Genomic DNA, 56,199 nt, shown 5'->3' with positions numbered 1-56,199 from the left:
CCGGTGCGTCGTCGTGGGGCCGACCGGACCTGGGCGTTCTGGGGCCGACCCGACGACGGGCTCGACCCGCTGCTGACGGCGAGCTGGTCACAGGTGGAGGTGACGACCCCCGAGCGGCACCGCGTGCTCGACCTGGCCCCGCTGCGGTACGCGATGCTGCGCTCGGCCTCCGTCTACGAGCGGGCCGCCCGCGCCGAGCGGCGGCTCGACGCGGTCCGCGTCGGCGCCCCGGCCGAGGCGGTCGAGGACGACGGCGACCGGGTCACCGTCCACGCCGGCGGATATACGCTACGGGCATCCTGGGTCCTCGACTCCCGGCCGCGCCCACCCCGGCGGGCCGGGCGTACCAACTGGTTGCAGCACTTCCGTGGCTGGTGGCTCGAGTCCGACCGGCCGCTCTTCGACCCGGGTCGGGCGGTGCTGATGGACTTCCGCACCCCGCAGCCGGATCGGGGGGTCTCGTTCGGGTACGTGCTGCCGGTCACCGACCGGTACGCGTTGGTCGAGTACACCGAGTTCACCCCCGGCCTGCTCTCCGACGCCGGCTACGACGCGGCGCTGGCCGGGTACCGGGACCGGCTCGGGCTGGACCCGGCCCGGCTGCGAGTGCGGGAGGTGGAGAACGGGGTGATCCCGATGACCGACGGTCCGTTCGACCCGCGGCCCTCGCCCCGGGTGGTCCGCCTCGGCACCGGCGGTGGCGCCACCCGACCCTCCACCGGCTTCACGTTCGCCGCCATGCACCGGCAGGCGGGGCAGATCGCCGCGGCCCTCGCCGACGGGCGGGCACCCGTGCCGGCACCCGCGTACCCCCGCCGGCACCGGTGGCTGGACGCGGTCGCGCTGCGGGCACTGGACCGTGGCGGGGTGGGCGGTCCCGACTTCTTCGACCGGCTCTTCGACCGCAACCCGGCCGAGCGGGTGCTGCGCTTCCTCGACGGGACCACCAGCCCGGCCGAGGAGGTCGCGCTGATGGGCACCACCCGGCTGGCGCCGATGCTCACCGCCACCGCCGGTGACGCCGCCGCCCGGCTGCGGGACCGGCTCCGGCCGTGGCGGCGTCCCGCCGCCGGGCAGATCCCGCCGCCGGTCACCGGCGCGCGGGGCTCCCAGCCGGGCGGGTGACCGACGCCGCTGGACTCACGTGCCGCGGTTCACTCCCGGTTCGGGTCGACGGCCCCGGAAACGTCCGCCACGTCGTAACCGGCCCGACTGATCTCCCGCGCCGATCGCCGGTCTTCGGCGGGCAGGTCGGCGAAGTCGTCACCGACGTCCTCGGTCTGCGGCAGCGACTCGCCCGGCGGCCGAAGCGACGCCTCCATCGCCGTGACGCCGTCCGGTTCGTCCGTGTCGGCCAGGTCGAAGCGGTGTTGCTCGGTCATGGCGCACTCCCGCCCGTCGGCTCGCGGTGACCGCCCCGGCCACCGCACCTGCCGCGGCGACCGAAACCGGCCTATCCGGGCTCACCTACCCGGACGCCGCCCGGAGAAACGCGGGGAGTCGCCGCGGGCGCGCCGTGGGGCTGCCCAGTGCGCGGGTCGGAGGCGCCCCGGTGGAAGAAGGGTGGCCCGGTCGCCGCGGGCCGCATCCAGCTGCGACTGGTGCACGAAGAGGCCGCCCGACAGATCCGCGCCACGCAGGTCGGCCCCCCGTAGGTCCGCGCCGGTGAGGTCCGCGCCGGTCAGGTCGACTCCGCGCAGGTCGGCACCGACCAGCTGGGCGCCGCGCAGACTCGCCCGGCGCAGGTCGACTCGGCGCAGGTCGGCACCGAGCAGGGCGGCGCCGCGTCGGTCGACGCCGGGCCGGCCACCCCGGGCCCGGGCATGGTCAGCGGCCTGGGCCAGCAGCGGAACGACTCCGCTCCGGTGCGTGTCAACGGCCAGCGACCGCAGCGACTCCGGGTCGCCGCCGGCCAGCTGGTCAGTGGTGGCGAGCGCCTCGGCCAGCGCGGCCCGCAGTGGTGCGGGCAGCTCCATCGTCAGTGCCTCGGTCAGATGCCAGAGCAGTTCGTGGAGCGGCCGTACCACGGTGAAGGTGTCGAACATCGCCTGGGCGGTGGGTTGGTTGTCCCGCCAGTCCCGCCCCCCGAAGGTCACCTGGGTCACCCGCTGGCCGGCGCCGAAGCAGTCGAAGACGGTGCAGCCGGGGAAGCCGCGGCTGCGCAGCTCGGAGTGGATTCCGCAGCGGAGGTCCGGGCGCAGGTTCGGGCAGGGTCGTCCGGCCGGCTTGTCGATCGCGAAGTCGGCCGAGGCGGCGAAGGCGGGCGCCACGCAGCAGATCCCCACGCATCGGGAACAGTCGGCACGCAGCTCCTCCGGACCGACCGCTGTCATGCTGTCCAATTCTCCTGCCGTGGGCTTGATGCGAGCCCCCCATTGTTCCACGGCGTCGGAGGTGCCACCGGCTTGCGGTGGCCGCTGACGTCACCATGAATCATCGACTGAGTTGCGGCAGGGGATTGTGCCTGTCGCGCCTCCTCTGACATCCTCCTGGATGGACGCTGCCAGTGACGGTTGCCAATCCCGGAGGCCGCGCTGCGGCGACGCCTTCTTCGGGAGGAACCTTGTGAAGCGCAGACGTCGCCAGCTACTCGCCGGACTAGCGATCGTTGCCCTCGCCGCGACGACGGGTGTTGCCGGTATCCACCTCGCCGGCACCGAAGTGCCGGCCGCCGCCGCGGCGACCGGGGACGGCGAGTTACCGAACGCCCTCGGGGCGCACCTGGAGCAGATGCGTCGGTCAATTCCGGGCAACGACGGCATGTCGCTGGACGGCCCGGGCGGGGCCGCGCAGCAGGAGTTCCTCAAGCGGGCCTACCCGGCCAACGAGGTGAGCCTCGCCGAGGTCGACCGCGCGAAGGCGGACTTCGCAGCGGCGGAGCGCCGGTTCCGGGGCGGCCAACGGTGGACCAGCGTCGGGCCGAGCGAGGCGGTGTACCCGTTCACCGAGTACCGCAACGCCTTCAACTACGTTCCCAACGAGTACGTCGCCGGTGGCCGGGTGACCTCCCTCGACATCAGCCCCGACTGCAACCGGTGGCTCTGCCGGGCGTACGCCACGCCCGCCGGTGGTGGCGTCTGGGGCACGCTCAACATCCTCGCCGCCGAGCCGAAGTGGTTCTACCTGGGTGGGCCGCTCGGCATCAACGCCGCCGGCTCGGTAAAGATCGATCGTAACGACCGGACCGGGCTCACCATCTACGTCGGCACCGGTGAGGCCAACATCTGCGGCTCCGGGTGTGTCGCCGGCGTCGGCCTCTACCGGTCCACCAACGGCGGCCTGACCTGGCAGGGCCCGCTCGGCAAGGAGGTGCTCGCCGGCAAGGGCATCGCCGAGATCACCATCGAGCCGGACGACCCGAAGACCATCTACGTCGCCACCACCACCGCACTACGCGGCATGTCCAGCGCCTGCTGCACGGGCGTGACCCGACCGGTGCCCGACGCCGAGAAGTGGGGTCTCTACAAGACCACCGACGGTGGCGAGAACTGGAACTTCATCCACAACGGTTCGGCCGCCGCCACCGACTGCACCGGCGACGCCGAGGAGTTCGGCAACAACGCGGTCTGCTCGCCGCGCGGTGTCCGCTACGTCAAGCTCGACCCGGAGAACTCCGACATCGTGTACGCGTCGTCGTACGCCCGCGGTGTCTGGCGCTCCCCGGACGCCGGAGCCAGTTGGACGCAGATCAAGCCGTCGCTCAACCCGGACCTGTTCCACACCCGGGCCGCCATCGATGTCACCGCCCTGCCCAACGGCAAGACCCGGATGTACGTCTACGAGGGTAACTTCGGCAACCCGTACTCGCGGTTGCTGCGCAGCGACGACGTGGCCGGCGGAACCCCCACGTTCACCGACCTGAGCAGCTCGAACCCGGCAGACCCCGGGTACGCCACCTACAACCAGTGCACCGGCCAGTGCTGGTACGACATGTTCGTACACACCCCGCCGGGGCATCCGGACATCGTCTACACCGGTGGCTCCTACGTCTACGGTGAGACGGTCGCGCACAAGCGGGCGGTCGTCCTCTCCACCGACGCCGGGGTCAGCGGCACCGACATGACCTTCGACGGCACCGACGAGCTGCACCCGAACGGTCTGCACCCGGACCAGCACGCGATCGTGACCAACCCGCGGGACCCGTACCAGTTCTTCGAGGCCAACGACGGCGGGATCATGCGCTCCAGCGGGGAGTTCGTCGATCGATCCGCCTGGTGTGACAACCCGGACCGCAACCTGACCACGGCGGCCCAGCAGGATCGCTGCAAGCAGATGCTCTCCCGGATTCCGAGCAAGCTGGAGAGCGTCAACAAGGGCATGAACACGTTGCAGTTCATCAGCCTGTCGGTCAGCCCGCACGACGTGAACCTGCTGCAGGGCGGCACCCAGGACAACGGGACCTGGGAGAACAACGGCGAGCGGCGGCGCTGGTCGAACACGATGATCGGTGATGGCGGCGCCTCCGGCTTCGACGTCGGCAAGCCCGAGTTCCGCTTCCACACCTTCTTCAACGCGTCACCGGAGGTGAACTTCGCCGGTGGTGACATCGCCGAGTGGATCTGGACCGCGGATCCGATCTACGGCCAGCCGGGCACCCTCTTCTACGCCCCAGTGATCAGCGACCCGGTGGTCAGCGGCACGATGTTCGCCGGTACCGGTCGCTCGGTGTACCGGACGAAGACCTTCGGTCTGGGCGACCGGAGCATCGAGGAGGCCAACCGGATCTGCAACACCTGGACCGGCACCTTCGAGGAGCAGTGCGGGGACTGGGAGGAGCTGGGCTCCACGCCGCTCACCGACGGGGCGTGGGGGGATCGGGCCGGCGGCGCGGTCTCGGTGGTCCAGCGGGTCGACACCGACTCCGCCACCGCCTACGCGGCCACCAGCACCGGCCGGGTCTTCGTCAGCCACAACGTTGACGCCGAGTCGGCCGCCGAGGTGACCTGGACCCGGATCGACAGCCCGGACACCCCGAACCGCTTCGTCACCAGCGTCCACATCGACCCGGAGGACCCGAACCGGGCGTGGGTCTCCTACAGCGGCTTCAACTCGAACACGCCGGAGACGCTCGGGCACGCCTTCGAGGTGACGACCGACGGCACGACGGCGACCTGGACCGACCGCTCGTACGACTTCGGTGACCAGCCGATCACCGACCTGGTCCGGGACGACGTCACCGGTGACCTGTACGCCTCGACCGACTTCGGCGTGTTGCGGCTGGCCGACGGGCTGACCAGCTGGACCAAGGCCGGCGGCGGTATGCCGAATGTGGAGGTGGCCGGGCTCACCATCGTGCCGGGTGAGCGGGTCCTCTACGCGGCCTCGCACGGCCTCGGCGCCTGGCGGCTCAACCTGAAGTAGGTCGATCATTCACACCACCAACCGGGTGGGGGGCCGCGCCAGCGGCCCCCCACCGCTGTCCGGGAGGATCGGTCGGATCTGGCGCGCCCTGGGCTCGCTCTTCGTCCTGCTCGTCTTCGTCCCGCCGCTCCTGCTACTGGTCTCGGGTTCGCTCACCGAGCCCGGCCTGCCACCGTCCCCCACCCCGCAGCTGATCCCCGACCCCGTCTCCACCGCCGGCTACCGACAGGCCCTGGCGGTCGGCGGGGTGCTGCGGGCCGCACTCAACTCGCTGCTGGTCGCGGTCGTCGCCGTGCCGCTGAGTGTGCTGGTCGCCGCGCTGGCCGGCTTCGCGCTGGCCCGGCTCGCACCCCGGCGGGCCGCGCTCGTCGTCCTGGCCTCCCTGGTAGCCCTGATGGTGCCGGCCACCGCACTGCTGGTACCCCGGTTCGCGATCTTTCGCGTGCTCGGGCTGACCGATACGCTGGTGCCCTTGATCGCTCCGGCGCTGTTGGGCACCTCCCCGCTCTACGTCCTGGTCTACTACCTGGCCTTCCGGGCGTTGCCGCGGGACCTCTACGACGCCTGTCTGGTGGAGGACATGACTCCGATGGGCATCTGGTGGCGGTTCGCGCTCCCGATGGTGCGTCCGGTCACCGCCGCGATCACCGCCCTGACCTTCGTGTTCACCTGGTCGAACTTCCTCGATCCACTGATCTACGTGTACGACCGTGACCTGTTCACCCTGCCGTTGGCGCTGCGCTCGCTGTCGGTGCTGGATCCGACGAACTTCCCGGTGTTCCTGGCCGGGGCGGTCCTGGCAACCGGCCCCGCCGTGCTGGTCTTCGGGTTAGCCCAGCGCCGATTTTTCCACCACGACGACCAGACAGAACGGAACCGGCCATGAGAAGACCCAAGGCGTTGCTGGCGGCGCTGCTCGCGACTGTGCTCCTCGGCTCCGGCTGCGGGGCCGGATCCGGGGCCGCAGCCGACGGGCCGGTGCGGCTGCTGGTATTCGGTGCCCCCGAGGAGCTGGCCGCGTACCGCACGCTGATCGAGGCGTACGGTCAGGCGCGACCCGGTAACGAGGTGCAGCTGATCGAGGCCAGCGACCGCAAGGACCTACTGGCCCGGCTCGCCACCTCGGTCGCCGGGGGCGCCCCACCGGACCTTTTCCTGATGAACTACCGCTTCTACGGCCAGTTCGCCGCGAAGAACGTGGTGGAGCCCTTGGACGAGCGGATCGCCGCCTCCGAGAAGGTGAATCCCGCTGACTACTATCCGGTGGCGATGGAGGCCTTCAGCTGGGGCGGTGAACAGCTCTGCCTGCCGCAGAACGTCTCCAGTCTCGCTGTCTACTACAACCGCACCCTCTTCGCCAAATACCAGGTCCCCGAGCCGAAGGCGGGCTGGACCTGGAACGACATGGTCGGGACCGCCATCGCGATGACCCGGGACGACCGTGGGGTGGTGGTCAGGGGCACCGAGAGCGAGGGGGCCGCTGCCCGCCCGGCCGTGCACGGGCTCGGCATCGAGCCGTCGATCATCCGGGTCGCCCCGTTCACCTGGTCCGCCGGCGGTGAGATCGTCGACGACCCGGACCGACCGACCCGGCTCACCCTGGACACCCCGACCGGCCGGGAGGCGCTGAAGAACCTGGTCGACCTCCGCCAGGCGTACGGGGTGGTGCCCACCGACGAGGAGGTCGAGGCGGAGGATGACGAGTCCCGCTTCGCCAACGGTCGACTCGCGATGCTGATGTCCTCGCGGCGCTCCACCACCACCTTTCGCTCGATCACCGACTTCGAGTGGGACGTCGCCCCGCTGCCGGTCTACCAGGACCAGGTTGGGGTGCTGCACTCGGACGCGTACTGCATGACCCGGGGTGCCAAGCGTAAGGACGCGGCGTGGCGGTTCCTGGAGTTCGCCATCTCCGCCGAGGGGCAGGAGATCATCGCCGCCACCGGGCGGACGGTGCCCTCGCATATCGGTGTCTCGCAGTCCCCGGTGTTCCTCGACTCGTCCCAGCCACCGCGCAACGCGACGGTCTTCCTCGACACGGTTCCCACTCTCCGGACGTTGCCGACCATCTCCACCTGGCCGGAGGTCGAGGACGTGACCGCCGGGATCCTGGAGAACGCGCTGTACCGGGGCGACCGGTTGGACGAGGTCATCCGCGCCCTCGATGAGCAGACCCGCCCGCTGTTCGCCCGTGGTGAGCACGGGTGAGCGATGCCGGTCTGACCCAGTACGCCGGACTGACTCTGGACGGAGTGAGTGCCGCCTACCGGGGCGTCACCGTTCTGCAGCAGCTGCGGCTGACCGTGGCCCGGGGCGAACTCCTGGTGGTACTCGGCCCCTCCGGTGCCGGCAAGTCGACGCTGTTGCGGGTGGTGGCCGGCCTGGAGCCGGTCACCACCGGGCGGGTCTGGATCGCCGGCCGGGATGTCACCGCCGACCGTCCGGGCCGGCGCAACGTGTCGATGGTCTTCCAGTCGTACGCGCTCTTCCCCCACCTGACCGTCGCCGAGAACATCGAGTTCGGCCTGGTGGTGCGGGACGTCCCGAAGGCGGCGGCCCGGGAGCGGGCCCGGGCCGCCGCCGAGCAGGTCGGCGCGGCGCACCTGCTCGGCCGGCGACCCGGGCAGCTCTCCGGCGGTGAGCGACAGCGCGTCGCGTTGGCCCGGGCGTTGGTGCGGGAGCCGGACGTCTTCCTCCTCGACGAGCCGCTGTCCAACCTCGACCTTGCGCTGCGGGTGCAGATGCGGGCCGAGTTGCGGGCCCTGCACGACCGGCTCGGCGCCACGATGCTGCACGTCACCCACGACCAAACCGAGGCGCTGGTGCTGGCCGACCGGATCGCGGTGCTTCGCGACGGCCGGGTGGAGCAGGTCGGTACGCCGGACGAGATCTGGCACACCCCGGCGAGCCGGTTCGTGGCCGGTTTTGTCGGCTCCCCGGCGATGAACGTGCTTCCCAGCTCCGGCCCGATCCAGCCGTCGGGTGCTCCGCCGGCGGGGATGGCCGGCGACCGGGAGATCGGATTCCGCCCGGAGGCGGTGGTGTTGGGGGAGCCCGACGGCGCGGCGGCGACCGTGGACCGGGTTGAGGTGGTCGGCACGGACGCCTACGCCTACCTCACCCTCCGCGCCGGCAACCCGGTGGTGGCCCGGATGGCCGCCGCCCACCGGCCGGCGCGCGGCGACGCGGTGCGAGTCGGGGTTCACTGGGCCGATACGCACGTCTTCGACGCCACCACCGGGCTCCGGTGTGCCTCTTGAGGGTGAGTAGGGAGCGGTCGCGCGCCGGGGCAGGGCCGGCGGCGCGTGGGCACCGGCAGGTGGCGGTGATGCTGGCGCCGTATCTGGTCGGCCTGGTCGGTCTGGTGTTGTTCCCCGCCGCGGTCACGCTCGCCCTGGCCTTCACCGAGTACGACCTGGTCAATCCGCCGAGCTGGGCGGGGCTGGCGAACGTCTCCGAGTTGGTGACGGACCCGGTGTTCCGGGTCGCGCTGACCAACTCGCTGGTGTTCGCGTTGGTGGCCGTGCCGCTTCGGGTGCTGCTCGCACTGGGCCTGGCGCTGCTGCTGCATCGCCGGTCGTTCGGGAGCCGTCCCGCCCGGGTCGCGGCGCTGCTACCGACCGCGGTACCCGAGATCGCCTATGGCCTGCTCTGGCTCTGGCTGTTCAACCCCTTGTACGGCCCGATCAACCAGCTGTTGCGGGTCGGTGGCGAGAACGGGCTGACCGTGCTCGGTCGTACCCCGCCGCAGTGGCTCACCGACCCCACTGACGCCCGCGCCGCGATCATCCTGATGAGCGTCTTCACCATGGCCGAGACCTTCGTGGTGCTGCTCGCCGCCCGGCGGGCGCTGCCAGCGGACGTCTATGAGGTGGCGGCCCTGGAGGACGCCACCGGTTGGGACGTCTTCCGCCGGGTCACCCTGCCGCTGATGGCGCCGGTGTTGGCGCTGCTGGTGGTGCGGGATCTGATCGCCAGCCTGCACTTCTCCTTTGTGCCGGCGTTCGTGGTGACCGACGGTGGCCCACCGCCGTATGCCACCACCTACCTGTCGTTGTTCATCTACCGCACCGGCTTCGAGTACCTGCGCTACGGCTATGCCGCCGCCGCGACGTTGGTGATGATGCTGCTGACGGTGGTGGCGGTGGTGGTGCAGTGGCGGCTGTTCCGCCGCTACCGGGCCTTCTATCGACTGTGATCACTCAGGGCCCGTCGGCTCCGTGGCTTCCGTCGGACTCTTAATCCGCGGGTTCGGGGTTCGAGTCCCTGGCGGCGCACCAACGAGCAAGGCCCTGACCTGGTACTTCTGTGCCGGTCAGGGCCTTTTCGCGTACGGCGGTGGTGGCTGGTCGCTCAGTGGGTGCTCGGGAGCCGTTGGACCGGGTTGGCGTCGGTGGGACGGGGTGCGATGCCAGCCGGTCGGAACCACGGATTAATCGGGTGGGCCGCTGTCCGGTGGAGGGGTCCGGGCGTGGTTAGGGTCGGTTGTGCGGCGGATCGTGCGTAGGTCGGTGCGGGCCATCCTTGTCGATGGTGACGGCCGCCTGGTGCTGATCAAGCGGACCAGGCCCGGGCAGGTGCCGTACTGGACGATGCCGGGCGGTGGGGTGGAGTCGACGGATGTTTGTCTGGAGGCTGCGCTGCGTCGTGAGTTGCGTGAGGAGCTTGGTGGCGAGGCCGGTCGGCTTGTTCCGGTGTTCCTGTTCTCTGCGCCGGTTGGTGTGGGTGTTTCGGTGCAGCACTTCTTCGCGGGTCGTTTGCTTCGGCTGCGGGCGGAGGCGCGTAGTGGGCCGGAGTTCGCTGATCCCGCGCGGGGTGAGTATCAGCTGGACCGGGTGGCGATTGACGAGCTGCACGCGGTGGAGTTGAAGCCGGATGTGCTCAGGGAGTTCATTGTCGCCAACGAGGAGGCGTTGCTCTCGGTGTACGACGATGGTGCAGGGTGGTGCGGCTGAGAAGGTCGAGCACACTGTCCCAGTGGAATGGTCCGTCTGGGGTGTCGGGTCGTAGGGCTTCGGTGGCGGTGAAGTGAACGCCGGCGGTGGCGAGTAGTTCGAGGTTGCGGTGGAAGGCTGGGTGTGCGGCGAGCGCTGCCTTGGCGTAGGGCGAGACGATGATCGGTGTTCCGGCTCCGAGGGCTTCGTTGAGGGTGCCCAGGGCTGCGGTGTTGTTGATGCCGGCGGCCCATTGGTTGATCGTGTTGAAGGTGGCCGGGGCGACGATGATGGCGTCGGGCCGCGGTAGCGACTTCGGCTCCTGTGGTCCGCGTGGTTCGCTCCGGACGGGGTGGCCGGTTGTCTGTTGCAGGGCTGGGAGGTCAACCCATGCGGTGGCGGCCTCGGTGACGACGGGGTGCACGTCCCAGTCGTCGTGGCGGAGTCGTTCGGCCAGCTCGGCTACTTTGGCGGCCGGTGGGGCGGCGCACACGACGAGCAGGAGGACGGGGGTGGCCTTGGTCATGCGTCTTGGACTCCTGCTCGGTCGGCGAGGGCTCGTAGCCCGGGGGTGCGGCTGGGGTGTTCCCGCCGGAGCAGCTTCGTGATGAGCCCAGCGGCGGTGGCGTTGAGCTTGATCGCCTCAGGGACGAGGCGTTCGTACTCCAGGAGGTGGAGCATCGCTTGGGGGGCTGAGCTGTCCGTCGCGCTGTGCGCCACGGCAAGGTCGAGGTGCGCTTGAGCGCGCCGGCTGGCTAGCGTCAGTGGGAGCTGTGCGGTGTCGAGCTGGTCGGCGAGCCGGAGTGCCTGTTTGTTGTCGTGTAGGGCGACCGCGACGGAGATGTGGTGTAGCCGGACGTTGGTGGGTCCGAAGGCTGTCCATAGTTCGTTACCGTTGCGGCCGAGTTCATCGGCGGCTGATTCAGCGGCTCGCAGGTGGCGCCATGCGCTGCGAGTGTCTGCGTGGCGGGCTGCCGCCACGGCCGCGTGGAGTAGGAGCGCTCCGTACGCCGAGAGGTAGGCGGGGGTGCGGTACAACTGGTGGCCGGCGATGGCCTCGGCTGCGGTTACCGCGACCTCTTCCGCTTCGGCGGCACGGCCTGGCTGCTTGGCGAGCGCGCATGCGGTCTGGTAGGCCGCGATGGCGGTCCGTGCTGGATCAGCGGCTATCAGGCCGAAGCATCGGGCGCGGTCTGCGGTGGTCCAGGCGAGTTTGCCGTCACCGAGTTTGGCAGCCAGTTTTGACGCCAGCAGGTAAACGCCGCTAGCGGCTCGGGCAACCCTGGGCATCTCCACAGCCTTCGGCTGTTCGGCGAACAAGGACTCGGCCCCGTTGATAAGGATGGGTAGCTGCCGCAGTTTGCTGTACTGAGCGCCCTGGTAGGCGAGGTTGCCGACCTGTAGGGCGGCCTCCAGCTCACGTAACGGCAGCAGGACCTGCCCGTTGTCGCGAGCGAGGACCGCGCGCCGCAGCCCCGCACGCCATTGGTTGGGCGAGCCGGAGGCATCGAGCGATTGGCTGGTCTGTGGCGACTCGGGCTCGTATATCTCGGGCCGTGGGTGGGCGAGGGCCATCCCCTTGTGTTGGTGACGAGAGTGCGGCTCTGTGGGTTCCGGGAGTTCGTCATTCTTGGCGTTGTCGGGCCGGTCGATGTAGAGCCCGAGCGAACGCTTGTCGGTTTGCAGAACCGTGCAGAGCGCCCATCGGTAATCCTCATTGGGCCACCGGATCTCGCCGCGTTCCAGCGCGCCAATGGCCTTCTCGGTGAGTCCTGCCCAGCGCGGCCTGCGACCTTGCCTGCCGTACATCGAGGCCAGTTCGGCGTTGCAGGCGTCGGCCAACTCTTGGCGAGACATCGGGCGGCCGGAACCAGAGGGGGACCGTAGCGCCTTGCGGGCAGCCCTCAGGTGACTGTTCGGGACGCTGTCCCTCCCCACGATCTGCCCCCAGGATCGACCCAGCAATGACGTGCCCTTGTGTCACATTGTCGCAGCACTACGCTCCTACATGGTCCCAGTGCGTCCCTGCCCGGTTCAAGCGATACCGATGGTCGTCGGCGGCGTGGGCCACTTCCTGGCCTTGCGGTCCGCGCCGCAGGGCTGGGTGCCACGGTGAGGCCGCCACCCCGCGAGCGCGGCTGCCGCCTGCAACCCGTGCCGGTCAGGCGTCGAATTCGCCGTTGCGAACCCCCTCGATGAACTCGAACCAGCCATCCGGGCCGAACACAAGGACACCGTCGTCGGGATTTTTGGAGTCCCGGACGCCGACCTGCAGATCCGTAGCGGTCGCGACTTCGACACAGTTGTCGGCACCACCGCTTCGGGTGGACTTCCGCCACGGGCAGAACTGCCTGTCATTCATCGTGAATATTCCTCCTGATTTCTTCGGCCGTTGCGGTGAGGAAGTCGAGGCTTTCGCCCGGTGGCATGGCGGCGTCCGCCAGCCTGCCGTACAGGTCGAGGTAGCGGTTGACGTCTGCTACCTCTGTCAGTACGAGGTCGTCGGTGGCCGTGTCAACGGCAACGACCACGGGGTCGTGCGGGTCCGGGTACCGGTAGGTGAAAAACGCCGAGCGGGGGACGGAATGCTGGCGGATCTTGGCGGCGATTGGCAGTACTCGGATGCTGATGGTTCGGCGGTGGTGTCCGACGAGCGTTAGGTGGTCCAGTTGATCGGCGATCACCGGCGCGGGCGCGGCAAAACGGCGGATGGCCAGTTCGTCGATGATCACCTCATACCGAGGGCCGCCCGGCCGCTCCAGCATGCGTTGGCGGCCGGCGCGTGCTTCGAGTGCTCGGGTGTGGCTGTAGGTGGCACCGTTGGGAGCGTCCATTAGCAGGCGTGCTTCGGTGTACGGCCGCACCTGCAACAAGCCGGGCAGGTAGACCATCTGATATTCGCGAATCTCACTCGCGCCCGCCTCAAGGTTTGCGTACAGGGCCTGTCGGGTGCCCATTTCATCGGCGTACTTCGCCCACCACCCGCGTTCCTGTGCCTCGCGGGCGATCGTCATGATCTGCTGCCAGCGCTGCTGATCTACGCCGAACAGCTGGAGAATCCGCATGACCTCGTCGAGGTCAGGGGCGACGTGACCGTTCTCCAACCGCGAGATGCGTTGGCGTGCGACGCCGATCTCCGCAGCTACGCGGGCGGCTGGGTATCCGTGCTCGTCGCGCAGGCGGATCAGCTCGGTGGCGAGCCTCCGACGACGCACCAGCGGGCTGATCACACCACACCTCCGGAGAACAACCAACGCCGGAGGACGATTACGCACCGGCGATGCGGGGAGCGTAACCCCGGGCTTCTCCGTTGGAGCTGGGCGTGAGTTCACGATCGGCTGCTGAGGCCCTGATCAGCGACCATCTGGGCAGCAGAACGGGTACCGGATCAGGTGGTGGACGGGGATTCCCGCGTATGTGGACTGTCCGTGAAGGTGGACCTATCAGAAGTGATCTGTCGATTTATGTGATCCGGTACGGCCGAACCGGCTGGATCCGGCTCGTGACAGCAACGCGGTCCTGGGCGTGTTCTCGCCTTCCGCCGGTGCACGGTACCGGGTAGGTGAACGCGCCGGACGGCGTGGCTGCAGTTGGTCTCCCGCTCGCCGTCGCTGCTACAGGGCGTGGCGGCGGGCGGGACTTCACCACCATGCGTGTCCCTGAGGAGGGCCGGTTCCGTGTTCGCAGGTGACTGCTACTGGCTCGACCGCGATGACGCCACCGGTCTCGGCCGGCACATGTTCTCGGCCGTATCGGTAGCAACCCAGTTCGGGTGCGTCGCGGGAGTGACACATCAAGATCGCCAGCGCGGCGCACCTGGTCCACATCGGTCGAAACGGAAGGCAGGCATGGCGACCTACCACGGTGGCGAAAAGGTCGAACAAGCGCAAATAGCGTTGCAGCAACATGCAACCAGCAGTGCATCCGGAGCGTGCATTACCTGCCGCAGCCCCGGCCCATGCGCCCAGTTCGAGCAGGCGGCGAAAGTCTTCTGGCTTTCACTTCGGCTGCCTCGCCGAACTCCTGGCGCTACCCGACCCGAGCTAATCAATGCCAGACGAGTTGGTGATCGCGGGCTGCTGGTAAGCAGACCTCACCATCGTGTGACGGCAGCTCCCACGGCAAACGCGCGGCGGGCGCCGTCGGTGCTATCTGTGAGTAAGTCGTACTGACCATCAGAGTGGGAGGCGAAGTGACATGCCAGTTAAACCAGTGACCGTGCCGCCGCTACCGGTCATCACAAGAATGCACCTGAACGGCGAGTCGAACACGGTAGTCGAATTGACTGAGCAGGCTATTGCACTGCATAGCGTCCATGCTGAGCGCGACGGCATTTGTGCCGGATGCCTCGACATGTGGGCGCGGCTGGCGCCTCACCCGTGTCCGCAGGCGGACTGGGCAGAGCGCGTTCTCCAGCAGGCAACACCGACTGCTTGACATCCTTATCTGCTCCTGGCGCATTGCTCGATGCTGGAGGTGCCGCCTAACCCGCGTCTTCACCCTTGCGCTAACGAAGCAAGGCGAGCGGTTATCGCCCTGGCCTTGCGGTCGCGGCTACCGGGTCGCGGGCTATTAGCGGCGGGAGGTCTCCCGCCCCTACCTACTACTGAAGGAGAAGACGGCCGTGGACAAAATGCCGGCGAGCAGGCTGGTGCTCAACCCTGACGAACTCAACTCCGATCCAGTGCCGGGCATGGACCTGGCGGTGAAGTTGGGTATTGGTCAGCTGGAGATCCGCTCAGCCGAGGGCGCCAATGCGGTTACGCTGCCCGACGATCGGGTTCGGTACCTCCGTACGCTGGCCGAGGAGCGAGGCCTGAAGGTGGCCGCGCTGGCTTCGCCGCTGTGGAAGTGGTGCCGGCCCGAGGCGACGCCCGAGAGGGTGGACACCTTCGGCTTTCCCACCCAGGTTCCGCCCGAGGAGCGGCTCGGCTGGATTGAGCGGGCCGTTGCGGCTGCCGTCATCCTCGGAGCCCCGGTGGTGCGGGTCTTCTCCCACCTGCGGGTCGAGCCGGAACTCACCGAGCAGCTACTCGGTGACCTGCTGTTGGCAAAAGCCCTGGACCTGGCGAACTCGGCTGGGGTGCGGCTGCTGCTGGAGAACGAGCCAGTGTGCACGGTCGCCCATGCCGAGTCACTGCTCGAGGTCCTGGACCGGTACTACGGGCAGGGCCTGGGACTGTGGCTGGACGTGGCGAATCTCCACGAGGTCGGCCAAGCCACCGGTGAGGTGGTCAGCTCCCTCGCACCGTACGTGGGGTACGTGCACGTCAAGGACTACCGGCCCGCCGCTGACGGTGGTGGCCGGGTGTTCTGCCCGGCCGGTGAGGGTGTGGTGCCCTACGGCCAGGTGCTACCGCTGCTGCACGCAGCCCAGCCCGGGCTGCCGTACGCGCTGGAGACCCACGTGCGCGACACCCCAGCCGACGCCCTCACCTCTGGCGCCGCGTTCCTGCGCTCCGCTGTTCCCGGCGGTGTGGCATGAAGCGGGTGCTGCTGGTAGGAGCGGGGGAGGTCGGAGCCAAGCACCTGGCCGCACTCTCCGGCGTTCCCGGCGTGCTAGTCGCCGGGGTCGCTGACCCCGACCCGTGCGTCGATGTCCCCAGGGGCGTGCCGGTGTTTGCTTCGTGGCGGGCGGCGCTGAGCGCCGCGACGCCGGATCTGGTTGTGGTGGCCACCCCGCCGGGGACCGCGCTTTGTGTAGCCCGGGAAGCAGCCCCGACCGGAGCCGCCGTGCTCGTGGAGAAGCCCTGCACCACCGAGCCGGCGGCCCTGGTGCCCCAGCCGGGCGACGGGCGGATCTTCGTCGCGTTCCAGCCGCACTTCGCCCCCGGCCTGAACGCCCTACTCGCGATGCCTCCTGCTGTTACACGCGCCGACGTGCTTCTGAGCGTGCACCGAGATCCCGGATACTTCCGCGGCTGGCGCCGCACCTACGCGGATGCCGGCGGAATCCTGCACCAGCAAGCCATCCACGGCCTGGCACTCGCCCTGCGGCTGTTGCCCGGCGACGTCGAAATGGTCAACGCAACGGTGACCCACAGCCGCGGCCTGGCAGAGACCGAGGACCACGTCATCGCCGTACTCGCCCTGTCCGGCGGGGCCACAGTGCAGATCAACGCCCGGGTCGACCACCCCGGCCCACCGGCCCACGAGCTCATCCTCCACCTCACCGACGGGCGTCGGCTTCACGTACGCGGGCGGAACCTTGAAGCCGGACTCGGCGAGATCGCCGCCGCCCCCACGCATAAGGAACTGCGGCGCGCGATGTACGCCGCCGCGTTGAACGCTGCCGAGGGCCATCCGGCCCACCCCTGCCTGTTCTCGATGACGGCGCTACGGCGCCCTCTGGAGGTGATCGATCGTGTCTACCGCGATGCCCGCGTCGTCCGGACTGCGTACGCCGCTGCCGCATGAGCTGCCCGTCGAGGTCGTCGAACGCAAAGGGGTCGGCCACCCCGACACCCTCGCCGACGGCATCGCTGAGCTCGCCTCCATCCGTTACAGCAGGCACTGCCTGGACACCGTGGGGGCGGTGCTGCACCACAACCTGGACAAGGTCGCCGTCTTCGGCGGCCGGGCCGCCTTCAGCGACACCGACGGTGTGTACGACCGGCCGCTGCGAGTCGTCTTCGGCGGCCGGATCTCCACCAGCTTCGCCGGCCAGGAACTGCCAGTGCGGGAGATCCTCGAGCACGCGGCCGTTGACCACCTGCGTACCGCGCTGCCGGGCTTCGACCGTGTGCAGCTGGAGGTGGGACACGAGACGACCAACTCCTCCAAGTTTTCCCACTGGTTCGCCCCCCGTTCCTTGGACGATCTGCCCGAGAGGCCGAGGCCGTTCTCGAACGACACCGCCTACCTCGTCGGCTCGGCCCCACGCACGGTCACTGAGGCCGTGGCCCTGCTGGCCGAGGCGTGGTTCCGCCGCCACGCGTGGGCAGGCAGCGACATCAAGGCCCTCGCCGTCCGCAACGGCGCGACCTGGACGGTGACCGTGTGCGTGCCCGCCCTGGCCGGGCACCTGAGCAGCTCCGCCCAGTTCGCCGAGGCGGTCACCTCTGCCGCCGGCGAACTGACCGACCTCCTTGCCCAGCGGCTGCCGGGTCAGGTGTCGGTGCTGTGCAACACCCGCGATTCCCGCATCGGGCCCATCTCCGGGCAGTACTTCACGCTCTCGGGGTCGGCTGTCGACTATGGCGAGGATGGCCTCGTGGGCCGGGGCAACGCCCGCACCGGCGTGATCAGCGGTGCCCACCTGGCCGGGAACGAGGCGACGTTCGGGAAGAATCCGGCCTACCACGTCGGCAAGGTCGGCGGCTGGCTCGCCGATACCGCCGCCCACGCGGTAGCCACCGAGTTCGGACCATGCCGTATCGCCCTGCTGTGGCGCAACGGCGCCCGCTACGACGAGCCCGCCTCAATCGAGATCACCACGGTTAACCCGGCGCCGCTCGGGCCGGTCGAGGAGCTGGTGCGGGCCACGCTGTCCCGCACAGACTGGATGGCAGACCTGCTGACCGGACGGTATCTGCCCGCCGTCGCCCCGGTCGACGAGCTGCTGGCCGCCCTGGAGCGAGCAGTCAGATGACCGTGCACCGGCTCGTCACTGGCCACATCTCCGCCCGCCTTGCCTTGCCCGAGTACCTGGACACCACCGCGGCGCAGGCCGCCAGCCGGGCCCTGCCCGGCGGCTGGACCCTGACAGCAGATCCCGCCACGGAAGCCGTGGACGTCGAAGTCACCACGGGGGCCGCGGCCGTCACCGTCGCGGCGGTCACCGTGCGCCTCCGGCTACCGGCACACGTGGCCGCCTCGAACTCTCTCGCCTACGTCACCTACACCGCGTTCGAACGTGCACGCCAGCACCAGCGCAAGGCCACCGTGCATGCCACAGCGCTGATCGCGCCCGACGGGCAGGCCGTACTACTACTCGGCGCGAAGGGGGCAGGCAAGACATCAACCGCACTCGCCCTCGCGGCGCAGGGATGGACCCATGCCGGAGACGATGTGGTCGTCCTCGGCGAGAGCGACGATGGCCGGGTGTCGGTGTGGCCGGGCAAACCTACCGCCGCTATCCGCGACCCCGCTCGGCCACTCGCGCCCAAGCCTCAGCTCGCCCTGGAACCGTTCGCGACCGGCCTGGCCCCGCTTGCCCGGGTTGTGCGTATGGCCGTCCACCCTGCGCTCGACACCGCGTCGCTGACGCCTGCCGTGCCGCTGTCGGTAAACGAGCGGCTGCGACTGCACGAGACCTTGGGCCGCTACATCTCCGGCCTTCCCACCCCCATCACCGGCGTGGCCGGCGTGCCATACGGACCGGTGTGGCCCCTGGACAGCCCCGCCCTGGCCCGCTGGCGCAGCCACCTCATCGCCCGGCTCGCCGTTGGCCAGTTCGACTACCTATACGCCCCCGACCCGGATACCGCCGCTGACCTGCTGACCAAGGAGGCCGGATGAACTCCGCCGCGATCCTGCCCAGCCGCAACGAGCCAGCCACCATCGCCGCGGTCACCACCGCCGTTGACACCGCGCTCGCCGAGCACCGGTCCGTCATCGTCCACGCCGACTCCTCCGACACCCTGGCGACCGCCGACCAATTCACCGCCACCGCCACCCGGGCGGCCAAGGTGCCGCTGACCGGCCTGGTCCGGGGCAAGGGTGCCCAGATCCTGGCCGCAGCCCACCTTCCGGACCTCACCGGCATCGATGCCGTACTGATCGCGGACACCGATACCCGGGGCCCCGACCCGGCCGTCTACGCCGCGCTACTGGACCGCGTACGGGCTGGGGCCGCCATAGCAGTCGCGGACTACCCGCGGCACTGGGACGAAGCCAACCTCACCAACCACCTTGCCCGACCCCTTATCGCCGCTACCACCGGCCACGACGTGCCCCAGCCGCTCGCCGGGGACCTCGTCCTCTCCCGACCCGCCCTGGACGCCGCCCTCCGCGCTGCCCGGGCGCTGCCTGCAGAGCTTTCGGCGTGCGTGGACGGCTACGGCATCGACGCATTCCTGCTGCTGACCGCCGCCGTCGTCGGGCCCATCGCCTCCGTGCGATTCGACCAGCCCAAGCAGCACGCCGGGTCCTTTCCTCACCTGGCGGCCATCTATCACCAGGCTGTCCCAGTCCTGTTGCATCTGACCAGGACAGGTAAACCGCCACCGGCTACGTCAGGCGGTGCGACGGCGCACTACCGGGTCGCCGACCGCATCCTGGAATCCGCCCGCCTTTCGGACATGCTCACCACGCTGGACAGCTTTGGCCCGTATCCCGGCAGATACGATGAACACCCATGGCCAGAGCCCGTCGCGGACGCCTGGCGCACCGTCAACTCCGGTACACCAGTGCGCGACGCGGCCCGTCAGCTGTGGCCGCACTACCTACGGCGCGTGACCGACTGGTTGACCAGGGGACCACGCGCCAGCACACGGCAGCGGGCCGAGACACTCGCCGCCGGACACGCCCGCCTGTGCACCGCTGTCCTCACTCCCGCAGGAGCCCGATGATGACCGCTGTCCCGACCTCTGGTTTCTCCGCTTTCGCGCTGGAACCTTTTCCCGAGCTCCAGCCGGGTGCGGATCTGGCGGGCGCTATCACCGGCGTTTTGGCCTGTACTGGCATCGAGTTGCAGGACGGGGATGTGGTGGTGGTGGCTTCCAAGGCCGTGAGTGTCGCGGAGAATCGGTACGTCGACCTGGCCGGTGTCGTTGTTGGCCCGGAGGCGCTGGAGTTGTCCGCTCGCACGGGCAAGCCTGCCGAGGTCGTGCAGCTGATCTTGGATTCCAGTGACAGCTATTTCCTGGCCACCGACAGGGGCCCGATCATCGCGCGGCACCGGCTCGGCTTCCAGCTAACCTCTGCCGGGATTGACCGGGCCGGCCCGCGGGGTGCGTGGCTGTTGCCGGTGGATCCGGACGCCTCCGCCCGCGCCCTGCGGGATGCGTTGATCGCTCACGCGGGCGCGGAGGTGGCGGTGGTGGTCGCGGACTCCGACGGTCGTGCCGACCGGCGTGGGGCGACTGTCATTTCGATCGGCGCGGCGGGTGTGGGGCCTTTGCGTGTGACGGAGTACGGCGGTAAGCGGCAGGAGGAGACTGTCACCGATCTGATCGCCGCGGCGGCCGGGATCATCCTCGGGCAGCGGGGTCGTGGGGCCCCGGTCGCCGTCCTGCGCGGCATCGGCTACGAGAGCAGTGATGCGGGCGTGGTGTCGATGCTTCAACGCCGGCCGTGAGGCTCCTGCTCACGGGCGTCGCCGGGAGCATCGGCACCCGGCTGGCGGCCGATCTGGCCGCCCAGGGGATGTTGCTGCGGCTGCTTGACCGGCGGGCTTGTGCCGTCGAGCTGCCTGCGGGTGCCGAGTTCGTTCAGGCCGACCTGCGTGACCTGGATGCGGTCGAGAAGGCCAGCACTGGGGTCGCGGCCGTCGTGCATCTTGCGGGGATCACCCAGGAGGGACCGTTCCCGGAGTTGGTGGAGCACAACGTCACCGGCACCCACCACGTCCTGGAGGCGGCCCGCCGCCAGCGGGTGCGGCGGGTGGTGCTGGCCAGCAGCCACCACGTGACCGGCCTGAACCCCGTCGGCGCCCCGACCGCGCCGCTGGCCCCCGACAGCTTCTACGCGGTATCCAAGGTCACCGCTGAGGCGCTGGGCCACCTTTATGCCCACAAGACCACCATGCAGGTCGTCGCGGTTCGTATCGGTAGCTACCGAGATCACCCCACCGAGCCCCGCCACCGTGCGACCTGGCTGAGCCCCCGAGATGCCACCGCCCTGCTGTACGCCGCCGCCACCCGGCCCCTGACCTCCCCGTTCCTCACGGTGTACGGCACTTCTGACAACCGCGATTCGTGGTGGCCGCGCACTGGCTGGGACGCCCTCGGCTACCAGCCGGCTGACAGCGCCGACCGCCTATGCCCCGGTCTCGGGCCGCTGGCCGACAGCTGGATGGGCGGCGCCTTCGCCAACGCCGACCTTCTCACATAGGAATATAGGGAGGTCGACCCCCGCGGGTGCCTGGATCTGCTGCGCCGCCGCGTCGCCCTGCCTGGTCTTGGCTTTCTCCCCTGGGGCTGGCTTTCCCTACTTGGGAAGGAGGTGGTAGCCGGTGAATGATCTGGCCCTTCGGGTCCAGTCCCAGCTGACCGGCCGTGATCGCGTGTTGCTGGGCTGGTTGTACGACCACGGTGTCGGGACGTCGTTTCAGCTCGCGAACGCCTTGTTTTTCGTCGTTGGACTTCGGTCAGCGGCGGTTGCGGACCCTGTACCGGCTGGACGAACGCGTTGCCGCCCTCACTGTCAGCCGGGCCGCGCTGCCGGGTGGTTAGCGTGCCGACTGGTTGTGCTTGCGTACGAGGTCAGGTAGCTCGGCCAGCGAGTCGAGCTGGAATATGCATCGGTCGCTGATCGTCTTGTCGCCGAGGATGTAGCCCCACGGGCCGCGACGGACCAGGGCGGTGGCGATACCCGCCTCCTGCGCCGGCCGGATGTCGTTGTCCAACCGGTCTCCGACGTAGAGCACCTGGTCAGCGGGGCATCCTGCCTCGGTGATTACGCGGTCGAAGAACGCGGTGGAAGGCTTCTCCACGCCCCAGCCGTCCGAGGTGCCGATCACGTCGACCGGTAGGTCCAGGGCACGCAGGATTGTCTCCGCCCGCGCCGTCTGGTTGCCGGCGAGGCCGACCTGTAGCCCCGACTCGCGTAGCGCGGCCAGGCACGGCCGCGCATCCGGGTAGAGGTCTTCCTCGGTGAAGGACTCCGGCTGGCCCGCCGCCGTCCGGCGCTCCCGTTCCTCGGTCAGGTCGAAGCCCGGTCGGAAGACCTGGAACGTCTCCCGGTAGTCCAGGCCGCGAGCGATTATCGCCCCGAAGACGGCCGAGAAGGCGTGGCGCGGCACCCCGAGCCAGTCCGCCCAGGTGCCGTACTCCCGGGACTCGTCAACGATGGTCTCGCCCACGTCGAAGAATACGCTCGTGATCACCCGGCGATTGTGCCTGGTGCTCCCATCAGGAACAACGTGTACCGCGAGCCGAGCCGCCCGGCGGGCCAGTGCCGACCCGTCGGCCGCACCGACTACGACCCGGTGCGGGAAGCCGTGCCGGTCCGACTCACCGATGGAGCCCTCGGCGACCTGCACCCTGGCCGCTCGGTTAGCGGGAGCGCTGTCTCGCAAGGTGAGATGGCTGAACGGGTGGTTCAAGATTTTCCTGTCATTTTCGGCAGGGAATCCGTACCACTGGATACCAGTACGGGTTGACGGGTATCAGCGCGTCCTACTGGGTTTCGGAAGAGTCATGATCGGCTGCCGGTGATGTTGGTTGACAGGGTGCTGCCGGCGGATCCGCGGGTTCGGGGTTCGAGTCCCTGGCGGCGCACCAACGAGCAAGGCCCTGACCTGGTACTTCTGTACCGGTCGGGGCCTTCTTCGCGTACGGCGGTGGTGGCTGGTCGCTCGGTGGGTGCTCGGGAGCCGTTGGACCTCACGATCGCCCTGGCCGTCGCCAACATCCTGGTTCTGAGGTGGCCGGCGGCGTGGTGCCGGAGTCAGCGGTGTTGTGCTGCGCCGCTACCCCTACGCTGGCGGCATGAGGGGATCCAGCGCGGACCGGATTGGTAGGTGCTGATGAGCCGGCGTGCGGCAGCTGCTGCCGAGGTGATTCCCGACGCTGTTCGGACGGACGTGGTGACGCTGTGGCGCTACCACGACCTGCGGCACGAGTTGCGTTCGTGTGATGTGGGGATCGGGCTGGGTAGTCATGACCTTGGGGTGGCGGTCGTCGCGACGCGTCTGTTCTACGAGGGCCTGTTCCCAAGGATCGTGTTTACCGGCGCGAATGCTCCGACGACGGTTGGGCGGTTCCCGCGTGGGGAGGCGGTGCACTACCGCGAGTACGCCGTCGAGCAGGGCGTACCGGCGGGAGCGGTTTTGGTGGAGCCGCGTGCCACGAACACCGCCGAGAATCTGGAGTTCTCCCGTGCGCTGCTGGCCGAACGCCGGATCCCGGTGGAGTCGGTGCTGATCATGTCGCGGCCCTACCAGCAGCGTCGGGCTTACGCGACGTGCCGGCTGTTGTGGCCGGAGGTCGAGGTGGTGTGCGCGTCGAACCCACTCGACCTGGATGACTACGTGCATAGCATCGGCGACGCGCGGCGGGTGGTGGACATGCTGGTGGGCGACACGCAGCGGATCGAGGTGTACGCGCAGCGCGGGTTCGCGATCCCGCAGGAGATGCCGGACGAGGTGCGGGCGGCGTTCGAGCGCCTGGTGACGGCCGGTTACACGAGCCGGCTGATCTGAGCCGGGCTACCAGCGCAGCCCTTCCGGCCGGACTCCCATCCGGTCGCTGAGTTCAACGGCGAGTCGAGGTGGCCGGGGGCGGGTGAGGATGTCCCGGACCAGGTCGCGGGAGAGCCGGTGGTAGCGCACCTGGTCAGGGCCGATGACCTCGGCGTCCAGCAGCGTGGCGAGCGCGTCGTCGATGCGGTTCCACCGGGCGAGGGCTCGGGCGGTTTCGATGGCGTGGCGAACCTGCCGCTCGACGGGCACGGTGCTGGTGTCGAGTGGGGCGCCGATGGCGATGGCCCGTTGTGCGTCACCGAGTTCTATCGCGATGGTTGTCTTGTGGATCGACACGTGGTCGGCCCGAACGCGGTCCACACGTGGTTGCCATCGGCACCGAGCCGCCCAGCTTGGTAAGGAACAACGCGGCGAGCTGGTGCGCGTAGGCGGTCATCGCATGCGCGCGCCGACCATCGTCTCCGTTGTACGCCTCGGAGCGGTGAGGCAGTCGTGGATGAGGTGGGGCAGCCGGCGGGCTCGCCCTTCCCACGGCGAGCCCGTCGCTCATCGTCCCTGGTGGAGGTGGCGGCATGACGGTATACGTCTCGCGTTACCCTATAGCTTCCTTTGATCTGTAGTTCTCTTGCATCGGTGAGTGGAGCTTCCTAGGGCCTTGTTCGCTTCGTTGTGGTCGAGTGAGGGGAATTCCCGCCACGTCGGGGTAGGGCTGATGTCCGGTTTGTGTGAATGTGTCCAGCGTCACCCGGCCCGATTGGTAGGAAAGTGATTTCCGGAAATGGCGGACGTTAATGAACTCGCGGGTCGGTAAGGTGAGTGTTCGGCGAATGCTGTGGCTTTTTGCCGCCATGCCCCTCCTGGTCTGTTGCTGTGACGGCGTTGTGAAGTCGGGGGCCTGGCCCCCGGTCGGGGAAAGTGCTGTTTGCGGGAAGTATGAGTCGTCGTCAGGTGGTATCGTCCACCTAAAGGATGGCGGGGTTGCTGTAGTTTCCAACGTTATCTTCGAGGATTTCATGGGGCAGGGTGATCGCGAGGTTTCCGGGCTCGGTGACTGGCGGTTTGGGTGGGGAATTCTGGGGCCTGCGGAAGTCGACCTTAGTGTTGACCGATTCGCTTTTAGCTTGAGTGTTGAGCGGGGCTGGCTAGGGGGGGTTCATTTGTGGCATTTCATTGATGATCCCGACACTGGGGAGCGCGAGAATTTCATTCGCATTGCGGATTGTGTTAGTTGATGCCGAATTCCTGTTAGCAGCACGCGTTCGTTTTGAGTGGTTCGGCGGTCCGGGGTCGGCCAGCTCCCGTGTGGACGCATCGCGAATATTCCCGGTGGCGGATGCTGCGGTGATGCGAGGATCGCCGTTCGGGTCGGGACGGATGGGGAGGACGTTCGTGGACGTACGGCGGATCGGGCCGGAGCTGGTCGAGGCGGCGGCCGGGGTGCTGGCCGAGGCGTTTGACGGCTATTCCTGGACCGCGTGGACCGTCGGCGCGGATCGGCATCGGGAGCGGCTGGCGAATCTCTTCGCGGTGACCCTGACCACGGTTGGTCTGCCGTACGGGGATGTCTGGGCGGCGCTGGACACCCACGGCCACCCGCAGGCGGTGGCGGTGTGGTTGCGGTCGGACCGGCCGGTGCCCGACGAGGTCTGGGCCGACGTGGCTGCGGGGAACGCGGAGTATGCCGGGGACCGGCATCCGGCGATGCTCGCCGCGGAGGCGGCCTGTGCCCCGTTGCGGGCCGCGGAGCCGGCGTTCCTGCTGGCCACGGTGGGGGTGTGCCCGACCGGCCAGGGCGGGGGAGTCGGCTCGCGACTGCTGCGCCCCGGCCTGGCCGAGGCGGACCGGGCCGGCCGGCCGGCGACGCTGGAGACGTCCGCCTCGGCGAATCTGCGGTTCTACCGGCGGTTCGGGTTCGAGGTGACCGGGGAGGTGACCGTGCCGGGCGGGGGGCCGCGGGTGTGGGCGATGCGTCGTCCTCCGGCCCGCGTGTAGGCCGGACCGGACCGGGTAGGTCCCGCGCGTGGACCTGGTCGAGGAGTCGCCGTACCGTTTCCGGATCGATCGGCGGGACCCGATGCGGGTTCCCGGCGTGGTGTTCGCGGCCGAGGCGCTGTTGCCGGAGATCGGGGCGGACGGGTCGTTGGAGCAGGTCGCGGCCGTTGCCACCCTGCCCGGCATCGTCGACGCCTCATTCGCCATGCCGGACGTGCACCTGGGCTACGGCTTTCCGATCGGCGGGGTGGCCGCCACCGATGTGGCGGCGGGCGGGGTGGTGTCTCCGGGCGGGGTGGGCTTCGACATCTCCTGCGGGGTGCGGCTGCTCACGGCCGACCTCGATCTGGCGGGGCTTCGTCCCCGACTCGACGCGGTCATGGATGGGCTGGCTGAGGGGACGCCGCGGGGGGCGGGACGGGGCGCGGCGTGGCACCTGGAGGGCCGCGCGGACGTGGACGGGGTGCTGCGCGACGGGTCGCGGTACGCGGTGCAGCGTGGCTTCGGCGTCGAGCGGGACCTGGAACGCTGCGAGGACCAGGGTGCGCTGGGTGACGCCGACCCGGAGGCGGTCGGTGCACGGGCGATCGAGCGCGGCGCGAAGCAGGTGGGCAGTCTCGGCTCGGGCAACCACTTTCTCGAGGTGCAGGCCGTTACGGAGGTGTACGACCAGCACGTCGCGGAGGTGTTCGGGCTCCGGCCCGGCCAGGTCTGCGTGATGATCCATTGTGGTTCTCGTGGGCTGGGGCACCAGATCTGCGCCGACTACGTGCGCCGGATGGAGAAGGCGATGCCCCGCTACGGCATCGAGGTGCCGGACCGGCAGCTTGCCTGCGCCCCGGTCTCGTCTCCGGAGGGGCAGGCATACCTCGGTGCGATGGCCGCCGCCGCCAACTACGCCCGGGCGAATCGGCAGCTGCTCACCCACGTGAGCCGGCTGGTCTTTCGTCGGGTCACCGGGGCGAGTCTCGACCTGGTCTACGACGTCTCACACAACCAGGCGAAGATCGAGACCCACGGGGTGGATGGCGAGCGGCGTTCGCTCTGCGTGCATCGCAAGGGTGCCACCCGAGCGCTGCCTCCGGGGCATCCGGACCTGCCGGCGGAGCTTGCTGAGGTCGGGCAGCCGGTGCTCATCCCCGGGTCGATGGGCACCGCGTCCTACGTGCTGACCGGGGTCTCCGGTGCCCCGGCCTTCGCCTCCAGCTGTCACGGCGCCGGGCGGGTGCGCAGCCGAAAGCAGGCGGTGCGGGCCGAGCGCGGCCAGGATCCGCGCGAGCAGCTCGTCGCGCAGGACATCGCCGTACGCGGTGCTTCCCGGCGTGGCCTGGCCGAGGAGATGCCGGCGGCGTACAAGGACATCGACGCCGTGGTCGAGGCGACCGAGGGCGCCGGTTTGTGCCGGAAGGTCGCCCGGTTGGCGCCGATCGGCGTCGTCAAGGGCTGATGCCTCCGGGCTGGTCGCGCGGAGCTGACGGTGAAGCGCAGCAGCGGCCCGTCGGTGGACGCGACGTGCGTGCTTCGACGGGGTGCTGGCTCACACGTCCACGGTGAGCGCGCAGGACCAGCGGGGGCCGTCGGGGCCGAAGCGCAGCTCGTGCAGGGAGATGGCCTTCGGTACGGCGCCGATCAGCTCCACCGTGTCGGCGTCGGTGGTCTGCCAGCGTACGTATAGCCCGTCCGCGCCGTCGTCGCGAACCTCGGTACGCAGCGGCAGCTCGCCCCTGGTCTCCATTCGGAAGATCACCTCCTCGAGGATGTTCACCAGCACGTCGGTGTCCTCGTCGGCGGGGGCGTGGTACGCCCGTTCGGCGGTGGGTTGCGCCGTTCCCGGGTCGACGAAGGTGTCGATCAGGGCGGTGACCGCCTCGGCCACGCACTCTGCCCGCGTCGGCGCCCACGCCTCGATGCGTACGTCAGCGGTGTGCGGCAGGCAGCGGTGGCCGCGTTCGGGTCGTGGTTCCACGCCCCCGATCATCCGCTACGATCGCCTGCTCCGGACCCGGTTCGCCGCGGTGGGCCGCCGGACCCTGTTGAACGCGTTGACGCTCCTCGATATAGTTCAGTGCACAGGCTCGTTTACGGGAGACACCATGGCGACGACCGACCATGTTGACGTGCTCATTGTTGGTGCTGGTCTCTCCGGCATCGGCGCGGCCTGCCACCTGGTCCGGCACTGTCCCGAGAAGACGTACGCCGTGTTCGAGGCGCGGGACGCGATCGGCGGCACCTGGGATCTGTTCCGCTATCCGGGCATCCGGTCGGACTCGGACATGTTCACTCTCGGCTACTCATTCCGGCCCTGGAGTGACCCCACGGCCCTCGCCGACGGCCCGTCCATTCGGGACTACGTCCGGGACACCGCCCGCGAGTACGGCGTCACCGAGCACATTCGCTTCCAGCACCGGGTCGTCCGCGCTGACTGGGACAGCCGTGCCGCCCGGTGGACGGTGCACGCCCGCCGGGAGGGCGGCGAGGAGGTCGTCGTCACCTGCTCGTTCCTGCACACCTGCGCCGGCTACTACCGCTACGACCGGGGCTACACCCCCCAACTGCCCGGGGCGGAACGGTTCGCCGGCCGGATCGTGCACCCGCAGCACTGGCCCGCCGACCTCGACCACACCGGCCAGCGGGTGGTGGTGATCGGCAGCGGCGCGACCGCGGTGACCCTGGTACCCGCGCTGGCCGAGCAGGCCGCCCACGTGACGATGCTGCAACGCTCACCCACCTACATCCTGGCGCTGCCGGCGCGGGACTCAGCCGCCGCCGCGCTGCGCCGGGTGCTGCCGGAGCGGGTGGTCTACCCGGTGGTCCGCTGGAAGAACATCCTGTTGCTCACGGCGAACTACCAGCTCAGCCGGCGGGCCCCCAACCTGGTCCGGCGGCTGCTGCGGCGGGCCGTGCAAGGCCGGCTTCCGGCCGGCTACGACCTCGACCGACACTTCTCGCCCCGCTACAACCCGTGGGACCAGCGCCTCTGCGTGGTTCCCGACGGCGACCTGTTCCACGCGATTGCGGCGGGCCGGGCCTCGGTCGTCACCGACACCATCGACACCCTCACCGAGACCGGGCTCCGGCTGTCCTCCGGCGAGGAGCTGGCGGCCGATGTGGTCGTCACCGCCACCGGCCTGGAGCTGCTTGCGCTCGGCGGCGCCCGGCTCACCGTGGACGGTGCGCCGGTTGATCTGGCCAACACGGTCGCCTACAAGGGGATGATGCTCTCGGGCGTGCCGAACTTCGCGATGACCATCGGCTACGTCAACGCCTCCTGGACGCTTCGGGCCGACCTGATCGCGAGGTACGTGTGTCGGCTCCTCACCCACCTCGACCGCACCGGACAGCAGGTCGTCACCCCGCTGCCGCCGCCCGACGACGAGCGGCTCCCCCTCCTTGACCTGACCGCCGGCTACGTGCTGCGCGGCCTCGCCGCCCTGCCTCGGCAGGGGGCCCGCGCTCCCTGGCGGCTGCCCCAGAACTATCCGCGGGACCTGTTGCTGATGCGGTACGGCCGGCTCACCGACGCGGGCGTCCGGTTCTCTCGGGCCGGCAGGCCGGAGCGGAGGCCCGCGCATGCGTAGGTTTGACTACCACTGCGCGACCGCGGTGGTCACCGGCGCCGCCAGCGGGATCGGCGCCGCCCTCGCCCATGGCCTGGCGGCGCGCGGCAGCGACCTGGTCCTGCTCGACCGCGACGCCGAGCGCCTGGCCACCGTGGTGGGCGCGGTCCGCGCCGCGTACCCCGACCGGCGGGTGGACCCGGTCGTCGTGGACCTCGGCGACGCGGTGGCCACGGCGGAGGCAGCCGAGCAGGTCGGCGTCCGCCATCCCCGAATCCGGTTGCTGGTCAACAACGCCGGCGTGGCACTGGGCGGTCGGTTCGACCAGGTGACCCTGGACGAGTTCCAGTGGGTGGTCGACATCAACTTCCGTGCGGTCGTGCAGCTCACGCACGCGTTGCTGCCCGCTCTGAAGGCGGAGCCCGGCGCGCACCTGGTAAACGTCTCCAGCCTGTTCGGGCTGATCGCCCCGCCCGGGCAGGCCGCCTACTCGGCGACCAAGTTCGCCGTCCGCGGCTTCACCGAGGCGCTGCGGCACGAACTGATCGCCGACGGCATCGGCGTCACCGCCGTGCACCCCGGCGGAATCGCCACCCGGATCACCGAGAACGCGCGGTTCGGCAGCGGCGTCGACCGGGACGACCACGAGGCGGGCCGGCGCCAGTTCGATCGCCTGCTCCGCATCCCACCCGCCCGGGCCGCCGAGGTGATCCTGCGCGGCGTGGAACGCCGCCGGCCCCGGGTGCTGATCGGCTGGTCGGCGAAGCTGCCCGATTTGATCGCCCGAATCGCACCGGGCTCGTACGGGCGGCTGCTGCGGGTCGGACTCAACCAGACCGCCGGTGCGTCGACTCGTCGGCTGACCACCGGGGCCGCGCCGGCACCGCAGCCGGCCGACCAGCCGCCGGCGTCGCCGTCCCCGGCGGACGACCTGGTGTGACCGCCGACGTCTGGTTCGCGTTGTCGCTCATGTCGTCTGCAGCCCTCACGACATCAAGATCTACGACCCGGCGGTCAACGTCACCTTGCTTTCTCTCTATTCAGCGCCGTGCTTTCGGGCCCTGGCCGGGCACGTCAGCGCGCCAGAACGTGGTGCCGCCGGCATCGGCGACGCGTGGTGAGAACCCGTAGCCCTGCAGCCGAACCGAGCTGTGGCCGTCTGCGGTCCAGGTGCGGCGCTTTGGCGTTCCGTCGTGTGCCGTCAGCGCCCTTTGCCCGGTTTGTGGCTGCTGGAAGTCGCTGATCGCCTGTGACCTGGGACGCAGCTCTCCCCACCCGGGGCGATCCCGGAATGTCGGACATGGCGATCGGGTTGTGTCCCCGGTACCGCCGGAACCCAAACCCCGCGTGGCGGTTCCCCGAGGAGTGCTCACCCGGAGCGCTTCGCCTGACCGAAAGGGCACATCGTGAAGGATGACTTCACCCGATGGCTCCCGGCCATCGCGAAGACCCCGTACCAATGGCTCTCGACCGAGCCGAACCGCAAGTTTGTCCTGAGCGTGGCTGGCGTCGCCGCGATCGGAGGTCTCGCGCTCGCGCCGACCACCGCGGCGGCCTCGGTGACCAGCGGCCCGCATCCGGGCGCCGTAGCCGCCATTGAGCTGGCCACCGGCAAGCAGGCCGCAGACAGCGAGTCGGACCCGGACCTCGAGCCGGACCCGACCGGGTCGACCACCGAGCCGGACCCGACCGAGTCGACCGAGTCGACCACCGACCCGGACCTCCAGCGGGGCCCGACCGAGTCGACTCCTGACCCGGACCGGAGCCCCGAGACGGCAGCGAGCGACACCGACAGCACCGACTCGCCCACCCGGGAAGAGCTGATCCCCCACGGGGTGCAGGGCGCCCAGTCCTACATCCAGGTTGACGACGCCCAGCGCGTGAACGCCAAGGAGATCATCGAGGTCGCCAAGGCGACCGGGGTCGGCGAGCGGGGTGCGGTCATCGGCGTGGCGACCGCGCTGCAGGAGTCGAAGCTGTACAACCTCGGCCACCTGGGCAGCTACAACGACCACGACTCGCAGGGCCTGTTCCAGCAGCGCCCGTCGACCGGGTGGGGCACGCCGCAGCAGATCACCGACCCGCAGTACGCCGCGACGGCGTTCTTCGAGGCGCTCAAGAACGTCAACGGCTGGCAGGAGCTGCCGCTGACGACCGCGGCGCAGACGGTACAGGTGTCCGCGTACCCGTTCCACTACGCGCAGTGGGAAGAGCAGGCAGCGGAGCTCGTCGCCGAGCTCTGGTGACCACCGGCCGGCCGTTGCCCAGCTGGGCAACGGCCGGCCCTTCGGTCAGCTCAGCGGCGCGCTCTCCCGGTGCAGCCGCGACGAACCGGCGGTAACCGACCAGCCCGTCACAAAGCGGCTACCGGTGCTGCTCTGGGTCCGGTCCACCAGGTGGAACCAGTCCATCCGGCACTGCTGCGGCGTCACCTCCAGCACCCCGTAGCCGTGCCCGTCCAGCTCGGTCCAGCGTACGTGCGGGTTGGTCGAGCGGATCAGGCCCGACGCCAGATCGCTGAGCACGTTGCCCTCCCGCATTCCCAGGAAGTCGTTGATGTTGTCACTGGTCACCGACGGCACCACGAACTCGGCGGCAGCCGGGTTGGTCAGCCCGGTCGACTGCGTGGTCAGCTCGTTCGCCCACGAGGTGTGGATGTCACCGGTCAGGAAGACCACGTCTTGGGTGTCGGTCGCCAACAGGTGGTCGATCAGCTCGTTGCGGTCGGCGTTGTAGCCGTCCCACTGGTCGGGGTTGAGCACCGCGCCGTTCTGCGGGATGCCGAGCAACGTGCCCAGCGGCCCGAGCAGCCAGGAGGGGAGGGCACCCACGTCCAGGCGGGAGATCATGACCGGGTTGCCGACCAGCTTCCACTGGGCGTCCGAGTCGGCCAGGCCGGCCTTCAGCCAGGCCATCTGCGCCTCGCCGGTGATCGTCCGCTCCGGGTCGTCAATGGCCAGACCCGATGCCGGCTCGGACCGGTACGTCCGCAGGTCCAGCATGGACAGGTCGGCGAGCCGGCCGAAGCGCAACCGCCGATAGATCGCACCGTCCGCCCCGGTGCGCACCGGCATCCACTCCGCGTACGCCTGGCGCGCTGCCGCCACCCGATCGGTGAAGCTGCCCTCGGCGCCGGGGGTGTGGTTCTCCGCGCCGCCCGACCACTGGTCGTTGGCGACCTCGTGGTCGTCCCAGGTGATCGCCCATGGCACCGACGCGTGCAGGGCCTGAAGATCGGGGTCGCTCTTGTAGAGCGCATGCCGGATGCGGTAGTCCTGCAGTGTCAGCGTCTCGTGTGCCGGTTGGACGGACCGCACCACGGTGTCCCCGGCGGCGAACTCCCCGGTGCCGTACTCGTACAGGTAGTCGCCGAGGTGTACCACCAGGTTCAGGTCACCCCGCTCGGCGAGGTGCCGGTAGGCGGCGAAGTAGCCCGCCTCCCAGTTCGAACACGACACCACACCCAGTCGGATCCGGTCGATGTTGGCGTCCGTCTCCGGCGCGGTCATCGTTCGGGCCGTGGGCGACCAGGCGTCGGCGTAGCCGAAGCGGAACCAGTACGTGGTGGCTGGCGCGAGCCCGCTGACGGGAACTTTGACCGTGTGGTCCCGAGCTGGGCCGGTAGCGACGGTGCCCTGCGCCGCCACGGTGGCGAAGTCCGGGTCGGCGGCCACCTGCCAGGTCACGGTCACCTCCGGGCCGACGCCCGAGCCCGGCTGGGAGTCCTCGGTGGGGGTGAGGCGGGTCCAGAGCAGGATTCCGTCGGGCAACGGGTCACCGGAGGCGACGCCGTGCCGGAAGGCGCTACCGGTGGCCCCGGCCGGGCCGGCGAGGGCGGCGCTGGCGAGAACGGCGGTGCCGGCCGAGGCGCCGGCGATACGCAGGAGGGTCCGACGGTCGAGGGAGTTCGTCATGGGCACTGTTTCTACCGGCAGGTAGGGTCCGGCCGCTGCCTCGTATCGGCGTGTTCGCCGTTTTTTCAGTTGGGCGTCGTCGAGTCTTCCGCTCAGCGGCGGTCGCGGACGATGTCGGTCAGCGCCAGGCAGAGCGCGAGCATGCTGATTCCGCTGATCAGGAGCATCGCGTGATGGAAGGCGACCGACCAGTCCCCGGTGGCCCCCTGTGCCGCGAAGATGACACTGCCGACCGTGGCGATACCGGCGGCAGACCCGATGCGCTGGCCGGTCTGCAGCATGCCCGCGCCGCTGCCGGCCCGCGACACCGGCACCTGGGCGAGGGTGAGGGCCTGGTTCGGGGTGACCACCAGTCCACTGCCGAGCCCCGCCACCAGCAACGGTGTGGCGGTCCACCAGGACACGGTGGCGCCCGGGGGGACCCGGTTTACGACGAGGACCACGACGACGAGGCTGACGGCGACGGTGGCCAGACCGAGGGCGACCAGTGGTCGACCGACCCGGCCGACGATCCGGCCGCCCAGCACGGAGGCGATGGCGAAGCCAGCCGTGAACGGGGTGCTGGCCAGCCCGGCGGCGAGTGCGCTGTGCCCGAGACCGTTCTGCAGGTACACCGTGAGGACGAAGAAGATGGAGGTGAACCCGCCGAAGTACAGCAGGGCGATCAGGACACCGAACCGGTACGAGCGAATGCCGAGTAGGCGCGGGTCGAACAGGGGCTCGCGGCGGCGGGCGTACCACCGCTCCCAACCGGCGAAGGCGGCCAGCGTCAGCAGACCGGCCGGGAGCGTCAGCCACCTTGCCGGACCCTGCCAGTGCTGTTGGACCAGGGGCAGCAGGACCAGCAGGACACCCCCGCCGAGCAGGAGCAACCCGACCAGATCACACCGGTGCCGGTCGGGGGTTCCCTGGGCGCGGTGTGGGAGAAGGCGCCAGCCGAGGACGGCGGCGAACATACCGAGCGGCACGTTGACGAAGAAGACCCATCGCCAACCGTGCTCGGTCCCGCCGATGTGGATGAGGAGGCCGCCGAGCAGCGGCCCGACGGCGGTGGAGATGCTTACCGCCGCCCCGAGTAGCCCGAACGGGCGGCTCCGCTCGGAACTCGGAAAGAGTTCCTGGATCAATCCGGTGACCTGTGGGTTGATCAGTCCGGCGGCGGCACCCTGGAGCAGGCGGGACGCGATGAGCCAAGGGGCGGTAGGAGACAGCCCGGCCGCCACGCTGGTGGCGGTGAACAGCGCGACGCCGACGACGAAGACGGTCCGCCGCCCATGCCCGTCGCCGAACCGGCCGCCGGGCACCAGCATCAACCCGAACGTCAATGTGTAGCCGGCGAGGACCCACTGCACGTCACTGGGGGCAACCTCGAGTGCCCGGTCCATCGACGGGATGGCGACGTTGACGATGCTCACGTCGAGCACCGTCATGAACACAGCGACCAGACCAACGCCGAGCGCCGCCCCTCGGCGTTGTCGCTCGGCCAGGTCACGACCGGGTGGTGCGGGGCGCGGGGAGGGGCGGTCACCCATCCGCCCGGCTACCCACCCACTTCGGGGTGTCGCGGCCTCACGTCAGTTGTTGGGCGCAGAACCGCGGGCCGAAGTCCAGGCCGGCCATCGGTGAGTCCTCGCGGTGCAGCAGGTTCTTCTCGGTGAGTTGGTGTAGAGGAGCGATCAGTTGTTCCTCGGTCAACCCGGTCTCCTCGGCGATCAGGTCTGGGTACGGCACCTGGCCGCGGGCCTCCAGGACCGCGACCGCGTCGTAAACCCGTTCCTCGAGCTCCGACAGTTGCACCTGCCGCATGTCGTCCTCCTTCGGATACCGCCGCGCGGGGCGGGCGGTCGGCCTGGGCGGTGGTTACCCGGCTGGCGACCGAAGATGCTGCCCCGATCGGGTATGTCGCCCCGTCCCGGCCGTCGGCTGGGGTGGGCCCGGTGCCGACCGGGGGGCGCCGGGTCACGACGCTGCCGGGGCCCGCCCGCCTCGACCAGGAACGTTGACGTGGGTCCTAGGCTGGCAACGGTGACGGTCTGGGATCTTGCGGTGGTGGGTGCGGGCCCGGCAGGCCTGTCCGCCGCCCACGTCGCGGCGCGGGCGGGCCTGACGACCCTCGTTCTGGAGCGGGCGGTACATCCGCGTTACAAGACTTGTGGTGGCGGCCTGATCGGCACCTCGCTGGCCGCACTGGCGGACCGGATCGAGGTGCCCGCGCAGGATCGGGCGGAGCGAGTGACCTTCACCCTGGATGGGCTGCGGGCGTTCACCCGGCGGAGCGCGGCCGGTCCGCTGGTGACGATGGTGTGCCGGGACGAGTTTGATGACCGGCTACGGGCCGCAGCGGTCGCCGCCGGGGCCAAGCTGCGTCAGCGAGTCGCGGTCCGGGCGGTGGAGTCGGAGCCGGACCGGGTCCGACTGCGGCTGGCCGACGGGGCGACGGTGACCGCGCGGGCGGTGATCGGCGCCGACGGGTCGTCGGGGGTGACCGCACGGCACGTGGGGGTGCGACACCGGCAGGTCGACCTGGGGTTGGAGTTGGAGCTGCCGGTGGCACCGGCCCAACGGGCCCGCTGGCGGGGCCGGGTGCTGCTGGACTGGGGCCCGCTACCCGGCTCGTACGCCTGGGTGTTTCCGAAGGGCGACCTGCTGACGGTGGGGGTGATCGCGGCGCGGGGGACGGGGGAGCAGACCCGGGCGTACCTGCGGTCGTTTGTGGACCGGGTGGGCCTGGCCGGAGTCGAGCCGGCGCACGATTCCGGGCACCTGACCCGGTGTCGGCAGGAGGGCTCGCCGCTGCGCCGGGGGCGGGTCCTGGTGGTGGGGGACGCGGCGGGGCTGCTGGAGCCATGGAGCCGGGAGGGGATCAGCTACGCCCTGCGTTCCGGCGCGCTGGCGGGGGCGGCGGTCGCCGCTGACAATCTCAGCCAGTACGAGTCGGCAGTCGCGGGGGAGTTGGTCCCATCGATGCGGGCGGGCCAGCAGCTGCTGGAAGCCTTCTCGCGTCGGCCGGGGCTGTTCCACGGGCTGTTGGCGACGCCGCCGGGCTGGCGGGCCTTTGTCGCCTTCTGCCAGGGACGGGCTGGCTTCGATGACCTGCTCTCCCGGGTACCGGTGCGGATGGCGTTCGGAGTTCTGGCGGGGCTGCCCGGGCGGAGAAGCCCCCGCCCGCGCTGACGCTGTTGGTCTCCGCGGCTCGCGGGCGGCATCAACGGCGCGGCTCCCGCACCCGTCCAGGATCCTAGGATGCTTTAGCGGTGGTGTCGCCGCCCACCGAGACCAGCGGGGGAGCAGTCCGACCTGTTGTCCGCCACCGGTAACGGCTGACCAATCGGTACTGGCCTGGTGACCGTTGTCACCAGGCCAGTAGGAAGGGCGGGGGCGGGTACGCTGTTGACACGGGTGTCGGTGTGTCCAGTGTCCCCGGGCCTCACCAATATGCCGTCGCGGAATACCGTTCGGCTGGAGCCGCCACGCGCCACGCGCCGAGAGGCGACCTGCACACCGGCCACCTCAGCACCGCCCTCCGAGGCTTAGGTCTCGGGGGGCGGTGTTCTTCTCCCGCCGAACCCGAAGCAGTGCCGGCCACCGGCTCCGGGCCCCCGAGGTGGCCCCGCGTGCGGGGCCACCTCGGTAGCGTCTGAGCATGGACCCTTCAGCGATCTGGCGGGACCGGCAACACCGGTGGCGGATCGAGGCGTACCGCGCGCCCGACCTCCGGTTCGCGATTTTTGCCACCAGCGGGACGACCGAGTCGGCGCCGCTGTGGTTGTTCGGAATGTCGGCGTTGGCGCGTTGGCTGATGAGCCACAAGATTTCACTCGACGACCTGGAGGTCGACTGACCCCTGTTCAGGGGAAAAAAGTAGTTTGCCAGCCTTTGCGGCTGGTGCTGGCTAGGGTCACCGAGTGTGAGGGACCGAGGAGTACGTACCGCCGTGGCGGTGCTGACCGGGCTGGCAGTCATCTACTTCGGAACAACTGGCCGGGATCAACCGGACGGCGAGGGCGTCACCACCGGCCTGATCGTGCTTGCTGTGCTCGCGGCGCTGCTGGTGTGGCACCTCACCCGGCCCCGCGGCGACGCAACGAAGTGACCGGTCACCGGCGTGCCGCCCGGGTCACCGCGCCAGCGGATTCCTCGCCGAGCGCGACCCGCACCAGGGCGGCGGCGAATCGGCCGAACTCCGCCTCCGCCACCAGGCTGGCGAGCCGCCGCGGGGTTTGCGGCAGGCCCAACCGCTCCGCGCCACTGAGGGTGCGGCGGTCGGCGAAGGGACGCAGGTCCGGCCAGACCGCCTGGGCCTCGCGGAGGAAGATGTCCGCGCCGGCGGGCCCGATGCCCGGAAAAGCGGTGAGCAGCCGGCGTAGCTGCGCCGGCTGGCCCTGCGCGGTCTGGTGCAGCCGGCGCAGGTCACCCTGCCAGCGGTCCAGGCAGAGTCGTGCGCCCGTGCCGAGCAGCGTGGCCGTCCGCTCGTCGTAGCGCCGGTAGTGCCCGCGACCGAGCGCGTCAACCCGGTCCTGCCAGGTGGCCGCCTCCATCGCCGACGGGGTGCGGTAGCCGGCGGCGAAGAGCTCCCGGGCGGCCGCCACCGCGACGCCGGCTCGGATCCGTGCGCTCAGCAGGGTGGCGAGCACCAACAGTTGATAGAGCGGGCCGGGCCGGTCGGCCAGCCGGATCCCGGCCTCCTCGGTGTAGGTCTGTCCGCGTCGTTCCAGCAGCACCCGCGCTGTCTCGTGACTGTCTCCCACCGGCGGGGGGTACCCGTCGTAGGCCGGGTTAGCCCGCGGCATGTCCGGTGACGTCGGTGGGTATTCAGGGTGGAGCGGCCGCCACGGGCGCCGCCGTCCAGCGGGAAGGAGACAGCGGTGACGAACCCGCAGCAACAGGAGGCCCGGCGTAGCGCCCGGGGCTCGAACGTGCAGGACACCAAGGGGCCCGGTCCGATGGGTCACCCACGTAACCGGGGATCGTCCCAGGGGGACCGGGGGCGTCCGGTGCCCCGGGGCCAGGTTTCCGGCCATGGACCCCCGGGCGAGCCGGTTGCTGAGGACGACAGCTGATCCCCACCGCCCGCCCTGCGTTCGCAGGGCGGGCGGTGGGGTGGCCAAGCCTCAGGTGGGTGGCATCCGGAGTCGGTTCCAGGTCGTCGCCGCGACCAGGCCGTACGCCAGGTGCGGGATGAGGTCGGACAGCCAGTCCCCACGGCTCCAGGTTCGTGGGTCGCTGACTCCGAAGACGGCGTACGAGCCGCCGGAGGCGGTCATCACCCCGCCGCCGAGCAGCCCACTGGCCAGGGCCGGCGGCATTGGTCGGCCCCGGGTCAGCAGGGCGAGGCCGACTCCGGCCGCGATCCCGATGCCGTATCCGAGTAGCGGGCCGAGTCCCGAGCGGCGGTTGGACGCCTGGGGTTCGGGGCCGAGGTTGAGGTGGGTCACCTCGGCGACCCGGCCGGCGCTGCGCTCTGGGGTGCTACTCGCCGGCCGGGCTCGTAGCGTCATGTCCAGGTAGGTGACGATGTTGAGGGCGGTGGTGCCGGCCGCCCCGGCGATCGCTCCGTCGGCCAGGAATCCGGCTCTCATTGCGGGTCGCCGCCGTGCTGGCCGTACGCGTCGTTCCCTGGTGGTGGTGCTGGCATCCGGGTGCCTCCTCGATCGCGCTCATCGTGGTGTCTGCCGGGCGTCTACCCGTCTGAGGTGGTGACCAACCGCGTCGAGCGGATCAGCCGGGAGCGCGGACAACCGCGACCGGGCAGTCGGCGTGGTGCAGTGCGGACTGGCTGACCGAGCCCAGCAGTAGACCGGTGAGCGCACCGCGTCCGTGTCCGCCGACCACCAGTAGTTGGGCCTGCTGGGATGCTTCGGTGAGGATCGGCGCGGGCCGGCCGCGGATGGTCTGGTGGTGGACGGTGAGATCCGGCCATCGCTCGGCCAGCCCGGCGACGGATTCGGCGAGTAGCTGGCGTTCCTCGTGGCGTAGCTTCTCCTCGTCGTAGACGAGAGGCTGCATGTCGCCGGGTTCCCTGGCGACCGGGTGTAGGTAGGCGTGTACCGCGACGAGGTCGCTGCCGCGCAGCGACGCCTGTTCGGCAGCGAATTCGATGGCGGGAGGGGACACTGCGGATCCGTCCACCCCGACGATCACCGGCCCTTTGGTGCGACCCGTGCCGCGGGCGACCAGGACCGGGCAGTCGGCGTGGGTGGCGACCTGTACCGCGACCGAGCCGACGACCAGGGCCGCGAAACCGCCCATACCCCGGTCACCCAACACGATCAGCACGGCGTTTGGTGCTTCACCGACCAGTACGGCGGCGGCCTCGCCGTCGATGATCTCACCGGAGACGCGGAGGCCGGGCGCGGTCGCTTCGGCTTCGGCGACTGCGTCGGCGACGAGTTGCTCCGCCTGGTTGCGGAGGCCCGATCCAGGTGGTCCGCCGGGTGGTGCTCCCACCGGCACGTGGAGGAGCGGCCAGATGAAGCCGTGGACGATCCGCAGCAGCCGGTTGCGGCGGGCAGCCTCACCGGCCGCGAGGCGTACGGCCCGTCGCGCCTGCTCGGACCCGTCCACGCCGACTACCACTGCGGCGCCGTTCGACGAGTTCACCCCTTCACCCCCGCGGTCAGTATCGCGGCCAAGGGGTGGCCCGGGGCCGCAACTGACGGGTTCACCCCCAGCTGGCGTTGCCGTTCGGGAAGCGGTGCCAGGGCGAACCCCTAGTATCCTAGGCTGCTCTAGGATACGTGTGCCATCCCACACCCGGACACCACACGTATCCGCGCTGAGTCAGCACATCAATGCCGTGACCGGGCGGATATAGTGGCAGCGCAACTGACCCGGACCACGATCATTTCGATCGCAGGGCGGGTCCAACGGGTCGGCCTTGCGCTGGGGTAACCGTGCCGATGCCTACCGACCCGGCAGCACGGCTGGCAGACGTGGGTCGGGCGCCGAGGCGCACAGTGGAGGAGGTTCGGTGTCGCAGCGGCCGGCTCGAGTTGACACTCCGCAGGCCTCCGGCCACCTCACCGACCAGGTCTTCACGCTGCCGAACCTGATCACCTTCGTCCGGCTCCTCGGTGTTCCGGTCTTCCTCTACCTATTCCTGATAGCCCATGCCGATGTGGCCGCGATCGTGGTGCTGGCGGTGGGTGGCACTACTGACTGGGTGGACGGCTGGGTCGCCCGGCGGCTTGGGCAGGTGAGTCGACTGGGCGAGCTCCTCGATCCGTTCGTGGACCGCCTCTACATCCTGGCCACGCTGGTCGCGTTCACGGTCCGTGAGGTGGTGCCGTGGCAGTTCACGGTGGGACTGCTTGCCCGTGAGGTGCTGCTGATGGGTTCCCTCGGCACGCTACGTCGCTACGGATACGGGCCGCCGCCGGTGCACTATGTGGGCAAGACGGCGACGTTTCTGTTGTTGGCCGCGTTCCCGGTCCTGTTGCTGGCGAAGGCGGCACCAGGAGTAGCCGTCAGCGCGGTTGGTTGGAGCCTGGCCTGGTGGGGTCTGACCCTGTACTGGGTCGCCGGCACGATGTATGTGGTGCAGGCCAGGCGGCTGGTGCGGGCAGCGAGGGCGCGATGACCGACTCGCAGCTTCGACCGGAGAGCCGGGAGCCGACCGGACGGACGTACGCGCCGGATTTCCTCACCGAGCTGTTCCGCAATCCGCTCGATCCGGGGTACGCCGACGCGGCGGCCCGCCGGCGGCAGGGTGCCACGGTGCGGTGGCGCCGGTCGATCCGGGCCGTGAGCCTCGTCGTCGTCGTGGTGCTCGGGTTTCTGTTCGCGGTGGCGTACCGACAGACGGTGGCGGCGGCGCCGGGGCGCCAGCAGGCCCGGGAGGGTCTGGTGGCGCAGATCGAGCAGCGGGAGGAGGAGACCGACCAGCTGTCGGAGCGGGCCGACGCGTTGCGGGCGGAGGTGGCCCAGCAGCGGGCCGCCGCGCTGGGGACGGAGGCGGCGCAGCTGCACGAGCTGGAGGCGGGCACCGGTTTGGGCCGGGTGCGTGGGGACGGTGTGGTGGTGCGATTGGCCGACGCTCCGTCAGATCAGCCGATGGTGCCGGATCCGGTCTCCGGGCCGCCGCGGGTGATTTACCTCGATCTCCAAGGGGTCGCGAACGGGCTGTGGGCGGCGGGGGCGGAGGCGATCTCGATCAACGGGCAGCGGTTGACGGCAACGTCCACGATTCGGTCGGCGGGGCAGGCGATTCTGGTCGATTTTCGGCCGGTGACCGGACCCTACGAGGTGTCGGCGATCGGCCCGGACGATTTGCGGGAGCGGTTCGCGCAGACCCGGATCGCGGCGATCATGAAGCAGGTCGCGGCGGATACCGGGGTGGCGTTCGAGGTGCGGGACACCGATGACCTGAAACTGCCTGCCGCGCCGGATCCGCGGCTACAGTACGCGCAGTCACCGGCCAGTCCGACGCCGTCGGGTCGGTCGGTCAGTCCCGGGGCGTCTGGTTCGCCGACGGCTCCCGATTTTGGAGGTGGCCGATGATCGCGGCGTTGGCGTTGCTCGCGGGCATGCTGCTTGGGTTGTGGCTCGATCCAACGGTGCCGGGGGCGTTGCAGCCGTATCTACCGATCGCCGTGGTGGCGGCGTTGGACGCGGTGTTCGGTGGGGTGCGGGCGAAGCTGGACCGGATCTTCGACGACAAGCAGTTCGTGGTGTCGTTCATCTCCAATGTGTTGGTGGCTGGTCTGATCGTGTACGTGGGGGATCAGCTGGGGGTGGGTAGCCAGCTCTCCACTGGTGTGGTGGTGGTGCTGGGGGTTCGGATCTTCGGGAATGTGGCGGCGATCCGCCGGCACCTGTTCCGGGCGTAGGTTTGTCGTGATGAGTGGTGACGAGCACAACGAGACGGGTACGGGTTGGCCGGGCCAGCCGGGTCCGGTGCCGCCGACGGGTCCGGCGAGGGAGCCCGATCCTCGTCCGGACGCGCCGGATCCGGACGAGTTGAGTCCGCTGGCACCGGAGGCCGCGCCAGCCGAGTCGGGTGAGCCTGCCGAGTCGGGTGAGGCGACGCTGGAACGCTCAGCAGGGCGTCCGTTCACGTCCGCCCTTGCCCTGATCGGTGGCTGGCGGCGGACGAGTCCGGCCACCGTGATGATCTTTGTCTTGTTGGCGTTGCTGGGGTTCACGCTGGTGGAGCAGTTGCGGACGACGTCAACGGATCCGTATACCTCAGCCGCGCGGCAGGAGGATCTGGTGCGGATTCTCTCTGACCTGAACGCTCGGGAGGACCGACTGCGGCAGGACATCGCGGCGTTGGAGGACAGCCAGCGGCAGCTGGCGTCGGGCGAGCAGGGCCGGCAGGCCGCGTTGGAGGAGGCGGCGCGGCGGGCGGATGAGTTGGGGATTCTGGCGGGGACGCTACCGGCGCAGGGGCCGGGGTTGACGGTGCGGTTCGAGCCCGGTGGTGGGGCGGCGATTTCGGCGATGCGGGTGTTGGACGCGGTGCAGGAGTTGCGGGGCGCGGGCGCTGAGGCGATGCAGATTTCCGGCGGCGACCAGGTGACGGTACGGATCGTCGCCTCGACATATTTCCTGGATGGGGAGAATGGTTCCCTTTTCGTGGATGGGCGGTTGTTGACCGGGCCGTACACGATCACGGTGATCGGGGATCCGGCGACGATGCGTACGGCGTTGAACATTCCGGGCGGGGTGGTGGCGACGGTCGACGGCGACGGCGGTACGGTGATCGTCGAGGATCGTGAGGTGGCCGAGGTTTCGGCGCTGCACGCCCCGATCGAGCTGGAACACGCCCGTCCGATTACGTGACTGGCGGCGCGGCTGCGTCGTCACGTGGGGGACTGGCGCACGATGGGATGAAGGACGCATCTGGTGATTCCTGAGGATCTACGGTATACCGCCGAGCACGAGTGGGTTGCGGGTGGTGGCGATGGCGTGCTGCGGGTTGGTATCACGCACTTCGCGCAGGACGCGCTGGGTGACATCGTCTTCGTCCAACTGCCCGAGGTGGGGTCGGCGGTGTCCGCCGGCGATTCGGTAGGTGAGATCGAGTCGACGAAGAGTGTGTCGGAGATCTACGCCCCGGTCGGCGGGACGGTGTCGGCGTGCAATGAGGCGCTGGGCGATACTCCCGAGCTGATCAATAGTGATCCGTATGCTGCGGGTTGGCTGTTCGAGGTCACCGTGGCTGATCAGGGCGGGCTGGACGGCCTGCTGTCGGCGGGTGCGTATCGCGAGCTCACCGAGGGCTGAGTGGTGCCCTTCTGCCGGCGTGGGGGTTGGTTCCGCGCGTCCGGTTGCCCTGCTTTTCGGCGCTGGCTAGGCTCGCCCAGTCGACCGAGAATCCGATAGTTGAGCGTTGTGTAGGTGCCTTCCTGGCACGGGGAGCCAGCCGCCGGGTGCGAGAATGCCCGGCGGCCAAACCCGCTCTTACCCGACGCTGACCGAATAGATCCGTGAGGTGGTCCCGATGACGCGCCCAGACGACGAGTTCCCCCCACTCGACGTCACTTCGACGCTCAATCTCGGCTCGCTCGAAGAGGCCCTGGAGGGGCCCGCTACCGATGTGATGCCGAACCGGATGTCCGGTTCGTTGCCGCCAGGGATGGCTCTGCTGGTGGTGCGGCGGGGGCCGAACGCGGGCGCCCGCTTCTTGCTGGACCACGATGTGACGACCAGTGGGCGGCATCCGGACAGTGACATTTTCCTGGATGACGTGACGGTGTCGCGGCGGCATGCGGAGTTCCACCGGGATGGTGGGACGTTCACGGTGCGGGATGTGGGGAGCCTGAACGGGACGTATGTGAACCGGGAGCGGGTCGAGGCGGCTACGTTGAGCAATGGCGACGAGGTGCAGATCGGTAAGTTCCGGTTGGTGTTCCTTGCTGGTCCGCGGCCCGATGAGGGGGCCGGCCGGGGGTGAGTGAGCCGGCGGCGTCCGCTGCGGCGGGGTCACCCCGTCCGCAGCCGTTGATGAGCATCGGTGAGGTGCTGGCCCAGTTGCGGGTGGATTTTCCGGATGCCACGTTGTCGAAGTTGCGGTTCCTCGAGGCTGAAGGCCTGGTGGAGCCGCAGCGGACGGCGGCGGGGTACCGGAAGTACAGCTGGGATGATGTGGCGCGGTTACGGTTTGTGTTGACCGCGCAGCGGGATCAGTATCTGCCACTGCGGGTGATTCGTGAGCAGTTGGCGGACTGGGATGCCACGGGTGAGCAGCCGGGTCGTTCTCGGCCTGCGTTGGTGGCGGTGGGCCCGGGTGGGGAGGTGCCGGGGCAGCAGGCGGAGGCCGAGTCGGCGCGGTTGGAGCGGGCCGAGTTGATTGCCCGCAGCGGTGTGGATAGGGCGGCGCTGGCGGAGTTGGAGCGGCTTGGTGTGGTGGTGTCAGATCCGCCGGGCTGGTATGACGGAGATGCGTTGATCATCGCTCAGGCGGTGGCGGGTCTGGCGGCGTACGGGTTGGAGCCGCGGCATCTGCGGGGGTATCGGTTGGCGGCGGACCGTGAGGTGGGGTTGTTTGCGCAGTTGGTGACGCCGTTGGCGCGGCAGAGTGATCCGGCGGCACGGGCGCGGGCGGCGGAGACGGCGCGGGAGTTGGTGGCGTTGTCGCAGCGGTTGCACGCGGCGTTGGTGCGGGTGGGGTTGCGTTCGACGTTGGGGCGGTGAGGTGGGTGTGTGCGGAAAGATCTGACCGGTGGCGCGTGCCGTAGGCTTGCCGGGGTAACCCCTTTGCGGCGCGTGCCGCGCGTGGGACGGCCGGGTCGCGGTCCGTGTACCGTGCAGAAGGGGTGCGGTGCGGCGTAGGTGACAACGACACGGAGGCGGCGGTGCGCGAGCTGAGTGTGGTCGGAGTTCGGGTGGAGCTGCCGGGCAACCAGCCGATCGTCTTGCTCCGGGAGGTCGAGGGGGACCGCTATCTGCCGATCTGGATCGGCGCGGTCGAGGCGACGGCGATCGCCTACGAGCAGCAGGGGGTCAAGCCGACGCGGCCGTTGACGCATGATTTGCTGCGGGATGTGTTGGCGGCGTTGGAGGCGCCGTTGCAGGCGGTGGAGATCACCGAGTTGAAGGAGAATGTCTTCTTCGCTGATCTGTTGCTCGGTGACGGGGTGCGGGTGTCGGCTCGGCCGAGTGATTCCATCGCGTTGGCGTTGCGGGTGGGTGCGCCCATTCGGTGTGCCGACGAGGTTCTCAGTGAGGCCGGGATTGTGATTCCGGATGAGCAGGAGGACGAGGTGGAGAAGTTCCGGGAGTTCTTGGACCAGGTGAGTCCGGAGGACTTTGCTGGTTGACCGGTTGTCCGGGCTGATCAGGCCGGCAGTGAGTCGCCGCAGGGTTGCGGTGTCGTCACGGTTGGTAACGACCTCTGTGGGCGTGTTGCGGGTGCGGCGTGTCGTGTTGTTGTTGCCTGGTAACCGTCGGGTGCGGCGCTAGGGTGACCGTATCGAGGGGTGCTCGTTTCGGCGTGGGCGTGGCACCGCACGGCGGGGAGGTTGTCCGGATGCAGGAGCCGTGGGATTCCGATGTGGGTTCGGGGCCAGGTGCGGCGGCGATTGACGGTGACAGCGAGGTCGGCTACCGGGGTGTGACTGCCTGCCACGCGGTGGGTATCAGTTACCGGCAGTTGGACTACTGGGCACGGACGGGTCTGGTCGTACCGGGGGTGCGGGACGCGTCTGGTTCGGGTACGCAGCGGTTGTACTCGTTCCGGGACCTGGTGGTGTTGAAGGTGGTCAAGCGGCTGCTGGACGCTGGGGTGTCGTTGCAGAACATCCGGAAGGCGATTGAGGCGTTGCGGTCGCGGGGGGTGGCGGACCTGGCAGGCATCACGTTGATTTCCGATGGGACGACGGTGTACGAGTGCCGGTCGCCGGAGGAGGTGGTTGACCTGTTGCAAGGTGGCCAGGGGGTGTTTGGGATCGCGATCGGTGGGGCGTTCAAGGAGGTCCAGGGGTCGTTGTCGCATCTGCCGGCGGAGTCGGTAGTACCGCGGTCGGCGGCGCCGGTTGCGGTGGAGGTGGTGGGGGATGAGTTGGCGGCGCGGCGGGCGCGGCGGCGGGTGAGTTGAGCGGCGGTGGTGGGCGGTTGGTCGCGGACGCGGCAGCATGGTTCTGGTGAGCGAACAGGTTGACGTGCTGGCGGGGTTGGTCTCTGGTGGTGGGGTGGTGGTGCTCAGCGGTGCTGGCCTGTCCACCGAATCGGGTATCCCCGACTATCGGGGGGCCAGTGGGGCGGCCCGGCGGCATTCTCCGATGACGTATCAGGTGTTCATGCGGGATCCGTTGGCGCGGCGGCGGTATTGGGCCCGGAGTCATCTGGGGTGGCGCACGATTGCCCGGGCGGTCCCCAACGCCGGGCATCGGGCGGTGGCTCGCCTGCAGCAGGCCGGTGTGGTGGACGGGGTTGTCACGCAGAACGTGGACGGGTTGCACACGGCGGCGGGTAGCCGCGGGGTGGTGGAGTTGCATGGGCGCCTGGCCGAGGTGGTGTGCCTGGGGTGTGGGGTTGGGGTGTCGCGGTGGGAGCTGCATCAGCGGTTGGCGGAGGTGAACCCGGGGTTTGCGGTGTGGGGGTCGGCGGTCAATCCGGATGGTGATGTGGATCTCGTTGATTCGGCGGTGGCGGGGTTCCGCATGGTCGATTGCGCCCAGTGCGGTACGGGAGTGTTGAAACCGGATGTGGTGTTCTTCGGGGAGTCGGTGCCGGCGGCGCGGGTGGGCCGGTGTTTCGCCATGGTGGAGTCCGCGCGACTGCTGCTGGTGCTTGGATCGTCGCTGACGGTTATGTCTGGGCGGCGATTTGTGGTGCGGGCGGCAGGTTTGGGGATTCCGGTGGCGATTGTTAACCAGGGCGCGACTCGCGGTGATGCGTATGCGGCGGTGACGGTGGATGCTCCGCTGGGCCGGGTGTTGCCGATGCTGGCCGATCGTTTGAGTGCCGTCACGGACGGCGCGGGTCAGCCGAGCGCCGTTGCCCCAGACGGCGCGGGTCAGTCGGGTGCCGTCCCAGACGGCGCGGGGGGACCGGTGGCGGTGGGCTGACCGTGGCGGGTTGTTGTGCGGTCAGTAGTGGCCCGGGTGGGGATGCCCGGGTGGGGATGGCCGCTGGTAGCGTTGGTCGTGCCGGTCGCACCCGTGTGGGAGAGACCGCCCGGAAACCACCCGGTGCGGCGCCGAAGGGGCAAATCCTCCCCGGAACCTCTCAGGCAAAAGGACCTCACGGGTAGGCACTGTGGAGCGTCAGTGGGCGCGACAGAGGGGGAGGCCGACCTGTCGACCTCATCCCCGGGGAGCGCCCCATGTCCCTTGAGCAGTTCGCCGCCCGTCATATCGGTCCGGATCCGCAGGACGAACGCCGGATGTTGGAGGTCGTCGGCTACGGCTCTGTTGACGAGCTGATGGATGCGGCGATTCCGGAGGCGATCCGGTGGTCGGGCACCCTGGACCTGCCGGCGCCGGCCAGTGAGTCGGAGGCGTTGGCGCAGCTGCGGGCGCTGGCTGAGCGCAACACTGCTGCGGTGTCGATGATCGGTCTGGGCTACTACGGCACGCACACGCCAGCGGTGATCCGGCGCAACGTGCTGGAGAACCCCGGCTGGTACACCGCGTACACGCCGTACCAGCCGGAGATCAGCCAGGGCCGGCTGGAGGCGTTGCTGAACTTCCAGACCGTGGTCACGGATTTGACCGGGCTGGCGACCGCGAACGCTTCGATGCTCGATGAGGGCACGGCGGCGGCCGAGGCGATGACGCTGGCGCGGCGGGCGAGCCGCAGCCGGAGCCAGGTGTATGTGGTGGATGCGGACACGTTGCCGCAGACGGTGGCGGTGATCGCGGGTCGGGCCGAGCCGCTCGGCATCGACGTGCAGGTGGTTGACCTTGATCGTGGGGAGCTGCCGGCGGAGTTCTTCGGCCTGCAGTTGCAATATCCGGGGGCGTCCGGGGCGGTGCGGGATCACGCTTCGGTGGCGGACGCCGCGCATGCGGTGGGCGCCGTGGTGACCGTGGCCGCCGACCTGTTGGCGTTGACGCTGCTGCGTCCGCCGGGGGAGATCGGTGTTGACATCGCTGTGGGAACCACCCAACGGTTCGGGGTGCCGATGGGATTCGGTGGCCCGCACGCCGGCTATCTGGCGGTCCGCGCGGGCTTGCAGCGGATGCTGCCGGGACGGTTGGTCGGTGTGTCGCGGGACGCGGATGGGGAGTCGGCGTACCGGTTGGCGTTGCAGACCCGGGAGCAGCACATCCGTCGGGAGAAGGCGACGAGCAACATCTGCACCGCACAGGTACTGCTTGCGGTGATGGCCGGGATGTACGCGGTGTACCACGGCCCGGATGGGTTGCGGGCGATCGGGGCACGGACCCATGCGATGGCGGCGCGGCTGGCGGCCGGGTTGCGCGCGGGTGGGGTGGATGTTGCGGATGTTCTGTTCTTTGACACTGTCTCGGCGGTGGTGCCGGGCCGGGCGGCCGAGGTGGTGGCGGCTGCCGCGCAGCGGGGGGTGAGTCTGCGGCTGGTGGACGCCGACCGGGTGGGTGTTTCCTGCGACGAGACCACGACGGAGGCGCATCTCGCGGCGGTGTGGGCGGCGTTCGGGGTGCCGGTCTTCACCGGTGCGGTGGATTCGGCGTTGCCGGCGGCGTTGGCCCGTACGTCGGATTTCCTCACCCACCCGGTTTTCAGCGCGCATCGGTCGGAGACGGCGATGCTGCGGTACCTGCGCCGGCTGGCGGACCTGGACTATGCCTTGGATCGGGGCATGATCCCGTTGGGGTCGTGCACGATGAAGCTGAACGCGACCACCGAGATGGAGCCGGTGAGCTGGGCGGAGTTCGCGCAGGTGCATCCGTTGGCGCCCGAGTCGCAGACCGCTGGTTACCGGGAGCTGATCGCTCAGTTGGAGAGCTGGCTGGCGGAGGTGACCGGATACGACGCGGTCAGTGTGCAGCCCAACGCGGGTTCGCAGGGGGAGTTGGCGGGGCTGTTGGCGATCCGCGCGTATCACCGGTCGCGGGGTGCGGGGCACCGGAATGTGTGTCTGATTCCGTCGTCGGCGCATGGCACGAATGCCGCGTCGGCGGTGATGGCGGGGATGCGGGTGGTGGTGGTCGGCTGCGATGCTGACGGCAACATCGACCTGATTGACCTTGACACCAAGATCGATGCGCATCGGGAGACACTCGCCGCGATCATGGTGACGTATCCGTCGACGCATGGCGTGTATGAGACGGGTATCGCTCAGGTGTGTGCGAAGGTGCACGACGCGGGCGGGCAGGTGTATGTCGATGGGGCGAACCTCAACGCTCTGGTCGGGTTCGCCAAGCCGGGACGCTTCGGTGCGGACGTGTCGCACCTGAATCTGCACAAGACGTTTTGTATCCCGCATGGTGGTGGCGGGCCGGGGGTGGGGCCGGTGGCGGTGCGCTCGCATCTGACGCCGTTCCTGCCTGGTGACCCGCTCGCGGTGGATTCGCCTCGGCTGGCGGTGTCGGCGGCCCGGTACGGGTCGGCGGGGATCCTGCCGATTCCGTGGATGTATCTGCGGATGATGGGCGCGGCTGGGCTGACCCGGGCCACCGGGGTGGCGGTGCTGGCGGCCAACTATGTGGCGGCGCGGCTGCGGGGTGCTTTCCCGGTGTTGTACGCGGGCAACAAGGGCCTGGTGGCGCACGAGTGCATCCTGGATCTGCGGCCGTTGACGAAGGCGACGGGGGTCAGCGTCGATGATGTGGCCAAGCGTCTGATCGACTACGGTTTCCACGCGCCGACGATGTCGTTCCCGGTGGCGGGGACGTTGATGGTGGAGCCGACGGAGAGCGAGGATCTCACCGAGTTGGATCGGTTCTGTGATGCGCTGATCGCGATCCGAGCGGAGATCGACAAGGTGGGGTCGGGGGAGTGGCCGGCGGCGGACAACCCGTTGGTGAACGCCCCGCACACGGCGGCGATGGTCTCGGCTGACCACTGGTCGCACCCGTACCCGCGGTCGGTTGGGGCCTATCCGGCGGGGAATCGGCTGGGGAAGTACTGGCCGCCGGTGCGGCGGATCGACGGTGCATACGGTGACCGGAACCTGGTGTGCTCCTGTCCTGCGCCGCAGGCGTTTGAGGAGTGATGCGCCCGGCGGCCGGGCGGGGTTGTCCGCCCGGCCGGTTGGTGTCGACTCCCAGGCCGGTGACCTGTGCGGGCGGCTAGCCTGGGGGCGACGGAACCAGATGATTACTGTGAGTTGTCGTCAGGCGACGAGAGCGTGGCGGGCTGGCCCGCGGTGCGGGGCGATGCTGCGTCCGTCGGGGAGTATCTCGCCGGTGTCCTCGAACCTGATGACGCCGTTGCAGAGCAAGCTCCAGCCCTGTTCAGGGAAGCAAGCGATGACTTTGGCGGCGTCCCGGTCGGTCGCGTCGGCGGAGGGGCAGGTGGGTTGGTGCTGGCACATCGGGGTTCTCCGGAGGGTGGGGGAACTGTGTGATGGTTCACATGGCCAGTGACGCACAGTACCAAGTTCAAGTGATCAGCATCGAGCGGGTGTGCGCGTGGCGCGTGGAAAATCCACTGAACGGTTGAGGCGGAATGGACCGGACAGCGTGGAAACGCTTCCAGCGAGGGTGACGGCTGCTCCGCCGGCGGCGCCGCCGGACTGCCGGCGCGCCCACGTCGAACGTGCCCGCTGGGAGTGGCGCATCGGCGACGGCGGTGACCCGGCAGCGCTCGTCCAGGAGTTCCTCGCCGCCCACGGTCTCGCCCTGGACGACCTTGCTCGGCCGGCGGGACGAACCCCGGACCTGGTCTGCGGGGCCGCCCTCTACGTCTCGGCCGCGGCCGGCGCGCTGGGGGCCGGCCGCGGCCCCGGCCCGGCCACACCGGCCCCCGCCCTGCCCGACGTGGCCGTCGTCGTCTACGGCCACGCTGCCACATCCCGTAGCCGCACGGCCCGCCGCCGGCCGTCGGGCTGGTGGCTCAGCGCCTGGGCGGAGAGTTGGACCCCGCAGCAGCACGCTGACGCGGTGCGTGCCGTCCGGGCGGCAATCGGCCGCGGGGATGTTTACCAGACCAACCTGGTGGGACACGCCGCCGCCCGCTACGCCGGTGATCCGCTGCCCGCCCTGGCCCGCCTCGGCGCGCTGCCCGGCGCGCGGTACGCGGGCGTGCTCACCGGCGCCGGGTGGGCGATTGGCTGCGCCTCCCCGGAGACCCTCGTGGAGGTCACGGCCGGGCGAATGATCACCCGGCCGATCAAGGGCACCCGCCCGGCCACCGCCGCCGGCCGGGCGGCGCTGTTGTCCAGCGCGAAGGAGCGCGCAGAACACATCATGATCGTCGATTTGCAGCGCAATGATCTGGCGCGGCTTGCCCGTACCGGCACCGTCGCGGTGGACGAGCTGTTCGCCGTACGACGGTGGTGCGACCTGTGGCAGGCGGAGTCGACCGTCTCCGCGGCGGTCGCCGGGGGGATCGGCCTGGCGGAGCTGCTGCGTGCCGTCTGCCCCGGCGGGTCGGTCACCGGGGCCCCGAAGCTCGCCGCCCTGGAGCACATCGCCGCGTTGGAGCCGGTTGGTCGGGGGGCCAGCATGGGCGCGCTGGGTTGGGTCACGTCCGGCCGGGTCGACCTTGGTTTGACTATTCGCACGGCCGCGGCTGACGCCGATCACCTGCACGTGTGGGCCGGCGGTGGGATCACCTGGGGCAGCGATCCGGAGGCCGAGGTCGCGGAGGCGGCGGCGAAGTCGACCCCGGTCCGCGCAACGTTGGCCGCCGGGCCCTGAGACGGCCCGCCCGACTGGTGGGGGCCGGTATCGGTTCGCCCGGGAAAGTCACGCTAAGCGTGATCTTGGTGCCACTGGCTGGCGGTTGCTGTTCCGCTACCAAGGAAGTGGAACACTGCGCCATCCGAATGCCAGCGCCAGCCCGGCCAGGTAGATGGTCAGCGCGGCTGCGGCCATCACCGCGCCGCGGGCTCGGTCGTGTCGCAGCAGCCGTCGCCGCAGCCACCGGCGGTCGCGTCACCAGTGGTAGCGCCGGCCGGGGTGGCGTGCAGGGCGGCGTTGGGCGCGCAGCAGGTGTCGCCCTTCCACGCCTCGCGGCCTTCCTTGACGGCGACGGCGGCGATAACCAGGGCGGCGATCGGGTCGGCCCAGGACCAGCCGAACAGGCTGTTGACCGCCAGGCCGACGAGGAGGACCGCGGACAGGTAGGTGCACAGCAGGGTCTGCTTGGAGTCGGCCACCGCCGTGCGGGAACCGAGTTCGCGGCCGGCCCGGCGCTGCGCGTACGACAGCACCGGCATCACCAGTAGCGACACCGTGGCCAGCACCAGGCCGACGCTGGAGTGCTCAGCCTCGGCGCCACCGAGCAGCGCGCGCGCCGACTCCACGGTGATGTACGCGGCGAGGACGAAGAACGACACGGCGATGATGCGCAGCGCCGTCTTCTCCCGCGCTTCGGGGTCTCGGCCAGCGAACTGCCACGCCACCGCAGCCGCGGAGGCCACCTCGATGATCGAGTCCAGGCCGAAGCCGATCAGCGCCGTCGACGAGGCGAGGGTGCCGGCGGTGATCGCCACGACCGCCTCGATCACGTTGTAGGTGATCGTCGCGGCGACAAACAGCCGCACCCGGCGGGCGAGCACCGCCCGCCGGGCTGGTGTCGGTCCGGCCGGGGTGAGCTGGATCAGGGGCAGGCTCATCAGCAGCAGCCCTTCGAGTCGGAGTCCGGGCACGCGGCCGGGTCCACGGCCAGGACCAGGCCGAGCAGGTCACCCAGGGCGTGCGCCAGCCGCGGGTCGGCCAACTCGTAGCGGGTACGTCGGCCCTCCGGCGCGGCGACCACCAGGCCGCAGCCGCGCAGGCAGGTGAGATGGTTGGACAGGTTCTGCCGGGTCGTGCCCAGCAGCTCGGCCAGCTCCGCCGGATATCCGGGCCCGTCGCGCAGCGCCAGCAGCAGCCGCGCCCGGATCGGATCCGACAGCGCGTGGCCGAAGCGAGCCAGCACCTGCCCGTACGTCAACGTCTCCACACCCACAACGGTACACCAGATGCTGTACTAACGGCAGTGGGATGCGTGCGGCCTCACAGGGAACCCCCAGCAACCGCTCAGCCACTGAATAAAGCCGCCGCTGTATCCTCGCCGGGGTTGTGGAAGGGGCGCCCGAGCGGACGGGCCCGCCGGATGAAGGGATACTGATGGGGACGAACAACGCTCGTAAGCGCACGGCCAAGGGGCCCTCGGGCACCGGCGGCGCCCGGCCCGGTCGTCCAGGAAAGGGTGTGCCCCACGGCGGCACGGGGCCCGCCCGCGCGGCGGGAGCTGCCCCGTCCAAGGCCGCCCAGTCGGCGGCCAAGGCAACGCGGAAGATCCGCAAGACGGGCATGAGCACGAACCTCAAGGTGACCCTCGGCGTGCTGGCCGTCGCGCTCGCCGCGCTGGCCGGCGTGGTGCTGGTCAACCGCGGCGGCGACAGCACGCCGGCTGCCGTGGCCGAGGCGGTCGTGCGCCCCGACAGCCACCGGCTGTCCACGGCGGTGGACAGCAAGACCACCGTGGTGGAGTTCCTCGACTTCGAGTGCGAGTCCTGCCTGGCCGCCTACCCGAGCGTGGAGAAGCTGCGCGCCGAGTACGGCGACCGGATCACCTACGTGGTGCGGTACTTCCCGATCGCCAGCCACCCGAACTCCTACAACGCCGCGCACGCCGCCGAGGCCGCCGCCCGGCAGGGCAAGTTCGAGGCGATGTACAAGAAGCTGTTCGACACCGCCACGGTGTGGGGTCACCAGCAGCAGTCGCAGGCCGCCGTGTTCGAGGGCTACGCCCAGGAGTTGGGCCTGGACATGACCCGGTTCAAGGCCGACGTGGCCAGCACTCAGGTCGCCGACCGGGTCAAGGCTGACGCCTCCGACGGCGAAACTCTCGGCGTGCAGGGCACCCCGACGTTCTTCATCAACGGCGAGAAGTTCACCGGCCGCCCCGACTACGCCGGTCTCAAGGCCGCCGTCGACGCCTCGCTGAACTCGTGACCGCGACCCTCGCCGACACCGCCGCCAAGCATCCGGCCGGTGACCCGCCCACCCTGGGCTACCGGATGATCGGTTGGACGCTTACCATCGGCGGACTGATCGGCGCCCTCGCCGCGTTCGTCCTGACCGTCGAGAAGATCGCCCTGCTCAGGGACCCCGGCTACACGCCGACCTGCTCGATCAACCCGATCCTGTCCTGCGGCTCCATCATGACCACCGGCCAGGCCGAGGTGTTCGGATTCCCGAACCCGCTCATCGGCCTGGCCACCTTCCCCGTCGTCGCCGCTACCGGCGCCGCCCTGATCGCCGGCACCCGGCTGCCCCGCTGGTGGTGGCTCACCCTGCAGGCCGGCACCGTGTTCGGCGTCGGGTTCGTGCACTGGCTGTCCTTCCAGAGCCTCTACCGCATCGGCGCGCTCTGCCCGTACTGCATGGTCGTCTGGGTCGTCATGATCGTGCTGTTCACCTACACCACCCTGCACAACCTTGACCGCGGCCACCTGCCCGCGCCGCGGCGGCTCACCGACACGCTGCTGCAGGTGCACAGCGCCATCCCCACCGTCTGGCTGCTGATCCTCACCGCGCTGATCGGTCTGAAGTTCTGGGACTACTGGCGCACCCTGCTCTGACCACCCTTGCCCAGGGCGGAGCCTCAGCCCCGGCGGGGTCAGGTGCCCGAGCCAACGCGGCGCGCTCGATCGCTCGGTACACCGTCGAGCGGGCGACGCCGAACAACTCGGCCAGCTCGACGCTGGTTCGCTCGACGGCCGCGTGCAACGCCACGAGATGCGTCTCCTGCCGCGGGTTCAGCTTGGGCTGCTTGTGGCCGGTCGCCCTCGAAAGGCCGAACGCCCGGCTGGCGTGAGGGTGGCGGTAAGAATCAGCCCAACTGAACCGTGCTGCCGGCCGCGGTCCGGGCAGCTTGCTCAATCTTCGCGCGGTAGCTCTCGCGGGCTCCCGTGTCGATCTGCTCCTCGTACTCGGCTCTGAGCCCGGTCCGGCCGTCGAGCTGTTCGCGCAGGATGTCGGCGTGCCCGGCGTGCCGGGCGGTGTCGGTGAGGACGTGGACCACGACGTTGAGCAGCGTGACCTCGGGGCGCGGCCACCACGGCACATAGCCGGGAGCGTTGATGGGAAGCTCCTCGATCGTGGCCTCCGCATGCTCCCATGCACGCTGGTAGAAACCGATGATCTGCTCTCGGGTCTCGTCCTGGGCGACCCACAGGTCACTGCCGTCGGCGTCGCGCCAGTGCGGCAACGGCTCCGGAAAGGGGCGGCCAAAGATCTCACCGAAGTACCAGGCCTCGCAGGTCGCCAAGTGTTTGACCAGGCCAAGAAGGTTGGTCCCGGTCGCTGTCAAGGGACGCCGGAGGTCGTACTCGGACAGGCCATCGAGCTTCCAGACCAGGGCCGCACGGGTCCGCTTGAGCTGGCCATGAAGGCAGTCCTTCACAAAATCATCGATCATGGTGTACAAGCCTGTCACGCGGCAGCACGAGCAGCGGCACCGCAGCCGGCCTGCGCTGAGACCCGGTGTCGGCGGTGGCGAGATCGCTGGTGGTCGGTTCCGGCCAGCGGCGCCGGGACTCAGCCAACGAACGATCAGAACCATCCAATATGTGACGGTTTCATGCTTTAGGTTCACTTTCATCGCTAGTGGGTGATTAGCAAGCTTTTGTGTACTTGACTCCTGCTGTGGCGACAACTCGCTGCCACCGCACCCGGACCGACCGCACAGAAAGCGATGAACGATGTTGCAGAGCAGGAGACTCCCCCGCCCGTCCGGGGGGCGCGGTCGGCACCGCGCCCCCCGGACCGTCGCGGCGATCAGCGCCGTGGCCCTCACCGGAGTCGCTGGCCTGGCCGGCGCCGGCCCGGCCACCGCGTACCAGTCCTCGCCCGACCTCGCCGTCGCAGACGGCCAACCACACCGGGAATGGTCGAAGGTTGACGGTGAGTGGGGTGGTGACTGGGGAAAGGCCGGCCACTCGGGCTGGAAGGGTGGAGGCCATGGTGACGGGAAGGACAAGGGCACTCCGGTGCCCTGCGATCCCAACGCGTTGATCGCCGCGATCACCGCGGCGAACCAGGCCGGCGGCGGCACGCTCCGCCTGGCCGAGAAGTGCACCTACACCCTCACCGTCAACCAGGACG

General features: G+C 69.7%; 56 protein-coding genes, 1 pseudogene and 1 riboswitch (1 of these 58 only partly in view). Of the genes and pseudogenes, 38 read left to right on the top strand and 19 right to left on the bottom strand.

Annotation, left to right across the window (positions count from 1 at the left end):
- Positions 1-1,125: the 3' portion of a lycopene cyclase family protein gene (locus tag H0524_RS13110; RefSeq protein ID WP_180198898.1), read on the top strand. 132 nt of this gene lie to the left of the window's left edge; 1,125 of the gene's 1,257 nt are visible here — the last part of the coding sequence; the start codon falls outside the window, past its left edge; the stop codon is at positions 1,123-1,125.
- A gap of 29 nt (positions 1,126-1,154) precedes the next feature.
- Here the strand turns inward: H0524_RS13110 and H0524_RS13105 are convergent, their stop codons facing one another.
- On the bottom strand, positions 1,155-1,382 hold the full coding sequence (locus H0524_RS13105) for a hypothetical protein (protein ID WP_018215591.1): 228 nt from the start codon (positions 1,380-1,382) through the stop codon (positions 1,155-1,157).
- A gap of 81 nt (positions 1,383-1,463) precedes the next feature.
- Positions 1,464-2,333, bottom strand: a complete 870-nt coding sequence (locus H0524_RS13100; protein ID WP_180198897.1) for a pentapeptide repeat-containing protein — start codon at positions 2,331-2,333, stop codon at positions 1,464-1,466.
- Positions 2,334-2,565: 232 nt separating this feature from the next.
- On the opposite strand from H0524_RS13100, the gene H0524_RS13095 reads away from it, so the two are divergent.
- From H0524_RS13095 to H0524_RS13070, 6 genes are all read left to right on the top strand, one after another.
- On the top strand, positions 2,566-5,361 hold the full coding sequence (locus H0524_RS13095) for an exo-alpha-sialidase (protein ID WP_180198896.1): 2,796 nt from the start codon (positions 2,566-2,568) through the stop codon (positions 5,359-5,361).
- Between the two features lie 25 nt (positions 5,362-5,386).
- Positions 5,387-6,247 carry a carbohydrate ABC transporter permease gene (locus tag H0524_RS13090; RefSeq protein WP_180198895.1) on the top strand — a complete coding sequence of 287 codons (861 nt, stop codon included), beginning with the start codon at positions 5,387-5,389 and terminating at the stop codon, positions 6,245-6,247.
- Complete coding sequence (locus H0524_RS13085) at positions 6,244-7,569, top strand: sugar ABC transporter substrate-binding protein (protein ID WP_180198894.1); 1,326 nt, start codon at positions 6,244-6,246, stop codon at positions 7,567-7,569. The genes H0524_RS13090 and H0524_RS13085 overlap by 4 nt, the downstream gene beginning before the upstream one ends.
- The gene (locus H0524_RS13080) at positions 7,566-8,621 is read left to right on the top strand and encodes an ABC transporter ATP-binding protein (RefSeq protein WP_180198893.1); all 1,056 of its coding nucleotides are present in this window, start codon (positions 7,566-7,568) and stop codon (positions 8,619-8,621) included. The genes H0524_RS13085 and H0524_RS13080 overlap by 4 nt, the downstream gene beginning before the upstream one ends.
- A 68-nt stretch (positions 8,622-8,689) precedes the next feature.
- Entirely contained in the window at positions 8,690-9,559 is an 870-nt protein-coding gene (locus H0524_RS13075; RefSeq protein ID WP_180198892.1) for a carbohydrate ABC transporter permease, read from the top strand.
- 289 nt (positions 9,560-9,848) lie between these two features.
- Positions 9,849-10,316 carry an NUDIX domain-containing protein gene (locus tag H0524_RS13070; RefSeq protein ID WP_180198891.1) on the top strand — a complete coding sequence of 156 codons (468 nt, stop codon included), beginning with the start codon at positions 9,849-9,851 and terminating at the stop codon, positions 10,314-10,316.
- On the opposite strand, the gene H0524_RS13065 is transcribed toward H0524_RS13070, so the two are convergent.
- The 4 genes from H0524_RS13065 to H0524_RS13050 all read right to left on the bottom strand — a co-directional run bounded on the left by H0524_RS13065 (position 10,252) and on the right by H0524_RS13050 (position 13,525).
- The gene (locus tag H0524_RS13065) at positions 10,252-10,821 is read right to left on the bottom strand and encodes a flavoprotein (RefSeq protein ID WP_180198890.1); all 570 of its coding nucleotides are present in this window, start codon (positions 10,819-10,821) and stop codon (positions 10,252-10,254) included. The genes H0524_RS13070 and H0524_RS13065 overlap by 65 nt on opposite strands.
- Positions 10,818-12,152: a hypothetical protein gene (locus H0524_RS13060; RefSeq protein WP_180198889.1), complete on the bottom strand. Its 1,335-nt coding sequence runs from the start codon at positions 12,150-12,152 to the stop codon at positions 10,818-10,820. The genes H0524_RS13065 and H0524_RS13060 overlap by 4 nt, the downstream gene beginning before the upstream one ends.
- 304 nt (positions 12,153-12,456) lie before the next feature.
- The gene (locus tag H0524_RS13055; RefSeq protein WP_016818015.1) at positions 12,457-12,657 is read right to left on the bottom strand and encodes a DUF397 domain-containing protein; all 201 of its coding nucleotides are present in this window, start codon (positions 12,655-12,657) and stop codon (positions 12,457-12,459) included.
- Positions 12,650-13,525, bottom strand: a complete 876-nt coding sequence (locus tag H0524_RS13050) for a Scr1 family TA system antitoxin-like transcriptional regulator (RefSeq protein WP_018586219.1) — start codon at positions 13,523-13,525, stop codon at positions 12,650-12,652. Before H0524_RS13050 ends, H0524_RS13055 begins: the two co-directional genes overlap by 8 nt.
- A gap of 1,403 nt (positions 13,526-14,928) precedes the next feature.
- Here H0524_RS13050 and H0524_RS13045 point away from each other — a divergent pair.
- Genes H0524_RS13045 through H0524_RS13015 form a run of 7 tightly spaced genes read left to right on the top strand, consistent with a single transcriptional unit; the run spans position 14,929 to position 21,290 of the window.
- A complete protein-coding gene (locus tag H0524_RS13045) occupies positions 14,929-15,780 on the top strand; it encodes a sugar phosphate isomerase/epimerase (protein WP_033662339.1) in 852 nt (283 codons plus the stop codon).
- Positions 15,777-16,712 carry a Gfo/Idh/MocA family protein gene (locus H0524_RS13040; RefSeq protein ID WP_180198888.1) on the top strand — a complete coding sequence of 312 codons (936 nt, stop codon included), beginning with the start codon at positions 15,777-15,779 and terminating at the stop codon, positions 16,710-16,712. The genes H0524_RS13045 and H0524_RS13040 overlap by 4 nt, the downstream gene beginning before the upstream one ends.
- Positions 16,672-17,886 (top strand): methionine adenosyltransferase, encoded by a 1,215-nt coding sequence (locus H0524_RS13035; protein WP_018586221.1) that lies wholly within the window; start codon positions 16,672-16,674, stop codon positions 17,884-17,886. The genes H0524_RS13040 and H0524_RS13035 overlap by 41 nt, the downstream gene beginning before the upstream one ends.
- A complete protein-coding gene (locus H0524_RS13030) occupies positions 17,883-18,755 on the top strand; it encodes a hypothetical protein (protein WP_018253878.1) in 873 nt (290 codons plus the stop codon). Before H0524_RS13035 ends, H0524_RS13030 begins: the two co-directional genes overlap by 4 nt.
- Positions 18,752-19,807, top strand: coding sequence for a hypothetical protein (locus tag H0524_RS13025; RefSeq protein ID WP_180198887.1), 1,056 nt, complete (start codon positions 18,752-18,754; stop codon positions 19,805-19,807). Before H0524_RS13030 ends, H0524_RS13025 begins: the two co-directional genes overlap by 4 nt.
- Positions 19,807-20,535 carry a coenzyme F420-0:L-glutamate ligase gene (locus H0524_RS13020; RefSeq protein WP_180198886.1) on the top strand — a complete coding sequence of 243 codons (729 nt, stop codon included), beginning with the start codon at positions 19,807-19,809 and terminating at the stop codon, positions 20,533-20,535. The genes H0524_RS13025 and H0524_RS13020 overlap by 1 nt, the downstream gene beginning before the upstream one ends.
- Positions 20,532-21,290: an NAD(P)-dependent oxidoreductase gene (locus tag H0524_RS13015; RefSeq protein WP_180198885.1), complete on the top strand. Its 759-nt coding sequence runs from the start codon at positions 20,532-20,534 to the stop codon at positions 21,288-21,290. Before H0524_RS13020 ends, H0524_RS13015 begins: the two co-directional genes overlap by 4 nt.
- 337 nt (positions 21,291-21,627) lie before the next feature.
- On the opposite strand, the gene H0524_RS13005 is transcribed toward H0524_RS13015, so the two are convergent.
- The gene (locus H0524_RS13005) at positions 21,628-22,284 is read right to left on the bottom strand and encodes an HAD family hydrolase (protein WP_180198884.1); all 657 of its coding nucleotides are present in this window, start codon (positions 22,282-22,284) and stop codon (positions 21,628-21,630) included.
- 636 nt (positions 22,285-22,920) lie between these two features.
- Here H0524_RS13005 and H0524_RS13000 point away from each other — a divergent pair.
- Positions 22,921-23,601 carry a YdcF family protein gene (locus H0524_RS13000; protein WP_180198883.1) on the top strand — a complete coding sequence of 227 codons (681 nt, stop codon included), beginning with the start codon at positions 22,921-22,923 and terminating at the stop codon, positions 23,599-23,601.
- Between the two features lie 6 nt (positions 23,602-23,607).
- Here H0524_RS13000 and H0524_RS12995 read toward each other — a convergent pair whose 3' ends face one another.
- On the bottom strand, positions 23,608-23,961 hold the full coding sequence (locus tag H0524_RS12995) for a hypothetical protein (RefSeq protein WP_218941962.1): 354 nt from the start codon (positions 23,959-23,961) through the stop codon (positions 23,608-23,610).
- Between the two features lie 1,029 nt (positions 23,962-24,990).
- Between H0524_RS12995 and H0524_RS12990 the strand changes: the two genes are divergently transcribed.
- Both H0524_RS12990 and H0524_RS12985 read left to right on the top strand, forming a co-directional pair.
- Entirely contained in the window at positions 24,991-25,593 is a 603-nt protein-coding gene (locus H0524_RS12990) for a GNAT family N-acetyltransferase (RefSeq protein ID WP_180198882.1), read from the top strand.
- 28 nt (positions 25,594-25,621) lie between these two features.
- Positions 25,622-27,040: an RtcB family protein gene (locus H0524_RS12985; protein ID WP_180198881.1), complete on the top strand. Its 1,419-nt coding sequence runs from the start codon at positions 25,622-25,624 to the stop codon at positions 27,038-27,040.
- 90 nt (positions 27,041-27,130) lie between these two features.
- On the opposite strand, the gene H0524_RS12980 is transcribed toward H0524_RS12985, so the two are convergent.
- Complete coding sequence (locus H0524_RS12980; RefSeq protein WP_180198880.1) at positions 27,131-27,571, bottom strand: archease; 441 nt, start codon at positions 27,569-27,571, stop codon at positions 27,131-27,133.
- Between the two features lie 115 nt (positions 27,572-27,686).
- Here H0524_RS12980 and H0524_RS12975 point away from each other — a divergent pair, with 115 nt between their 5' ends.
- The 3 genes from H0524_RS12975 (at position 27,687) to H0524_RS12965 (ending at position 31,396) form a co-directional block, all read left to right on the top strand.
- Positions 27,687-29,171: an NAD(P)/FAD-dependent oxidoreductase gene (locus tag H0524_RS12975; RefSeq protein WP_180198879.1), complete on the top strand. Its 1,485-nt coding sequence runs from the start codon at positions 27,687-27,689 to the stop codon at positions 29,169-29,171.
- The gene (locus tag H0524_RS12970; RefSeq protein ID WP_180198878.1) at positions 29,164-30,090 is read left to right on the top strand and encodes an SDR family oxidoreductase; all 927 of its coding nucleotides are present in this window, start codon (positions 29,164-29,166) and stop codon (positions 30,088-30,090) included. The genes H0524_RS12975 and H0524_RS12970 overlap by 8 nt, the downstream gene beginning before the upstream one ends.
- 466 nt (positions 30,091-30,556) lie before the next feature.
- Entirely contained in the window at positions 30,557-31,396 is an 840-nt protein-coding gene (locus tag H0524_RS12965; protein ID WP_180198877.1) for a hypothetical protein, read from the top strand.
- 45 nt (positions 31,397-31,441) lie between these two features.
- Here the strand turns inward: H0524_RS12965 and H0524_RS12960 are convergent, their stop codons facing one another.
- The 3 genes from H0524_RS12960 to H0524_RS12950 all read right to left on the bottom strand — a co-directional run bounded on the left by H0524_RS12960 (position 31,442) and on the right by H0524_RS12950 (position 34,870).
- Positions 31,442-33,064: an alkaline phosphatase gene (locus H0524_RS12960; RefSeq protein WP_180198876.1), complete on the bottom strand. Its 1,623-nt coding sequence runs from the start codon at positions 33,062-33,064 to the stop codon at positions 31,442-31,444.
- A 92-nt stretch (positions 33,065-33,156) separates the two neighbouring features.
- Entirely contained in the window at positions 33,157-34,596 is a 1,440-nt protein-coding gene (locus tag H0524_RS12955) for an MFS transporter (RefSeq protein ID WP_180198875.1), read from the bottom strand.
- A gap of 37 nt (positions 34,597-34,633) precedes the next feature.
- Positions 34,634-34,870, bottom strand: a complete 237-nt coding sequence (locus tag H0524_RS12950) for a hypothetical protein (RefSeq protein WP_018215553.1) — start codon at positions 34,868-34,870, stop codon at positions 34,634-34,636.
- 219 nt (positions 34,871-35,089) lie between these two features.
- Between H0524_RS12950 and H0524_RS12945 the strand changes: the two genes are divergently transcribed.
- The 3 genes from H0524_RS12945 to H0524_RS12935 all read left to right on the top strand — a co-directional run bounded on the left by H0524_RS12945 (position 35,090) and on the right by H0524_RS12935 (position 37,157).
- Complete coding sequence (locus H0524_RS12945; protein WP_180198874.1) at positions 35,090-36,238, top strand: geranylgeranyl reductase family protein; 1,149 nt, start codon at positions 35,090-35,092, stop codon at positions 36,236-36,238.
- A 469-nt stretch (positions 36,239-36,707) separates the two neighbouring features.
- A complete protein-coding gene (locus tag H0524_RS12940; RefSeq protein WP_018215551.1) occupies positions 36,708-36,905 on the top strand; it encodes a hypothetical protein in 198 nt (65 codons plus the stop codon).
- 93 nt (positions 36,906-36,998) lie between these two features.
- Positions 36,999-37,157, top strand: a complete 159-nt coding sequence (locus tag H0524_RS12935) for a hypothetical protein (protein WP_018215550.1) — start codon at positions 36,999-37,001, stop codon at positions 37,155-37,157.
- A 4-nt stretch (positions 37,158-37,161) separates the two neighbouring features.
- Here H0524_RS12935 and H0524_RS12930 read toward each other — a convergent pair whose 3' ends face one another.
- From H0524_RS12930 to H0524_RS12920, 3 genes are all read right to left on the bottom strand, one after another.
- Entirely contained in the window at positions 37,162-37,854 is a 693-nt protein-coding gene (locus H0524_RS12930; RefSeq protein ID WP_218941937.1) for a hypothetical protein, read from the bottom strand.
- A 321-nt stretch (positions 37,855-38,175) separates the two neighbouring features.
- Complete coding sequence (locus H0524_RS12925; RefSeq protein ID WP_180198872.1) at positions 38,176-38,643, bottom strand: hypothetical protein; 468 nt, start codon at positions 38,641-38,643, stop codon at positions 38,176-38,178.
- Positions 38,644-38,782: 139 nt separating this feature from the next.
- Positions 38,783-39,664: a universal stress protein gene (locus H0524_RS12920; RefSeq protein ID WP_180198871.1), complete on the bottom strand. Its 882-nt coding sequence runs from the start codon at positions 39,662-39,664 to the stop codon at positions 38,783-38,785.
- A gap of 370 nt (positions 39,665-40,034) precedes the next feature.
- Here H0524_RS12920 and H0524_RS12915 point away from each other — a divergent pair, with 370 nt between their 5' ends.
- The 11 genes from H0524_RS12915 (at position 40,035) to gcvP (ending at position 50,150) form a co-directional block, all read left to right on the top strand.
- A complete protein-coding gene (locus H0524_RS12915; RefSeq protein WP_180198870.1) occupies positions 40,035-40,643 on the top strand; it encodes a CDP-alcohol phosphatidyltransferase family protein in 609 nt (202 codons plus the stop codon).
- Positions 40,640-41,563 (top strand): DUF881 domain-containing protein, encoded by a 924-nt coding sequence (locus H0524_RS12910; RefSeq protein ID WP_180198869.1) that lies wholly within the window; start codon positions 40,640-40,642, stop codon positions 41,561-41,563. Before H0524_RS12915 ends, H0524_RS12910 begins: the two co-directional genes overlap by 4 nt.
- Complete coding sequence (locus tag H0524_RS12905; protein WP_018724880.1) at positions 41,560-41,892, top strand: small basic family protein; 333 nt, start codon at positions 41,560-41,562, stop codon at positions 41,890-41,892. Before H0524_RS12910 ends, H0524_RS12905 begins: the two co-directional genes overlap by 4 nt.
- A gap of 10 nt (positions 41,893-41,902) precedes the next feature.
- Positions 41,903-42,847, top strand: a complete 945-nt coding sequence (locus H0524_RS12900; RefSeq protein WP_180198868.1) for a DUF881 domain-containing protein — start codon at positions 41,903-41,905, stop codon at positions 42,845-42,847.
- 63 nt (positions 42,848-42,910) lie between these two features.
- Positions 42,911-43,291, top strand: coding sequence for a glycine cleavage system protein GcvH (gene gcvH, locus H0524_RS12895; protein ID WP_018215542.1), 381 nt, complete (start codon positions 42,911-42,913; stop codon positions 43,289-43,291).
- A gap of 217 nt (positions 43,292-43,508) precedes the next feature.
- A complete protein-coding gene (locus H0524_RS12890; protein WP_180198867.1) occupies positions 43,509-43,961 on the top strand; it encodes an FHA domain-containing protein in 453 nt (150 codons plus the stop codon).
- A gap of 50 nt (positions 43,962-44,011) precedes the next feature.
- Positions 44,012-44,701, top strand: coding sequence for a MerR family transcriptional regulator (locus H0524_RS12885; protein ID WP_180198866.1), 690 nt, complete (start codon positions 44,012-44,014; stop codon positions 44,699-44,701).
- 161 nt (positions 44,702-44,862) lie between these two features.
- The gene (locus H0524_RS12880; RefSeq protein WP_018724884.1) at positions 44,863-45,327 is read left to right on the top strand and encodes a bifunctional nuclease family protein; all 465 of its coding nucleotides are present in this window, start codon (positions 44,863-44,865) and stop codon (positions 45,325-45,327) included.
- Positions 45,328-45,536: 209 nt separating this feature from the next.
- Entirely contained in the window at positions 45,537-46,103 is a 567-nt protein-coding gene (locus tag H0524_RS12875) for a MerR family transcriptional regulator (RefSeq protein ID WP_180198865.1), read from the top strand.
- Positions 46,104-46,140: 37 nt separating this feature from the next.
- A complete protein-coding gene (locus H0524_RS12870; RefSeq protein WP_180198864.1) occupies positions 46,141-47,076 on the top strand; it encodes an NAD-dependent protein deacetylase in 936 nt (311 codons plus the stop codon).
- 86 nt (positions 47,077-47,162) lie between these two features.
- Positions 47,163-47,262, top strand: a riboswitch (glycine riboswitch).
- A gap of 71 nt (positions 47,263-47,333) precedes the next feature.
- The gene (gene gcvP, locus H0524_RS12865; RefSeq protein WP_180198863.1) at positions 47,334-50,150 is read left to right on the top strand and encodes an aminomethyl-transferring glycine dehydrogenase; all 2,817 of its coding nucleotides are present in this window, start codon (positions 47,334-47,336) and stop codon (positions 50,148-50,150) included.
- Between the two features lie 120 nt (positions 50,151-50,270).
- Here the strand turns inward: gcvP and H0524_RS12860 are convergent, their stop codons facing one another.
- Positions 50,271-50,471 (bottom strand): DUF5999 family protein, encoded by a 201-nt coding sequence (locus H0524_RS12860; protein WP_018215535.1) that lies wholly within the window; start codon positions 50,469-50,471, stop codon positions 50,271-50,273.
- A 97-nt stretch (positions 50,472-50,568) separates the two neighbouring features.
- On the opposite strand from H0524_RS12860, the gene H0524_RS12855 reads away from it, so the two are divergent.
- Positions 50,569-51,798, top strand: a complete 1,230-nt coding sequence (locus H0524_RS12855) for a chorismate-binding protein (RefSeq protein ID WP_180198862.1) — start codon at positions 50,569-50,571, stop codon at positions 51,796-51,798.
- Between the two features lie 176 nt (positions 51,799-51,974).
- On the opposite strand, the gene H0524_RS12850 is transcribed toward H0524_RS12855, so the two are convergent.
- Positions 51,975-52,718, bottom strand: a complete 744-nt coding sequence (locus H0524_RS12850; RefSeq protein WP_180198936.1) for a cation transporter — start codon at positions 52,716-52,718, stop codon at positions 51,975-51,977.
- The gene (locus tag H0524_RS12845; protein WP_018724890.1) at positions 52,718-53,053 is read right to left on the bottom strand and encodes a helix-turn-helix transcriptional regulator; all 336 of its coding nucleotides are present in this window, start codon (positions 53,051-53,053) and stop codon (positions 52,718-52,720) included. The genes H0524_RS12850 and H0524_RS12845 overlap by 1 nt, the downstream gene beginning before the upstream one ends.
- Before the next feature lie 347 nt (positions 53,054-53,400).
- Between H0524_RS12845 and H0524_RS12840 the strand changes: the two genes are divergently transcribed.
- A complete protein-coding gene (locus H0524_RS12840) occupies positions 53,401-54,045 on the top strand; it encodes a thioredoxin domain-containing protein (protein ID WP_018732179.1) in 645 nt (214 codons plus the stop codon).
- A complete protein-coding gene (locus H0524_RS12835; protein ID WP_180198861.1) occupies positions 54,042-54,674 on the top strand; it encodes a vitamin K epoxide reductase family protein in 633 nt (210 codons plus the stop codon). The genes H0524_RS12840 and H0524_RS12835 overlap by 4 nt, the downstream gene beginning before the upstream one ends.
- 251 nt (positions 54,675-54,925) lie before the next feature.
- Here H0524_RS12835 and H0524_RS12830 read toward each other — a convergent pair whose 3' ends face one another.
- On the bottom strand, positions 54,926-55,513 hold the full coding sequence (locus tag H0524_RS12830) for a DinB family protein (RefSeq protein WP_180198860.1): 588 nt from the start codon (positions 55,511-55,513) through the stop codon (positions 54,926-54,928).
- A gap of 283 nt (positions 55,514-55,796) precedes the next feature.
- Here H0524_RS12830 and H0524_RS12825 point away from each other — a divergent pair.
- Positions 55,797-56,199: pseudogene (locus tag H0524_RS12825) on the top strand (right-handed parallel beta-helix repeat-containing protein); the annotation flags it as partial.

Source organism: Salinispora sp. H7-4, assembly GCF_013416675.1.
Classification (GTDB): Bacteria; Actinomycetota; Actinomycetes; order Mycobacteriales; family Micromonosporaceae; genus Micromonospora; species Micromonospora vitiensis.
This window is presented reverse-complemented; position numbering and strand designations above follow the sequence as displayed.

Bases quoted from the DNA above. Each gene is read 5' to 3' on its own strand.
- H0524_RS13105 (WP_018215591.1), bottom strand. From the start codon at position 1,382: ATGACCGAGCAACACCGCTTCGACCTGGCCGACACGGACGAACCGGAC.
- H0524_RS13100 (WP_180198897.1), bottom strand. From the start codon at position 2,333: ATGACAGCGGTCGGTCCGGAGGAGCTGCGTGCCGACTGTTCCCGATGC.
- H0524_RS13085 (WP_180198894.1), top strand. From the start codon at position 6,244: ATGAGAAGACCCAAGGCGTTGCTGGCGGCGCTGCTCGCGACTGTGCTC.
- H0524_RS13075 (WP_180198892.1), top strand. From the start codon at position 8,690: ATGCTGGCGCCGTATCTGGTCGGCCTGGTCGGTCTGGTGTTGTTCCCC.
- H0524_RS13065 (WP_180198890.1), bottom strand. From the start codon at position 10,821: ATGACCAAGGCCACCCCCGTCCTCCTGCTCGTCGTGTGCGCCGCCCCA.
- H0524_RS13060 (WP_180198889.1), bottom strand. From the start codon at position 12,152: ATGTCTCGCCAAGAGTTGGCCGACGCCTGCAACGCCGAACTGGCCTCG.
- H0524_RS13055 (WP_016818015.1), bottom strand. From the start codon at position 12,657: ATGAATGACAGGCAGTTCTGCCCGTGGCGGAAGTCCACCCGAAGCGGT.
- H0524_RS13045 (WP_033662339.1), top strand. From the start codon at position 14,929: ATGCCGGCGAGCAGGCTGGTGCTCAACCCTGACGAACTCAACTCCGAT.
- H0524_RS13040 (WP_180198888.1), top strand. From the start codon at position 15,777: ATGAAGCGGGTGCTGCTGGTAGGAGCGGGGGAGGTCGGAGCCAAGCAC.
- H0524_RS13035 (WP_018586221.1), top strand. From the start codon at position 16,672: ATGCCCGCGTCGTCCGGACTGCGTACGCCGCTGCCGCATGAGCTGCCC.
- H0524_RS13030 (WP_018253878.1), top strand. From the start codon at position 17,883: ATGACCGTGCACCGGCTCGTCACTGGCCACATCTCCGCCCGCCTTGCC.
- H0524_RS13025 (WP_180198887.1), top strand. From the start codon at position 18,752: ATGAACTCCGCCGCGATCCTGCCCAGCCGCAACGAGCCAGCCACCATC.
- H0524_RS13020 (WP_180198886.1), top strand. From the start codon at position 19,807: ATGACCGCTGTCCCGACCTCTGGTTTCTCCGCTTTCGCGCTGGAACCT.
- H0524_RS12980 (WP_180198880.1), bottom strand. From the start codon at position 27,571: ATGATCGGGGGCGTGGAACCACGACCCGAACGCGGCCACCGCTGCCTG.
- H0524_RS12975 (WP_180198879.1), top strand. From the start codon at position 27,687: ATGGCGACGACCGACCATGTTGACGTGCTCATTGTTGGTGCTGGTCTC.
- H0524_RS12970 (WP_180198878.1), top strand. From the start codon at position 29,164: ATGCGTAGGTTTGACTACCACTGCGCGACCGCGGTGGTCACCGGCGCC.
- H0524_RS12960 (WP_180198876.1), bottom strand. From the start codon at position 33,064: ATGACGAACTCCCTCGACCGTCGGACCCTCCTGCGTATCGCCGGCGCC.
- H0524_RS12955 (WP_180198875.1), bottom strand. From the start codon at position 34,596: ATGGGTGACCGCCCCTCCCCGCGCCCCGCACCACCCGGTCGTGACCTG.
- H0524_RS12950 (WP_018215553.1), bottom strand. From the start codon at position 34,870: ATGCGGCAGGTGCAACTGTCGGAGCTCGAGGAACGGGTTTACGACGCG.
- H0524_RS12940 (WP_018215551.1), top strand. From the start codon at position 36,708: ATGGACCCTTCAGCGATCTGGCGGGACCGGCAACACCGGTGGCGGATC.
- H0524_RS12930 (WP_218941937.1), bottom strand. From the start codon at position 37,854: ATGCCGCGGGCTAACCCGGCCTACGACGGGTACCCCCCGCCGGTGGGA.
- H0524_RS12925 (WP_180198872.1), bottom strand. From the start codon at position 38,643: ATGAGAGCCGGATTCCTGGCCGACGGAGCGATCGCCGGGGCGGCCGGC.
- H0524_RS12910 (WP_180198869.1), top strand. From the start codon at position 40,640: ATGACCGACTCGCAGCTTCGACCGGAGAGCCGGGAGCCGACCGGACGG.
- H0524_RS12905 (WP_018724880.1), top strand. From the start codon at position 41,560: ATGATCGCGGCGTTGGCGTTGCTCGCGGGCATGCTGCTTGGGTTGTGG.
- H0524_RS12900 (WP_180198868.1), top strand. From the start codon at position 41,903: ATGAGTGGTGACGAGCACAACGAGACGGGTACGGGTTGGCCGGGCCAG.
- H0524_RS12890 (WP_180198867.1), top strand. From the start codon at position 43,509: ATGACGCGCCCAGACGACGAGTTCCCCCCACTCGACGTCACTTCGACG.
- H0524_RS12885 (WP_180198866.1), top strand. From the start codon at position 44,012: ATGAGCATCGGTGAGGTGCTGGCCCAGTTGCGGGTGGATTTTCCGGAT.
- H0524_RS12875 (WP_180198865.1), top strand. From the start codon at position 45,537: ATGCAGGAGCCGTGGGATTCCGATGTGGGTTCGGGGCCAGGTGCGGCG.
- H0524_RS12870 (WP_180198864.1), top strand. From the start codon at position 46,141: ATGGTTCTGGTGAGCGAACAGGTTGACGTGCTGGCGGGGTTGGTCTCT.
- gcvP (WP_180198863.1), top strand. From the start codon at position 47,334: ATGTCCCTTGAGCAGTTCGCCGCCCGTCATATCGGTCCGGATCCGCAG.
- H0524_RS12860 (WP_018215535.1), bottom strand. From the start codon at position 50,471: ATGTGCCAGCACCAACCCACCTGCCCCTCCGCCGACGCGACCGACCGG.
- H0524_RS12850 (WP_180198936.1), bottom strand. From the start codon at position 52,718: ATGAGCCTGCCCCTGATCCAGCTCACCCCGGCCGGACCGACACCAGCC.
- H0524_RS12840 (WP_018732179.1), top strand. From the start codon at position 53,401: ATGAGCACGAACCTCAAGGTGACCCTCGGCGTGCTGGCCGTCGCGCTC.
- H0524_RS12830 (WP_180198860.1), bottom strand. From the start codon at position 55,513: ATGATCGATGATTTTGTGAAGGACTGCCTTCATGGCCAGCTCAAGCGG.